The 56,986-nt window shown below is 59.3% G+C and carries 51 protein-coding genes and 2 pseudogenes (1 of these 53 cut by a window edge); 26 read left to right on the plus strand and 27 right to left on the minus strand.

Going from position 1 to position 56,986, the window contains the following annotated elements:
• Nucleotides 1-105 precede the first annotated feature (105 nt).
• Nucleotides 106-579 (minus strand): cyclic nucleotide-binding domain-containing protein, encoded by a 474-nt coding sequence (locus tag PMI24_RS18360; RefSeq protein ID WP_007956482.1) that lies wholly within the window; start codon nt 577-579, stop codon nt 106-108.
• Between the two features lie 205 nt (nt 580-784).
• On the minus strand, nt 785-2,839 hold the full coding sequence (locus PMI24_RS18365; RefSeq protein WP_007956484.1) for a S9 family peptidase: 2,055 nt from the start codon (nt 2,837-2,839) through the stop codon (nt 785-787).
• 99 nt (nt 2,840-2,938) lie between these two features.
• Between PMI24_RS18365 and PMI24_RS18370 the strand changes: the two genes are divergently transcribed.
• From PMI24_RS18370 to PMI24_RS18380, 3 genes are read left to right on the plus strand one after another with little or no spacing between them, the layout of a single operon-like run.
• Complete coding sequence (locus PMI24_RS18370; RefSeq protein ID WP_007956485.1) at nt 2,939-3,439, plus strand: hypothetical protein; 501 nt, start codon at nt 2,939-2,941, stop codon at nt 3,437-3,439.
• A gap of 16 nt (nt 3,440-3,455) precedes the next feature.
• Entirely contained in the window at nt 3,456-4,232 is a 777-nt protein-coding gene (locus tag PMI24_RS18375; protein ID WP_007956486.1) for a class II glutamine amidotransferase, read from the plus strand.
• A 13-nt stretch (nt 4,233-4,245) separates the two neighbouring features.
• Entirely contained in the window at nt 4,246-4,788 is a 543-nt protein-coding gene (locus PMI24_RS18380) for a DUF2937 family protein (RefSeq protein ID WP_007956487.1), read from the plus strand.
• Nucleotides 4,789-4,822: 34 nt separating this feature from the next.
• Here the strand turns inward: PMI24_RS18380 and PMI24_RS18385 are convergent, their stop codons facing one another.
• Nucleotides 4,823-5,734 (minus strand): LysR family transcriptional regulator, encoded by a 912-nt coding sequence (locus tag PMI24_RS18385; protein WP_007956488.1) that lies wholly within the window; start codon nt 5,732-5,734, stop codon nt 4,823-4,825.
• 146 nt (nt 5,735-5,880) lie between these two features.
• Here PMI24_RS18385 and PMI24_RS18390 point away from each other — a divergent pair, with 146 nt between their 5' ends.
• From PMI24_RS18390 to PMI24_RS18405, 4 genes are all read left to right on the plus strand, one after another.
• The gene (locus PMI24_RS18390) at nt 5,881-7,167 is read left to right on the plus strand and encodes an MFS transporter (RefSeq protein ID WP_007956502.1); all 1,287 of its coding nucleotides are present in this window, start codon (nt 5,881-5,883) and stop codon (nt 7,165-7,167) included.
• A 61-nt stretch (nt 7,168-7,228) separates the two neighbouring features.
• Nucleotides 7,229-7,981, plus strand: a complete 753-nt coding sequence (locus tag PMI24_RS18395) for a 5-oxoprolinase subunit PxpA (protein ID WP_007956505.1) — start codon at nt 7,229-7,231, stop codon at nt 7,979-7,981.
• Nucleotides 7,978-8,682, plus strand: coding sequence for a 5-oxoprolinase subunit B family protein (locus tag PMI24_RS18400; RefSeq protein WP_007956507.1), 705 nt, complete (start codon nt 7,978-7,980; stop codon nt 8,680-8,682). The genes PMI24_RS18395 and PMI24_RS18400 overlap by 4 nt, the downstream gene beginning before the upstream one ends.
• Entirely contained in the window at nt 8,679-9,593 is a 915-nt protein-coding gene (locus PMI24_RS18405) for a biotin-dependent carboxyltransferase family protein (RefSeq protein ID WP_007956509.1), read from the plus strand. The genes PMI24_RS18400 and PMI24_RS18405 overlap by 4 nt, the downstream gene beginning before the upstream one ends.
• Nucleotides 9,594-9,630: 37 nt before the next feature.
• Here PMI24_RS18405 and PMI24_RS18410 read toward each other — a convergent pair whose 3' ends face one another.
• The 3 genes from PMI24_RS18410 to PMI24_RS18420 all read right to left on the minus strand — a co-directional run bounded on the left by PMI24_RS18410 (nt 9,631) and on the right by PMI24_RS18420 (nt 12,920).
• Nucleotides 9,631-10,809 (minus strand): vWA domain-containing protein, encoded by a 1,179-nt coding sequence (locus tag PMI24_RS18410; protein ID WP_007956512.1) that lies wholly within the window; start codon nt 10,807-10,809, stop codon nt 9,631-9,633.
• Nucleotides 10,810-10,821: 12 nt separating this feature from the next.
• Entirely contained in the window at nt 10,822-11,667 is an 846-nt protein-coding gene (locus PMI24_RS18415) for an AAA family ATPase (RefSeq protein WP_007911294.1), read from the minus strand.
• A gap of 176 nt (nt 11,668-11,843) precedes the next feature.
• A complete protein-coding gene (locus tag PMI24_RS18420) occupies nt 11,844-12,920 on the minus strand; it encodes a DUF748 domain-containing protein (protein ID WP_007956515.1) in 1,077 nt (358 codons plus the stop codon).
• A gap of 128 nt (nt 12,921-13,048) precedes the next feature.
• On the opposite strand from PMI24_RS18420, the gene cysK reads away from it, so the two are divergent.
• Together cysK and PMI24_RS18430 are read left to right on the plus strand one after the other, a co-directional pair.
• The gene (cysK, locus tag PMI24_RS18425; protein ID WP_007956517.1) at nt 13,049-14,023 is read left to right on the plus strand and encodes a cysteine synthase A; all 975 of its coding nucleotides are present in this window, start codon (nt 13,049-13,051) and stop codon (nt 14,021-14,023) included.
• Between the two features lie 187 nt (nt 14,024-14,210).
• Nucleotides 14,211-15,149 carry an aspartyl/asparaginyl beta-hydroxylase domain-containing protein gene (locus PMI24_RS18430; protein ID WP_007956518.1) on the plus strand — a complete coding sequence of 313 codons (939 nt, stop codon included), beginning with the start codon at nt 14,211-14,213 and terminating at the stop codon, nt 15,147-15,149.
• Nucleotides 15,150-15,193: 44 nt separating this feature from the next.
• On the opposite strand, the gene PMI24_RS29235 is transcribed toward PMI24_RS18430, so the two are convergent.
• Nucleotides 15,194-15,373 carry a hypothetical protein gene (locus tag PMI24_RS29235; protein ID WP_157222948.1) on the minus strand — a complete coding sequence of 60 codons (180 nt, stop codon included), beginning with the start codon at nt 15,371-15,373 and terminating at the stop codon, nt 15,194-15,196.
• Between the two features lie 48 nt (nt 15,374-15,421).
• Complete coding sequence (locus PMI24_RS18435; protein ID WP_007956519.1) at nt 15,422-15,955, minus strand: hypothetical protein; 534 nt, start codon at nt 15,953-15,955, stop codon at nt 15,422-15,424.
• A 450-nt stretch (nt 15,956-16,405) separates the two neighbouring features.
• On the opposite strand from PMI24_RS18435, the gene PMI24_RS18440 reads away from it, so the two are divergent.
• Nucleotides 16,406-17,269, plus strand: coding sequence for a DMT family transporter (locus PMI24_RS18440; RefSeq protein WP_007956520.1), 864 nt, complete (start codon nt 16,406-16,408; stop codon nt 17,267-17,269).
• Between the two features lie 58 nt (nt 17,270-17,327).
• Here the strand turns inward: PMI24_RS18440 and PMI24_RS18445 are convergent, their stop codons facing one another.
• Together PMI24_RS18445 and PMI24_RS18450 are read right to left on the minus strand one after the other, a co-directional pair.
• Nucleotides 17,328-18,236 (minus strand): DMT family transporter, encoded by a 909-nt coding sequence (locus tag PMI24_RS18445; RefSeq protein WP_007956522.1) that lies wholly within the window; start codon nt 18,234-18,236, stop codon nt 17,328-17,330.
• Between the two features lie 84 nt (nt 18,237-18,320).
• Nucleotides 18,321-19,946: a methyl-accepting chemotaxis protein gene (locus tag PMI24_RS18450; protein WP_007956527.1), complete on the minus strand. Its 1,626-nt coding sequence runs from the start codon at nt 19,944-19,946 to the stop codon at nt 18,321-18,323.
• A 406-nt stretch (nt 19,947-20,352) separates the two neighbouring features.
• Here PMI24_RS18450 and aceK point away from each other — a divergent pair, with 406 nt between their 5' ends.
• From aceK to PMI24_RS18475, 5 genes are all read left to right on the plus strand, one after another.
• Entirely contained in the window at nt 20,353-22,074 is a 1,722-nt protein-coding gene (aceK, locus tag PMI24_RS18455; RefSeq protein WP_007956529.1) for a bifunctional isocitrate dehydrogenase kinase/phosphatase, read from the plus strand.
• Between the two features lie 188 nt (nt 22,075-22,262).
• Nucleotides 22,263-26,174, plus strand: coding sequence for an ATP-dependent RNA helicase HrpA (gene hrpA / locus PMI24_RS18460; RefSeq protein ID WP_007956531.1), 3,912 nt, complete (start codon nt 22,263-22,265; stop codon nt 26,172-26,174).
• Between the two features lie 212 nt (nt 26,175-26,386).
• Nucleotides 26,387-27,508: a beta-ketoacyl-ACP synthase III gene (locus PMI24_RS18465; RefSeq protein WP_007956533.1), complete on the plus strand. Its 1,122-nt coding sequence runs from the start codon at nt 26,387-26,389 to the stop codon at nt 27,506-27,508.
• Between the two features lie 135 nt (nt 27,509-27,643).
• Nucleotides 27,644-28,255, plus strand: a complete 612-nt coding sequence (locus PMI24_RS18470) for an RNA polymerase sigma factor (protein ID WP_007956535.1) — start codon at nt 27,644-27,646, stop codon at nt 28,253-28,255.
• Entirely contained in the window at nt 28,249-28,485 is a 237-nt protein-coding gene (locus PMI24_RS18475; RefSeq protein ID WP_007956536.1) for an anti-sigma factor family protein, read from the plus strand. The genes PMI24_RS18470 and PMI24_RS18475 overlap by 7 nt, the downstream gene beginning before the upstream one ends.
• A 129-nt stretch (nt 28,486-28,614) precedes the next feature.
• On the opposite strand, the gene PMI24_RS18480 is transcribed toward PMI24_RS18475, so the two are convergent.
• A complete protein-coding gene (locus PMI24_RS18480) occupies nt 28,615-29,937 on the minus strand; it encodes a putative porin (RefSeq protein ID WP_007956537.1) in 1,323 nt (440 codons plus the stop codon).
• A gap of 281 nt (nt 29,938-30,218) precedes the next feature.
• On the opposite strand from PMI24_RS18480, the gene PMI24_RS18485 reads away from it, so the two are divergent.
• Nucleotides 30,219-31,343, plus strand: a complete 1,125-nt coding sequence (locus PMI24_RS18485; protein WP_007956538.1) for a GNAT family N-acetyltransferase — start codon at nt 30,219-30,221, stop codon at nt 31,341-31,343.
• A gap of 102 nt (nt 31,344-31,445) precedes the next feature.
• On the opposite strand, the gene aqpZ is transcribed toward PMI24_RS18485, so the two are convergent.
• The 5 genes from aqpZ to PMI24_RS18510 all read right to left on the minus strand — a co-directional run bounded on the left by aqpZ (nt 31,446) and on the right by PMI24_RS18510 (nt 36,553).
• The gene (aqpZ, locus tag PMI24_RS18490) at nt 31,446-32,141 is read right to left on the minus strand and encodes an aquaporin Z (protein ID WP_007956539.1); all 696 of its coding nucleotides are present in this window, start codon (nt 32,139-32,141) and stop codon (nt 31,446-31,448) included.
• A gap of 183 nt (nt 32,142-32,324) precedes the next feature.
• Nucleotides 32,325-34,157: an ABC transporter ATP-binding protein gene (locus tag PMI24_RS18495; RefSeq protein ID WP_007956540.1), complete on the minus strand. Its 1,833-nt coding sequence runs from the start codon at nt 34,155-34,157 to the stop codon at nt 32,325-32,327.
• A gap of 87 nt (nt 34,158-34,244) precedes the next feature.
• Nucleotides 34,245-34,808 (minus strand): peptidylprolyl isomerase A, encoded by a 564-nt coding sequence (locus PMI24_RS18500; protein WP_007956541.1) that lies wholly within the window; start codon nt 34,806-34,808, stop codon nt 34,245-34,247.
• Between the two features lie 3 nt (nt 34,809-34,811).
• Nucleotides 34,812-35,615 (minus strand): alpha/beta fold hydrolase, encoded by an 804-nt coding sequence (locus PMI24_RS18505; protein WP_007956542.1) that lies wholly within the window; start codon nt 35,613-35,615, stop codon nt 34,812-34,814.
• A gap of 14 nt (nt 35,616-35,629) precedes the next feature.
• Entirely contained in the window at nt 35,630-36,553 is a 924-nt protein-coding gene (locus PMI24_RS18510) for a LysR family transcriptional regulator (protein WP_007956543.1), read from the minus strand.
• A 49-nt stretch (nt 36,554-36,602) separates the two neighbouring features.
• On the opposite strand from PMI24_RS18510, the gene PMI24_RS18515 reads away from it, so the two are divergent.
• The 3 genes from PMI24_RS18515 to PMI24_RS18525 all read left to right on the plus strand — a co-directional run bounded on the left by PMI24_RS18515 (nt 36,603) and on the right by PMI24_RS18525 (nt 38,771).
• Nucleotides 36,603-36,917: a hypothetical protein gene (locus tag PMI24_RS18515; protein WP_007956544.1), complete on the plus strand. Its 315-nt coding sequence runs from the start codon at nt 36,603-36,605 to the stop codon at nt 36,915-36,917.
• Nucleotides 36,918-37,077: 160 nt separating this feature from the next.
• Nucleotides 37,078-37,677, plus strand: coding sequence for an FMN-dependent NADH-azoreductase (locus tag PMI24_RS18520; protein ID WP_007956545.1), 600 nt, complete (start codon nt 37,078-37,080; stop codon nt 37,675-37,677).
• A 212-nt stretch (nt 37,678-37,889) separates the two neighbouring features.
• Entirely contained in the window at nt 37,890-38,771 is an 882-nt protein-coding gene (locus PMI24_RS18525; RefSeq protein WP_007956546.1) for a carboxylate/amino acid/amine transporter, read from the plus strand.
• Here the strand turns inward: PMI24_RS18525 and PMI24_RS18530 are convergent.
• Nucleotides 38,716-39,621 carry a LysR family transcriptional regulator gene (locus tag PMI24_RS18530; RefSeq protein WP_007956547.1) on the minus strand — a complete coding sequence of 302 codons (906 nt, stop codon included), beginning with the start codon at nt 39,619-39,621 and terminating at the stop codon, nt 38,716-38,718. The two genes, PMI24_RS18525 and PMI24_RS18530, sit on opposite strands and share 56 nt — an antisense overlap.
• Before the next feature lie 169 nt (nt 39,622-39,790).
• On the opposite strand from PMI24_RS18530, the gene PMI24_RS18535 reads away from it, so the two are divergent.
• On the plus strand, nt 39,791-40,432 hold the full coding sequence (locus tag PMI24_RS18535; RefSeq protein WP_007956548.1) for a hydrolase: 642 nt from the start codon (nt 39,791-39,793) through the stop codon (nt 40,430-40,432).
• Between the two features lie 64 nt (nt 40,433-40,496).
• Here the strand turns inward: PMI24_RS18535 and PMI24_RS18540 are convergent.
• Nucleotides 40,497-40,751 (minus strand): annotated as a pseudogene (locus PMI24_RS18540) (mechanosensitive ion channel family protein); the annotation flags it as partial.
• A gap of 300 nt (nt 40,752-41,051) precedes the next feature.
• Here PMI24_RS18540 and PMI24_RS18545 point away from each other — a divergent pair.
• From PMI24_RS18545 to PMI24_RS18565, 3 genes and pseudogenes are all read left to right on the plus strand, one after another.
• A complete protein-coding gene (locus tag PMI24_RS18545; RefSeq protein ID WP_007956551.1) occupies nt 41,052-42,212 on the plus strand; it encodes a hypothetical protein in 1,161 nt (386 codons plus the stop codon).
• Between the two features lies 1 nt (nt 42,213).
• Entirely contained in the window at nt 42,214-44,436 is a 2,223-nt protein-coding gene (locus PMI24_RS18550) for a hypothetical protein (protein WP_045121811.1), read from the plus strand.
• 1,872 nt (nt 44,437-46,308) lie between these two features.
• A pseudogene (locus tag PMI24_RS18565) lies at nt 46,309-46,501 on the plus strand (hydrolase); the annotation flags it as partial.
• 106 nt (nt 46,502-46,607) lie between these two features.
• Here the strand turns inward: PMI24_RS18565 and PMI24_RS18570 are convergent.
• Complete coding sequence (locus PMI24_RS18570; protein WP_007956555.1) at nt 46,608-47,375, minus strand: hypothetical protein; 768 nt, start codon at nt 47,373-47,375, stop codon at nt 46,608-46,610.
• A 580-nt stretch (nt 47,376-47,955) separates the two neighbouring features.
• Between PMI24_RS18570 and PMI24_RS18575 the strand changes: the two genes are divergently transcribed.
• Entirely contained in the window at nt 47,956-48,405 is a 450-nt protein-coding gene (locus PMI24_RS18575) for a hypothetical protein (protein WP_007956556.1), read from the plus strand.
• A 968-nt stretch (nt 48,406-49,373) separates the two neighbouring features.
• Here PMI24_RS18575 and PMI24_RS18580 read toward each other — a convergent pair.
• Entirely contained in the window at nt 49,374-50,672 is a 1,299-nt protein-coding gene (locus PMI24_RS18580) for a mechanosensitive ion channel family protein (protein ID WP_007956557.1), read from the minus strand.
• A gap of 191 nt (nt 50,673-50,863) precedes the next feature.
• Here PMI24_RS18580 and PMI24_RS18585 point away from each other — a divergent pair, with 191 nt between their 5' ends.
• Nucleotides 50,864-52,204 carry a DEAD/DEAH box helicase gene (locus PMI24_RS18585; protein ID WP_007956558.1) on the plus strand — a complete coding sequence of 447 codons (1,341 nt, stop codon included), beginning with the start codon at nt 50,864-50,866 and terminating at the stop codon, nt 52,202-52,204.
• A 63-nt stretch (nt 52,205-52,267) separates the two neighbouring features.
• Here the strand turns inward: PMI24_RS18585 and PMI24_RS18590 are convergent, their stop codons facing one another.
• The 6 genes from PMI24_RS18590 to PMI24_RS18610 all read right to left on the minus strand — a co-directional run bounded on the left by PMI24_RS18590 (nt 52,268) and on the right by PMI24_RS18610 (nt 55,712).
• Complete coding sequence (locus PMI24_RS18590) at nt 52,268-52,867, minus strand: hypothetical protein (protein ID WP_007956559.1); 600 nt, start codon at nt 52,865-52,867, stop codon at nt 52,268-52,270.
• Between the two features lie 12 nt (nt 52,868-52,879).
• Nucleotides 52,880-53,464 carry a papain-like cysteine protease family protein gene (locus PMI24_RS18595; RefSeq protein ID WP_007956560.1) on the minus strand — a complete coding sequence of 195 codons (585 nt, stop codon included), beginning with the start codon at nt 53,462-53,464 and terminating at the stop codon, nt 52,880-52,882.
• A gap of 249 nt (nt 53,465-53,713) precedes the next feature.
• Nucleotides 53,714-53,989 carry a hypothetical protein gene (locus PMI24_RS18600; protein ID WP_007956561.1) on the minus strand — a complete coding sequence of 92 codons (276 nt, stop codon included), beginning with the start codon at nt 53,987-53,989 and terminating at the stop codon, nt 53,714-53,716.
• A 96-nt stretch (nt 53,990-54,085) separates the two neighbouring features.
• Nucleotides 54,086-54,697, minus strand: a complete 612-nt coding sequence (locus PMI24_RS18605; protein WP_007956563.1) for a Fic/DOC family protein — start codon at nt 54,695-54,697, stop codon at nt 54,086-54,088.
• Nucleotides 54,694-54,864 carry a YhfG family protein gene (locus PMI24_RS28940; RefSeq protein WP_007956564.1) on the minus strand — a complete coding sequence of 57 codons (171 nt, stop codon included), beginning with the start codon at nt 54,862-54,864 and terminating at the stop codon, nt 54,694-54,696. Before PMI24_RS28940 ends, PMI24_RS18605 begins: the two co-directional genes overlap by 4 nt.
• Nucleotides 54,865-54,977: 113 nt before the next feature.
• Nucleotides 54,978-55,712 (minus strand): DUF899 domain-containing protein, encoded by a 735-nt coding sequence (locus PMI24_RS18610; RefSeq protein WP_007956566.1) that lies wholly within the window; start codon nt 55,710-55,712, stop codon nt 54,978-54,980.
• A gap of 177 nt (nt 55,713-55,889) precedes the next feature.
• On the opposite strand from PMI24_RS18610, the gene PMI24_RS18615 reads away from it, so the two are divergent.
• Complete coding sequence (locus PMI24_RS18615; RefSeq protein ID WP_007956567.1) at nt 55,890-56,282, plus strand: hypothetical protein; 393 nt, start codon at nt 55,890-55,892, stop codon at nt 56,280-56,282.
• 62 nt (nt 56,283-56,344) lie between these two features.
• Here the strand turns inward: PMI24_RS18615 and PMI24_RS18620 are convergent, their stop codons facing one another.
• Nucleotides 56,345-56,986 carry the 3' portion of a DUF6279 family lipoprotein gene (locus tag PMI24_RS18620; RefSeq protein WP_007956568.1) on the minus strand. 228 nt of this gene lie beyond the right edge of the window, so the window shows 642 of its 870 coding nt (coding positions 229-870); its start codon lies off the right edge, out of view; the stop codon is at nt 56,345-56,347.

Genomic DNA, 56,986 nt, shown 5'->3' on the forward strand with positions numbered 1-56,986 from the left:
TGGCGGCCCGCCGCTGGTGCCGATCGAAATGCCCAGCCCGCCGACCAAGGATCAGCCATTGCCGGGCCTGGAACAGAACGACAGCAAACCCAAATCCCCGGGGGGCTAGATCTGCTGGGCGGCGAGCTGGCCGTCGGCCATGCGCAGACGTTTGGAGAGGGAGACGGCGAGGGCGCGGATGATCTTGGCGGCGATCTTCGGTGCGTCGTTGAGCATTTTTTCCAGCGAATCCTTGCCGAGGTTGAGCAACTGACAGTTGCTCGCCGCCACGCAAGTCGCCGAGCGGCGCTCGCCGTCGAGCACGGCCATTTCACCGAACGCCCGGCCGCTGCGCAGGGTGGCCATGGTCACGACCTGGCCGTCGCCACCGGTTTTCTGCACGGCCACCTGGCCGGTGTGGATGATGCACATGAAACTGCCGGCATCGCCTTCGCGAAAGATCGCTTCGCCTTCAGCCACGGTGCTGATGCTGAAGTAGCCCGAAGCAGCGGCAAAATCCGCCAGCTGCAATTGATCGAACAGGCCGCAGTCCATCAGCCAGTCGCGGATTTCGTTGTTCAGTAGAGTGGGTTCTGACATGTCGTGCGGTCTTTTTTTGTTTTCACTGTTTCAAGGCGTTGCACATAACTCCTGTGGGAGCGAGCTTGCTCGCGATAGCGGAGTGTCTGCCAGCATCAATTTGACTGACAGATCGCCATCGCGAGCAAGCTCGCTCCCACAAGGGATTGATGTGCTATCGGCCTATCGGGTCTGGAATTAAGACCCAAGTGACCGGCGGAGTTCCTCAGGCAACGCCCAGAACCTTGAAAACAAATGCATATTCGAGCGCTACGTCACGTAATCCCTGATAACGCCCGCTCATGCCGCCGTGGCCGGCGCCCAGTTCGGTCTTGAGCAGCAATGGATTGTCATCGGTCTTGGTCGCGCGCAATTTCGCCACCCACTTGGCCGCTTCCCAATACTGCACGCGGCTGTCGTTGTAGCCGGCGATCACCAGTGTTGCGGGATACGCCTGTGCAGTGACGTTTTCGTACGGCGCGTAGGCCTTGATCCGCTCGTAGACCTCCGGCTCTTCGGGATTGCCCCACTCGTCGTATTCAGTGACGGTCAGCGGCAGATCCGGGTCGAGCATGGTGTTGAGCACGTCGACGAACGGCACTTCGGCAATCGCCACGCCGAACAGATCCGGACGCTGGTTGAGCACCGCGCCGATCAGCAAGCCACCGGCGCTGCCACCACTGATCGCCAGTTGTGGTGCGGTGGTGATGCCGTTGAGGATCAGGAATTCGGCGCAGGCAATGAAGTCGCTGAAGGTGTTGTGCTTGTGTTCCTGCTTGCCGGCGCGGTACCAGGCTTCGCCCAGCTCGCCGCCGCCGCGCACGTGGGCGATGGCGAACGCCATGCCGCGATCCAGCAGGCTCAGGCGAGCGTGGGAGAACCACGGATCGAGGCTCGAACCGTAGGCGCCGTAACCGTACAGGTACAGTGGCACCGCTTTGCCGACCATTTCCCGTTTCATCACCAGGCTGATCGGCACCTGGGTGCCGTCCGGCGCAGTCGCCCACAGGCGCTGGCTGACGTAGGCGTCGGCGTCGAACGGGCCGAGCACCGGGGTTTCCTTGAGGACGGTCTGTTCGCCGGTGGCGAGGATCAGTTGCCGAACCTGGGCCGGACGGTTCAGCGCTTCATAGCGCAGGCGAATGCGGTCGCTTTCGAATTCAAGGCTGTTTTGCACATAGAGGCTGTAGGCCGCGTCCGGTAATTGCACGCGATAAGGCGCCAGACCGTGTGGGCGAACTTCGATGATCGGCAGGCCACCTTCGCGCAGGCTCAGGGTCAGGGCTTCGGCGTTGAGGGTCACGCCATCGAGCATCACCGAATCGCTGTGCGGGATCAGGTTCTGCCAGTCGGCTTCGCTCGGTGCGATGCCGGTGTCCGGCGCCTGATACAGGGCGAAGTTGATGCCGTCGCGGTTGGTGCGGATGAACCAGGTCCATTCGCCATCGAGCTTGCCGTGATCGACGTCGTATTCGTGATCCTCGACCCGTGGCGCCAGGCAAGTGAACGGCTGCTGCGGCTGATTGGCGTCCAGCGCCCAGACTTCACTGGTGGTCTTGCTGCCCAGCGACAACAGCAATTGCTGTTCGGAGCTGGCGCGGTAGCAATGCAGGAAAAAACGCCCGTCCGGCTCGTGGAAGACCTCTTCGGCGGCGGTGCCGTCCAGACGATAGCGGAACAGTTTGTGCGGACGATGGGTGTCGTCGAGCACGCCGAAGAACAGCGTCAGGCTGTCGTTGGCCCAGGTCATGCTGCCGTCGCAGTCCTGGAATTCCAGTTCGCTGACGCGTTCGCTGGATAATTCCTTCACGAACAGCGTGTAAATCTCGTCGCCCGAGGCATCGACGCTGTAGGCCAGACGCTGGTGATCCGGGCTGATGCTGAAGGCGCCGAGGGAGAAAAAGCCGCCGTTGGCCAGTGCGTTCGGGTCGAGCAGCAGTTGTTCGCGGCTTTCATCGAGGGTCAGGCTGTCGTCGGCCGGGCGCGGGCAGCGGTAGTGACGGGCGTATTCGTCACCCGCTGTGGTGCGGGTGTAATACAGGTACGGGCCCCATGGCGACGGCAGGGACAGGTCGGTTTCGAGGATCCGGCCTTTGATCTCTTCGAACAGGGTTTCGCGCAGTTCTGCCTGATCGGCGGTCTGCGCCTGCTGATAGTCGTTTTCAGCCTTGAGGTAGTCGAGCACCGCATCGGTGTCGCGTTCCTGCAGCCAGGCGTACGGGTCGTGACCGGCGGCCTTGTGGGCAATCGGGGCGCTGCTGACGTTGGCGGATACGGGCATGGAAAGCTCTCGGACATGACAAATAAGGGCCGCACGGACGGCGGGGAAGCCTGACGTGCGAAAAGTCGTTACTATAAGCGCCTCTTTGCCTGCCTTGCCATGGACACCATGACCGAGAACGACTATCTGATCGCCTGGGGCCTTTACGCCTTTGCCGCCGTGGGCTGCCTGCTGGTGTGGATGCGCATGACCCGCTGGATGTGGCGCTGGCTGCGTGAGCCGCTGCGTGTATTGATGGCGGTGTTGCTGTTCAGCCCGACCATCATTGACCCGGTGAAGGAAAAATTCGCCCCGGCCATCGCCATTACCGCGCTGGATCTGGCGTTCAAGGTCGGCAACAACGCCTGGCGCGCGATTTCCGAATTGCTCATGTACGCCATGATCGCGTTCGGCCTGTACCTGATTTTCGTGCTGATCCGCCTGCCGATCGAGCGCGCCTCCAAGGCCCGCAAGGAACAGGCTGAAGCCGCCCGCGCAGCGGCCCGTGCCGATGACGAGCGGGACGCCGATCAACCGTTCGGCGGCGCCGGCGATGACCGCTATGGTCGCCCGCCGGTGCCAAGCAATCCGCAGCGCATGCGGGTCGAGCCGCGTCTGTAATCACGAGAGTCCGCACATGTGTGAATTACTGGGCATGAGTGCCAACGTGCCGACCGACATCGTGTTCAGCTTCACCGGGCTGATGCAGCGCGGTGGTCGCACCGGTCCGCACCGCGACGGCTGGGGCATCGGTTTCTACGAAGGGCGCGGCTTGCGCCTGTTCCAGGACCCGGCGGCCAGCAGCGAGTCGGAAGTGGCCAATCTGGTGCAGCGTTATCCGATCAAGAGCGAAGTGGTCATCGGTCATATTCGTCAGGCCAATGTCGGCAAGGTCTGCCTGTCCAACACCCACCCGTTCGTCCGTGAATTGTGGGGCCGCAACTGGTGCTTCGCGCACAATGGCCAGCTCGCCGACTTCTCGCCGATCAAGAGTTTCTACCGCCCGGTCGGCGATACCGACAGCGAAGCGGCGTTCTGCGATTTGCTCAACCGCGTACGTGCAGCGTTTCCGGAACCGGTCGATATAGAAGTGCTGCTGCCGGATCTGGTCGCAGCTTGCGCCGAATATCGCAGCAAAGGCGTGTTCAACTGCCTGCTCAGCGACGGCGACTGGCTGTTCTGCTATTGCTCGACCAAACTGGCGCAGATCACCCGACGCGCACCGTTTGGCCCGGCGCGGCTCAAGGACGTCGATGTGATCGTCGACTTCCAGGCCGAAACCACGCCCAACGACGTGGTCACGGTGATTGCTACCGAACCCTTGACCGAAAACGAAACCTGGACCCGCTACGAACCGGGCCAATGGAGCCTGTGGCGACGCGGTGAATGCGTAAGCCAAGGCACGACCGAATAAGGATTGCACCCCCATGTTGCTCAGTTATCTACGGCTGGTGTTGTTTGCGGCGGGCCTGTTGATCGGTGTCCAGGTGCCGGGCTTCATCAACGATTACGCCAAGCGGGTCGAAGCGCACCTGATCGAGGCGCAGACCGGTCTGCGCGGCTTCCAGGGCACCGCCGAGCAGTTTTTCAAGGGTGACATTCAGGCACTGGTCGCCCATTACCGTGCCAGCGAAGACCCGGTGTTTCGCAGCGATGCCGACAGCCTGAGCACCTTGCTCAATCGTCAGCTGGCGCTGGACAAGCAATTCCAGGCGATGCAGGGGCCGTGGTACATCCGCTTCCTGCAAGTGGTGCTGGCCGCCGACCCGGACATCCGCAAGGAAACCTGGAATGGCTACAGCTACCAGATCCTGCTGACGCCGGAAGCGATGATCTGGGGCATGAGCGGCGCGCTGCTGCTGTCGTTCGGTCTTGAATGCCTGTTCCGTCTGATCGACTGGGTGGTGCTGGGCGGCAAGCGCCTGCGCCAGAGCCGGCCGATCGAAGACCGGGATGTGCGCGGGCTGTAAGCTTCGATGCATCGTTCCCACGCAGTGGGAACGATCAACTTAGAACGATGTAATCCGTACCCACCTTGCGTGCATACCCCTCCAGCACCTGCTGACACAGCGTCACGATCTCCTCGACCCATTCCACACCCACCCGCCACGACACCACGACTTGCAGGTTCGGCGGGCGCTGTTCGATGTCGAGCAGGGTCAATTCCCCCCGCGCCAGTTCCTCGGCCACCAGCACTGGCGGCAACGCGCCAATGCCGAACCCGTCGCGCAACAGCCGGGTGATCGCCGACACCGAATTCACACAGTTCAAGCGTGGCGCCAGCACGCCCTGGGCCTGCATCAACGCCAGGATGTCCTGATGCGGCCGTGAGTTTTTCGAGTAGGTGATGATCCGTTCCTGCGCCAGGTCGGCGAGGCTTTGATAGTCGCGGTTGTAGATCGAATTGCTGGCGACGATCCAGCCGATGGGGTGGCTGGCCAGTTCCAGGCTGCGCACGCTTTCCTGGCGTACCAGATCGGTTTGCAGGATCAGATCGAGAAAGCCTTTTTGCAACTGATCGCAGAGGTTCAGTGAGGTATCCGCCACCAGCTCGATTTCCACCCGTGGGTACAGATCGGTCATCTGCGCCACCAGCGGGCTGAGCCAGGTGTGAATCACCGTGTCCATCACCCCGATCCGTACCCGGCCAACCTTGCTCGATCGGGTCTCGATCGACTGCTTCAGCGCCTGCATCGTGTCGAGCATCTGCTCGGCATAGTCCAGCACTTTCAAACCTTCGGGCGTCAGGCTGACGCCACGTGAATCACGCAGGAACAGCTTCACCCCGAGCTCGCCTTCGAGCACTGCAATCCGGCTGGAGATCGAGGCCTGGGTGGTGAACAGCTTGTCGGCGGTCAGGCGAAAACTTTTCAGCCGGGCGACCCAGACGAAGGTTTCGAGAAACTTCAGGTTCATGGCAACAAATTTTTCTGATGTCTTGGGCGGGTTTTTATTCGTTGGACGCGACCGGGTGACGCACCCAAGAATCGACGCATCCGGTTCCCACGATAGGCGTCGTCGGAGCTTCGAACAAGACCAATAAAAGCCTGCGGAGACATGCCATGAGTGCGCCCGACACCCTCGACCTCCCCAAGACTGCGGCCCGTCCCGGCCCGTTCGACTGGTATCGCAACATCAATCAGCAGGAGCGCCGGACCTTCTGGAGCTGCAAGATCGGCTACGGTCTGGACGGCATGGACACCCAGATGCTCAGCTTCGTGGTGCCGACCCTGATCGCGATGTGGGGCATCACCACCGGCGAAGCCGGCCTGATCCACACCAGCACGCTGATCGCTTCGGCCATCGGCGGTTGGGTGGCGGGGATTCTCTCCGACCGCATCGGCCGCGTGCGTACCCTGCAACTGACGGTGCTGTGGTTTGCCTTCTTCACTTTCCTTTGCGGCTTCGCTCAGAACTACGAACAGCTGTTGATCGCCCGCACCTTGATGGGCTTCGGTTTCGGCGGTGAGTGGACTGCCGGCGCGGTGCTGATCGGCGAAGTGATCCGCGCCAAGGATCGCGGCAAGGCGGTGGGCATGGTGCAATCCGGCTGGGCCTTGGGTTGGGGGCTGACGGCGATTCTCTATGCGCTGCTGTTCTCGGTGCTGCTACCGGAAGATGCCTGGCGCGCACTGTTCATCCTCGGCATCGTGCCGGCGGTGTTCGTGATTTTCGTCCGCCGTCTGGTGAAAGATCCGGAGATCTACCGCGAAGCCAAGGCCAAGCAAACTCCGGATAGTCAGTCGAAGTTCTACGAGATATTCGCCCCCGGCATGCTATTCACCACGATCCGTGCCTCGTTGCTGACCACCGGCGCCCTCGGCGGTTACTACGCGATCACCTCCTGGCTGCCGACTTTTCTGAAGAACGAACGCGGCTTGAGCGTACTCGGCACCGGCGGTTATCTGGCGATGGTGATCATCGGTTCCTACGTCGGTTATGTGATCAGCGCCTATTTGACCGACCTGTTGGGTCGCAAGAAGAACTTCATCCTGTTCGCGGTCGGCTCGTTCACCATCGTTCTGCTCTACACCCAATTGCCGGTCAGCAACGGCGTGATGCTGTGGCTGGGCTTCCCGCTGGGCTTCTTCGCCTCGGGGATTTTCAGTGGCATGGGCGCGTTTCTCACCGAGTTGTTTCCAACCCGGATTCGCGGCTCGGGGCAGGGCTTCTGCTACAACATCGGCCGGGCGCTGGCGGCATTGTTCCCGCTGCTGATCGGGCTGCTCAGCCAGAAAGTGCCACTGAGCGTAGGCATCGGTGCCTTTGCGGCGGTGTCCTACGGGGTGGTGATCCTCGCGGCGTTGAGCCTGCCGGAAACCCGTGGCAAGCAACTGGACGCGCAGTAACTGATAACCTGCGACAACTGTCCTACAGCATAAAAAGACATCAGCTACAGGAGTGTTCACCGTGAGCCGCCTGCTATTGAACTGTGACATCGGCGAGAGCTTCGGCAGCTGGACCATGGGTCTGGACGCGGAAGTCATGCCCTTCATCGATTGCGCCAACATTGCCTGCGGTTTCCACGCCGGCGACCCGGGCATCATGCGCAAGACCGTCAGCCTGGCCCTGAGCCACGGCGTGCAGATTGGCGCGCATCCGGCCTATCAGGATCTGGTCGGGTTCGGCCGCCGTTCCATGGCCTACACCGCCCAGGAACTGCAAGACATCCTGCATTATCAGATCGGCGCCCTCGACGGCATTTGCCGTGCTCAGGGCGGACGGGTGAGCTACGTCAAACCCCACGGCGCGATGTACAACGACATGATGGCCAACCCTGCGCAACTGCGGGCCGTGATCCAGGCAGTCGCCGCTTACGACCGGACCTTGCCGCTGATGTTGATGGCCACCCGCGACAACACGGCAGCCCAGCAACTCGGTGACGAATACGGCGTGACCCTGTGGTTCGAAGCCTTCGCCGACCGCGCCTACGACAGCGCCGGCCGACTGGTTTCGCGACAACTGCCGGGCGCGGTGCACCACGATTCCGAAACCATCATCGGGCAAGCACTGACCATCGCCCGTGGCGACAACCTCACGGCCAGCGACGGCAGCGCGCTGCATCTGCAAACCAACACGCTGTGCGTGCACGGTGACAACGCCAGTTCGGTGGCCGCCGTGCAACGCATTCGTCAGGCCTTGAACGAGCAGAGCGCGCCATGAATCCGCGGGTGGAAGTGGTGGCGCTGGATTGCCTGATGCTGCGCCTGTTCGATGAAATCGCCGAAACCAACATGCCGTGGATGCTCGCGGCCAGTGAGCGGTTGCGCGCGGTGTTCGGCGAGCATCTGATCGATCTGGTGCCGTCGTATACCACGTTGATGGTGCATTACGACCTGACCGAATTGAATCCGGGTCAGGCTCGGGAATTGATCGCCGAAGCCTTGATCGACCTGTCGCCGAATGCGCGCACCGGCGGCCAGTGTCATGTGTTGCCGGTGTGGTACGACCTTAGCGTCGGACCGGAATTGAGCCTGCTGTCGCAACGCAGCGGTTTGTCGGTGGAAGAAGTGATTCGCCGTCACAGCGCTCGGGAATACCAGGTGTTCGCCCTTGGCTTTGCACCGGGGTTTGCCTTCATGGGGCTGGTGGAAGAAGTCCTCGCGGCACCGCGTCTGAATACGCCACGCAAGAAAGTCGCCGCCGGCAGCGTCGGCATCGCCGAGCGGCAGACGGCCGCGTATCCGGTGGTGTCTCCCGGTGGCTGGAACCTGATCGGTCGCACGCCGGCAAAACTGTTCGATCGTGAACGCGATGGCTACAGCCTCATGCAGCCCGGCGATACCGTGCGTTTCGAAGCGGTGAGCCATGCCGAATTCATCCGTCTCGGCGGTGACGACACGCCTTTGGAGGCCTTCGCATGAGCCGACTGACGATTGAAGCAAGCACACCGCTGTGCCTGTTGCAGGACGCCGGGCGGTTTGGCGTGCGCCACCTGGGCGTGACCCAGGGCGGTGCGGCGGACTGGCGGTCGATGGCCTGGGCCAACTGGCTGCTGGGCAATGGACTGGACTTGCCGGTGATCGAAATCACCCTCGGCGGGTTCACAGTGGTGGCTGAAGAAGATTGTTTGCTGGCATTGGCCGGGGCCGATCTCGGTGCGCAGATTGACGGTGAAGCGCTGGCACCGTGGCGCAGTTTCAAACTGCGCAAAGGGCAGACCTTGAAGCTCACCCAGCCGTTGCTCGGGGCGCGGGCCTATCTGGCGGCGCCCGGCGGTTTCAGTGCGCCGAAAGTGCTGGGCAGCAGCGCCACTGTCGTGCGTGAAGAACTCGGTGGTCTCGATGGTTTTGGCTTGCCATTGGCCAAGGGCGCTTCGCTGAGTTATCAGGGCGAAACCCTGTTGGTGCGTGAGGTTCCGGCACAGCATCGACCGGATCTGCACCTCGACGCACCGCTCGATCTGGTGCTCGGCGCGCAGATCGGTCAGTTCAGCGGGCAGAGCCTGTTCGATGCATTCAACAGTGCCTGGACGCTGGACAGTCGTGCCGATCGCATGGGTATTCGGTTGCTGGGGACGGCGTTGCAGTATCAGGACAAACCGATAATTTCCGAGGGCATTCCGCTCGGCGCGGTGCAGGTGCCGCCGGACGGGCAGCCGATCGTGTTGCTCAATGATCGGCAGACCATTGGCGGTTATCCGCGATTGGGAGCGTTGACGCCGTTGGCGCTGGCCCGGTTGGCACAGTGTCTGCCGGGAGCGAAGGTCAGATTGCGCCCGGTGGTGCAAGAAGTTGCACACCGGGAGCATGTCGAATATCTGAAGCGCTTTTGATTGTTTCCCCCGCCGCTGGCGGGGGAGCCATTGCGGATTACTTGGACAGAAACCGCATCCCTTCTTCCAGTCCGCGCAACGTCAGCGGATACATCTGATCCTCGATCAAGTCCCGAACGATATTGGTCGACGAGGTGTAGCCCCAGGTGTCTTTCGGGTACGGGTTGATCCAGATGAGCTTCTTGTACTTCTCCATGAAGCGCTGCATCCACACGTAACCCGGCTCCTCGTTCCAGTGCTCGACGCTGCCGCCGGCCTGGGTGATTTCATAGGGCGCCATCGCCGCGTCACCGATGAAGATCACTTTGTAGTCGGCACCGTACTTGTGCAGCAGGTCCTGGGTCGACGTGCGCTCGGAAGTGCGGCGCATGTTGTTCTTCCACACCGATTCATAAATGAAGTTGTGGAAGTAGAAGTACTCCAGATGCTTGAACTCGGTCTTGCAGGCCGAGAACAGTTCCTCGCAGATCTTCACGTGGGCGTCCATCGAGCCGCCGATGTCGAACAGCAGCAACAGCTTCACCGTGTTGCGTCGTTCCGGGCGCATCTGGATGTTCAGCAGGCCGGCATCCTTGGCGGTGTGGTCGATGGTGCCGTCGATGTCCAGCTCTTCCGCCGCGCCCTGACGAGCGAATTTGCGCAGGCGGCGCAGGGCGACCTTGATGTTGCGGGTGCCCAGCTCCACGGAATCGTCGAGGTTCTTGTACTCGCGCTGATCCCAGACTTTCACCGCTTTACCCTGGCGCTTGCCGGCATCGCCGACCCGGATGCCTTCCGGGTTGAATCCGCCGGAGCCGAACGGGCTGGTGCCGCCAGTGCCGATCCATTTGTTGCCGCCGGCGTGGCGTTCCTTCTGTTCTTCCAGGCGTTTCTTGAACTCTTCGATCAGCTTGTCCAGGCCGCCGAGGGACTGGATCTGCGCGCGTTCCTCATCGGTCAGCGAGCGCTCGAACTCCTTGCGCAGCCAGTCTTCGGGGATCAGCGCCTGCAAATGATCGTCGAGCTTTTCCAGGCCATTGAAGTAGGCGCCGAACGCACGGTCGAACTTGTCGAAATGCCGTTCGTCCTTCACCAGAATCGCCCGCGACAAGTAGTAAAACTCGTCCATGTCGGCGAAGGTCACGCGCTGTTTCAGCGCGTTGATCAGGTCGAGCAGCTCGCGCACCGACACCGGCACCTTGGCTGCACGCATTTCATTGAACAGGTTGAGCAACATGGCATCAGCCTCTTAGCGGGTGCCGCGACGGCTCATGAACGCCAGGCGCTCAAGCAGTTGCACGTCCTGTTCGTTCTTCACCAGCGCACCGGCCAGCGGCGGGATGGCTTTGGTAGGATCGCGCTCGCGCAGCACCGCTTCGCCGATGTTGTCGGCCATCAACAGTTTCAGCCAGTCGACCAGTTCGGAGGTCGATGGCTTCTTCTTCAGGCCCGGCACCTTGCGCACGTCGAAGAACACGTCCAGCGCTTCGCTGACCAGGTCTTTCTTGATGTCCGGGTAGTGAACATCGACGATTTTCTGCAGGGTGGTGCGGTCGGGGAAGGCGATGTAGTGGAAGAAGCAGCGGCGCAGGAAGGCGTCCGGCAGCTCTTTCTCGTTGTTGGAGGTAATGATGATGATTGGACGCTTCTTGGCCTTGATGGTCTCGTCGATCTCGTAAACGTAGAACTCCATCTTGTCGAGTTCTTGCAGCAGGTCGTTGGGGAACTCGATGTCGGCCTTGTCGATTTCGTCGATCAGCAGGATGACGCGTTCTTCAGACTCGAACGCTTCCCAGAGCTTGCCCTTCTTCAGGTAGTTGCGCACATCGTGGACTTTTTCATTGCCCAGTTGCGAATCGCGCAGACGGCTCACCGCGTCGTACTCGTACAGGCCCTGATGGGCCTTGGTGGTGGACTTGATGTGCCAGGTGATCAGCTTGGCGCCGAACGATTCGGCCAGTTGCTCGGCGAGCATGGTCTTGCCGGTGCCCGGTTCGCCCTTGACCAGCAGCGGCCGCTCCAGGGTGATGGCGGCGTTGACCGCCAGCTTCAGGTCATCGGTGGCGACGTAGGCCTGGGTGCCTTCGAACTTCATCTGCTAATCCTCGAACGGTAACGCCGACCTGAACGGGCAGGGCGGGGGCGAAATAATCGGATGCCCGACTATAACGCGCGGCCCGGTCGACTGTGAACGCAGACGGCTTATTCAGTCTCTGAATGGGGCGTCACATGTTGACTCAGTTTCGGCCGAGAGCGAGTTGAGCAAGTGCGCTAGCCCGCATCCGGCTTCGGCCGTTCATACCGGGCATTGAATGCCTGGATGAATCCGTTTCGCAAAATCTGCAAAAACGCTTCGAACGCGCTGATATCTTGCTGGTGCACGTTGCCGCTGAGTTCGACCTTGGTCGCGAACTGGTTCTTGCCCTGGTTTTTCAGCACGGTTTCAGTGCCGCCGACCAGTGCTTCCCAGATCGAGCGGAAGATGCCCTTGTTCTTGTTCTCGACATCCTGCTGCCAGTTGAACACGTCGACGTCGCGCAGCAGCGGTTTGATGTAGCCCTTGAGCTGGCCCTTGGTCGCGGCGGCTTCGATGACCACGTCGCCGTGGCCGGCGTTGAAGTCGAATTTGCCGTAGGCCGAGGCGAAGTCGTTCATGCGTTTGAGTTCGATATCCCGGGCCCGCAGGCGAAATTCGAAGTCTTCGAAGTTGCTCAGCGGGTCGAAGGTGGCGCTGGTTTCCAGCGGCGCATGGCCCAGCAGCAGGGCTTTGCCTTCGAAGCGGGCGTCGCGTTTGCCTTTGGTGTCGACCACGTTGGTCAGGTTGAAGATGCTGGCGTCGACATTCGTCGCATTCATGTTCACCGGTGGTTTTGAGTTGAAGTTGCGAAAGCTGATGCGGCCATCGTTGATCTGAACTTCGTCGAGGGTGATCGGCAGCAGTTTGCCCAACTGCGCGCGCCAGTCGGTGCCCTGACCGGTCTGGGAGTTCTGCTTGTTGGCCCCACCATCGACGAAGTTCACCTGCGGTTTGAAGAACTTCACCTGCGCCACCACCGCATGGTCGTACCACAGCGAATGCCAGCTGACGGACAGGTCGATCAGCGGCGCATCGACGAACGGCACCGGCACCTTGCCGTCGACCTTGACGATCTTCAGGCCGTTGATCTTGTACGCCCCGCGCCAGAGCGCCAGATCGACGTCGGTGATCTGGCCGCGGTAGTCGCCCATGTTGGCCAGTTTGTCATTTAGATAGTCACGCACGAGGTAGGGCAGGGCGATGTGCAGGGCGACCAGCAACACCACAACAGTGGCGAGAATCCACAACGGCCAACGGTAGCGACGCTTCATGGCAGCAAATCCCGAACGGTGTAAAGCGATTGACTGCCGGCTGCCGCAGACGTTCGGCCCGACTGGACTGAGAAGGGCAACAGGCTTACCTTGGAGAGCTGAATTCAACGCTGCACAAGGACCCAGCCATGAGCCGTATTTTTGCTGACAACGCCCACTCCATCGGCAACACGCCGCTGGTGCAGATCAACCGCATCGCGCCCCGTGGCGTGACCATTCTGGCCAAGATCGAAGGTCGCAACCCGGGCTACTCGGTCAAGTGCCGGATTGGCGCCAACATGATCTGGGACGCCGAAAGCAGCGGCAAACTCAAGCCGGGCATGACCATCGTCGAGCCGACCTCGGGCAACACCGGCATCGGCCTGGCATTTGTCGCTGCCGCTCGCGGTTACAAATTGCTGCTGACCATGCCGGCCTCGATGAGCATCGAGCGACGCAAGGTGCTCAAGGCGCTGGGCGCCGAGTTGGTGCTGACCGAGCCTGCCAAGGGCATGAAAGGCGCGATCGAAAAGGCCGCCGAGATCGTCGCCAGCGATGCGGGCAAATATTTCATGCCGGCCCAGTTCGATAACCCGGCCAACCCGGCCATCCACGAAAAAACCACCGGCCCGGAAATCTGGAACGACACCGATGGCGCCATCGATGTGCTGGTGGCGGGCGTCGGCACCGGTGGAACCATTACCGGTGTGTCGCGGTATATCAAGAATACGGCGGGCAAACCGATTCTGTCGGTGGCGGTGGAACCGGTGTCCTCGCCGGTGATCACCCAGGCGCTGGCGGGTGAAGAGATCAAGCCGAGCCCGCACAAGATTCAGGGTATCGGCGCCGGTTTCGTGCCGAAAAACCTGGATCTGTCGATGGTTGACCGGGTCGAGCTGGTGACGGATGACGAGTCCAAGGCCATGGCCCTGCGCCTGATGCAGGAAGAGGGGATCCTGTGCGGGATTTCCTGTGGTGCGGCCATGTCGGTAGCGGTGCGCCTGGCGGAAACTCCGGAAATGCAGGGCAAGACCATCGTCGTGGTGTTGCCGGATTCCGGTGAGCGTTACCTGTCGAGCATGCTCTTCAGCGATCTGTTCACCGATCAGGAGAACCAGCAGTAAGTGGCGTGTTGATTCAGGTCAGCCAAGATTCAGGATCGTTATGTTAAGAAGTGCTTTATTGCGCAATCTTTAACACTGAATCCTGAACCGGGCGGGTTTTTCCCGGAGCCGGTAGTGTTTATCATGGCCGGCCGCCATGTCGGGTAAATGACATTGCGCAGTGTTGTCTTTTTTCAAGGAGTTGTTGATGACCTTTCCGTTAGCTGCCAAGGTGTCGGTGTTGCTGCTCTTTGTTGGCAGCATCCTCTACGTGCATTTGCGCGGCAAGGCGCGTTTGCCGGTGCTGCGTCAGTTCGTCAACCACTCGGCGCTGTTCGCCCCGTATAACGCCTTGATGTACCTGTTCTCGGGCGTGCCGTCCAAACCGTATCTGGACCGCAGCAAGTTTCCGGAACTGGATGTGCTGCGCGATAACTGGGAAACCATTCGCGACGAGGCGATGCACCTGTTCGACGAGGGTTATATTCGCGCCGCCGAGAAGAACAACGACGCCGGTTTCGGCTCGTTCTTCAAGAAAGGCTGGAAGCGTTTCTACCTCAAGTGGTACGACAAACCGCTGCCTTCGGCCGAAACCCTGTGCCCGAAAACCGTGGCGCTGGTCAGTGCCATCCCCAACGTCAAAGGCGCAATGTTCGCCCTGTTGCCGGGCGGCAGCCACTTGAACCCGCACCGCGATCCGTTCGCGGGTTCCCTGCGTTATCACCTCGGCCTTTCGACACCCAACTCCGACGATTGCCGGATCTTCGTCGACGGTCAGGTCTACGCCTGGCGCGACGGTGAAGACGTGATGTTCGACGAAACCTACGTGCACTGGGTCAAGAACGAAACCGACAAGACCCGCGTCATCCTGTTCTGCGACATCGAGCGTCCGCTGAGCAATCGCCTGATGACCCGCATCAACCGCTTCATCAGCGCCTGGCTGGGCCGTGCCACCGCACCGCAGAACCTTGACGACGAACGCGTCGGCGGGATTAACCAGGCCTATGCCTGGACCAAGAACTTCAGCGACAAGTTCAGCGGTAAGGTCAAGCAGTGGAAACGCCGTAATCCAAAAGCCTACCGTGTGATGCGGCCCGTGCTGGCGGTGGCGGTGTTGACGTTGCTGGGGTATTGGCTGTTTGGTTGAGGCTGGATGCAGAAACAAAAAACCGCTCCTTGTGAGCGGTTTTTTTATGCGGGGAAGGTAAAGGATGCGCCGGCGAGAACACCTCCCGGCTCTTCCGCTGCTGGATTAGTCAATGCCTCTCTAATTCGGAGTAACTCCTTTTCAGATAATTCTCCAGCAGAGCGCTTTCCTTTGGCCTTGGTCAATTTGGCGCCTGGCGCTTTGTTCTCAGCGACAGCTTTCATGGCGTCTCCGGCGTTGATCATTTAATGAACAGTGATCCGATACTAGACTTAGTCAATGGGCTTCACAAGACGACCTTCCGAGTCGAACTCAAACCCCAGTTGCCGATAAAGCGGTATTACTCCGGGAACAGGCTCCTGAATTTCGATTTGCTTGCTGCCTACGATTCGCGCGAAGTGCGTCACGGCGGTCAAGGCAAATGTTGCGATTCGGCTCTTGAGCGGGTGATCGTTTCCCGGCTTTCCTTCCAGACGCACGATTTTTACTCTCAATCGGCTCTGGTTCGGGTTCCCAAAGCAGAGTCCGCATAGCTCATGATCAAACCAGATTGCTAAATCGAATCCCAGTGGTTCTCTGGCCTTCCACCTGACAACTTCCTGCCAGGAGAAATAAGGGTCCAGCCATTGTTCATAGGCATTCAGTGCCAAAGCGTCGATAGCTTCGAAACGAACTCTGGAGTGGTCGACATCTACGATCCCTTTTTGCTCCATGTCTTCCTGCAGCTTTGCGAAAGTGATGCCCGCGTACTTCCTGGCTTGCGATTTGTACAACTGATACCGCAGATGATTACGTTCCCTTGGCATATGATCTCGCGCATTCCATGTCCCCCATCAATGGTCGTTGCAATTGCAAACGAGCCTATGCGCCTGCCTCCTGCCTGTCGCTACTGGCCCTTTGTCCAAGTCATTGCAATCCATGTCGCGGGCTGGTTATAGTCGGCGCTCGTGAGTCGCATGACTCACCTTTCAACCCTTCAAAAAAGATCAGCCCAGATGCCTGCATCCCTCATCAACGCGGTAGTCGATTCAGCGATCAACGCTGGCGTCGTGCCGTGCGGGAATCAGCAGCCTGTGCAGATCAGTCATTACCCTCCACCTGTCAGTAGCACGCCGGTGTGCGCAGTCGTATCACCGCCGGGCGTTGGTGTTTCGGGCTGATCGGCGTTTTCTGCTGACCCCTTTGCCCGCCTGAAAAAACCTACTGAATTTCAGCTTCGGCTGAGTTGGCTATTTGCCTGACTACAGGTGGTATTCATGTTTGTCCTTTCGAAAAAGTCCGCGCTCGCGGCGGCGTCCACGAGCCTGTTCGTTCTGCTGTGGAGCAGCGGGGCGATCTTCTCCAAGTGGGGGCTGGCCCACGCTTCGCCCTTTGCCTTTCTGCTGATCCGTTTTGTGATTGCCTTGTGCGGGCTGGTGCTGCTGGTGCCGTTGCTCAAGTTGAAACTGCCCAAGGGCGGCAAGCCGATGCTGTACGCGATGGCCACGGGTGTGGTGCTGTTGGGGGCTTATCAGATCTTTTATCTGCTGGCGCTGGATCTCAAAGTCACGCCCGGCGTGATGGCGACCATCATGGGCGTGCAGCCGATCCTCACGGTGGTGATCATGGAGCGGCAGCGCTCGGCGAGCCGGATGTTTGGGCTGGCGCTGGGATTGGCCGGGTTGATCATGGTGGTTTACCAAGGCATCGGTCTGGCCGGGATGTCGCTGGCGGGGATGCTGTTCGGTCTGCTGGCGCTGGCGAGCATGACCTTCGGCTCAATCATGCAAAAGCGCATCACCGACAATCCCCTCGGCACGCTGCCGGTGCAGTACTTGGCCGGCCTGTTGCTGTGCGGGATTTTCGTGCCGTTCCAGCCGTTTCACTTCGAGCACAGCGCCGGTTTCATCGTGCCGGTGTTGTGGATGGGGCTGGTGGTTTCCGTGCTGGCGACGTTGCTGCTGTATCGACTGATCGCCCGGGGCAATCTGGTGAATGTCACCAGTCTGTTCTATTTGGTGCCGGCCGTGACGGCGGTGATGGACTACCTGATCTTCGGCAATCGTCTGGCGGCGTTGAGCGTGCTGGGGATGCTGTTGATCATCGTCGGTCTGGTGTTCGTGTTCCGTAAATCGGCGTAACCGCCGCGCATGAAAAAAGGCCCGGGAGGAAACTCCCGGGCCTTTGTGCATCTGCGAATCAGCGAGTGGCGATTTCTGCCGGCTTCACCACTGCGGGTTTCAGCACCAGCCACAGCGCAATCGCGATCAACACCCCGCCATACACGTGCGCCATCGACAGCGGCTCATCGAGAAACAGCGCCCCCCACAACACGCCGAACGGCGGAATCATGAAGGTCACGGTCATCGACTTCACCGGCCCGATGGAGCTCAGCAGGCGGAAGTAAATGATGTAGGCAAACGCGGTGCAGCCCAGACCCAGGCCCAGCAGCGACAGCCAGACATTCCAGCCACCCCAGCTCACCGGCGGCTGAGTGATGACGCTGTAACCGAACAACGGCAACAGAAACAGGGTCGCACCGAGCATGCTGCCCAACGCCGAAAGACGGCTGTCGAGCCCACCGGCCTGATCCAGCCAGCGTCGTGCAAGAAACCCGGCGAAGCCATAGCAAGTGGTTGCGAGCAGGCAGGCAACGGCGCCCATCAGCAGGTGCAGATCGAACGCGACCGGGCCGGCGCGGGTCAGCACGCCCACCCCGAGCAGGCCGAGGAAGACCCCGGCGAGTTTGGCCAGCGTCAGTTTTTCACTGAAGAACAACCCGCCGATCAACACGCCCATCAACGGTGTGGTGGCGTTGAAGATTGCCGAGTACCCGGCGGGCAACACCTGGGCGGCGACCGAATACAGCGTCGCCGGAACGCCGGAGTTGATCACGCCGAGCATCATCACGGTCTTGAGCTTGCCTTTGAAATCCCAGCTGATGCGCATCAGTCCGAGGATCACCAGCAGGCCGACGGCGGCAATCGAAACGCGGAAGAATCCGGTCGGAACCGTACCGATCGCGGGAGCGATGATGCGCATGAACAGGAAGCTCGCGCCCCAGATGGCGGCCAGCGACAACATGCGGAAAATATCGACAGGGCTCACGGGCCACTCCTTCCTTGATCGGGACGAGAGTGTTGCCGAGGGCCCCGGCGATGGCAACCGCTAATCGGGCATTTAATTTTCTGATCAGATCACGAAGCGCGTCACCAGCCCGTTCAGGTCGACCGCCAACCGTGACAGTTCCTGGCTGGCGGCAGACGTCTGGGTCGCACCGGCAGCGGTCTGGGTCGACAGATCGCGGATGGTCACCAGGTTTTCATCGACTTCCCGGGCCACCAGCGCCTGTTGCTCGGCGGCGCTGGCGATCACTAGGTTGCGCTGGTTGATCTGCGAAATCGACGCGGTGATTTTCTCCAGTGCATGGCCGGCGCTGTTGGCCCGACGCAGGGTGTGGCTGGCTTGCTCGGCACTGCTTTGCAACGCGTCGACGGTGGCTCCGGTGCCTTGCTGGATGCTGCTGATCATCAGCTCGATTTCTTCGGTGGAGTTCTGCGTGCGCTGGGCCAGCGAACGGACTTCGTCGGCAACCACTGCAAACCCACGTCCGGCCTCGCCGGCCCGCGCGGCTTCAATGGCGGCGTTCAGGGCCAGCAGGTTGGTCTGTCCGGCGATGCCGCGAATCACTTCCAGCACCTTGCTGATGTCCTGGGCCTGGGTCGCAAGGCCTTCGGCCTGTTCGGACGCACCGAGCACCGCACTGACCAGCTCCTGAATCGAACTGATGGTCTCGCTGACCTGCACATGCCCGTGCTTGCTGTCCTCGTTCGAGGCTTCGGAGGCTTCGGCGCTGGACACCGCATTTGCCGCGACTTCATCGACTGCCGTGCTCATCTCGGTGACCGCCGTGGCGGCCTGTTCGATCTGGTCGTTTTGCTGTTGCAACCCGCGGGTGCTCTGTTCCATCACCGAACTCATTTCCTCGGCAGCGGAGGCCAGTTGCTGGGCCGACTCGCTGATGCCGCGAATGGTCGAGCGCAGATTGCCCTGCATCTCGGCCAGAGCCGTGAGCAACTGCGCCGCTTCGTCCTTGCCGTTGCTGTCGATGCGACCGCTGAGGTCTCCCGAAGCAATCCGCCGCGCCACGTTCAGCGCCTGATTGATCGGCGCGGTGATGCTGCGGGTCAGCAACCAGGCCAGCAGCAACGTGGCAATCAGGGCGATGACGATGATTGTGGCGACGATCCACAGCGCCTGCTGGTACATCGCCGCCGCAGACTTGGCCGCGACATCCGCGCCTTGCTGGTTGAGGCTGATCATTTGCTCCAGGGTTTTGTCGAGCACCGTGCCCTGGGGCGCCAGTTCGTTGGTCAGGCGTGCGTAGGCTTGGTCGTTTTGTCCGGCGTCGATCTGTTTGATGATCTGGTCGAGGATGCTCAGGTACTTGGCGGTATCGGAACTCAGGCCTTCAAGCATCGCCCGTTCCTGGTCGTTGGCAATCAGGGCCTTATGATCGTCGAGGCGCTTGAGCAATTCCTGGCGTTGTGCGGTGAGAAGGCCTTTGCTGCGTTCGCGAACGGCAGCCTGAGTACTGGTGATCAGGCGCAGGGATTCGAGGCGGATGCTGGCGATGTTCGCCGCTGCGTCATGGATGCTTTCGATGCTGGGCATCCACGATTCCTCGATCACCGCTGCGCTCTCGCGCAGGGTTTTCATCTGGCCCAGACCGAACAGGCCGACCACCACCAGCAGACTGGCCAGAACGGCAAAACACAAACTGGCGCGCAAACCGATGCGCAGATTCCGGATAGACATCAATGTGCTCCTTGGGCGTTTGGGGAGAGGTCGTCCTCGTGAGCCGAGGATCTTGTTGTGAGGCGGGTGATGGCGGGCTGTATATCAAAGTGCCACTATCTTGGTAAGACCAGTCGCTGAGGGGAATGGACAGGCATGAACAAGTCGGGCAGAAGCGCAGGCTAGAGATGTCGCTGCTTAATTGGATCCGAAACCCACAGAAGACGCGGGCTGGCGCCCAGTGGTGGGGAGAACCGAAGTGGGCGTTTATTGACCGAACGGTCGATTAAAAAAACTTGATAAAAACTGTGTCGCTGTACAAGCCGCAAGAGGATTTGGCAGAAATTGCGCTTCTCCTGCGCCCGCTTCCGTGGCTAAGCTCAGGCCTTCGAGCACAGATTCTCCAATTCCCGCAGAGGTCTCATCTATGCCGCAGCAATGGCCAGCCACCGACATCGCCCGCCTGATCCTCGATGGCTTTGACGATTACCGCGAGCATTTCCGGCGGATCACCGACGGTGCCCGGGAGCGCTTCGAGCAGGCCCGCTGGCAGGATACGCAAACGGCGTCGGCGGCGCGGATCAACCTCTACGAAGAAAAGGTCGGTGAAACCGTCGCCCGGCTGCGCGAGTATTTCGAGCCGGACACCTTGATGGACGTCACCTGTTGGCCGCTGGTGAAAAGCGCCTACATCAGCATCATCGACCTGCGCTTCGACGATGAGCTGTCCGAGACCTGGTACAACTCGATTTTCTGCGGCCTGTTCAGTCACGACCTGATCAGCGACGGCTGCATGTTCATCCACACCACGCGCCCGAGCCTGCGTCGGGCCCGCGCCGCGCAAACCCGCACCTATAAACCGCAAGGGCAGATCTCGGGCATGCTTGCGAGCATCTTTGCCGATTACCGGTTCAACGAGGCCTACGCCGATCTGCCCGGTGACTTGCATCGCCTGGAAGCACAGCTGCGCGAGAACCTGCCGGACTGGGTGTGCAAGGACCCGGAGCTGAGCGTCGAGCTGTTCTCCTCGGTGCTGTACCGCAACAAGGGCGCGTACCTGGTCGGGCGCATCTACACCAATGACGATCAGTGGCCGCTGGTGATTCCACTGCTGCACCGCGAAGGGCGGGGGATTCAGATCGACGCGCTGATCACCGACGAAGCCGATGTGTCGATCATCTTCTCGTTCACCCGTTCGTATTTCATGGTGGATGTGCCGGTGCCGGCGGAGTTCATCGGCTTTCTCAAGCGCATCTTGCCGGGCAAGCACATCGCCGAGCTGTACACCTCGATCGGCTTCTACAAGCACGGCAAGTCGGAGTTCTACCGCGCCCTGATCAATCATCTGGCCAACACCGACGACCAGTTCATCATGGCGCCGGGCGTGCGCGGCATGGTCATGAGCGTGTTCACGCTGCCGGGCTTCAACACCGTGTTCAAGATCATCAAGGACCGGTTCTCGCCGTCGAAAAACGTCGACCGCGCCACGGTGATCGAGAAGTACCGGTTGGTGAAAAGCGTCGACCGCGTAGGGCGCATGGCCGATACCCAGGAATTCGCCGACTTCCGTTTTCCCCTGAGCAAGTTCGAGCCTGCGTGCCTGGCGGAACTGCTGGAAGTTGCGCCGTCCACGGTGTCGCTGGAAGGTGAAACCGTGTTGATTCGTCACTGCTGGACCGAACGCCGGATGACCCCGCTCAACCTCTATCTGGACAACGCCAACGAAGCTCAGGTACGCGAAGCGCTGGAGGATTACGGGCTGGCGATCAAGCAATTGGCGGCGGCCAACATCTTCCCTGGCGACATGCTGCTGAAGAACTTCGGCGTCACCCGCCACGGTCGGGTGGTGTTCTACGACTACGACGAGATCTGTTTCCTCACTGAAGCCAACTTCCGCCACATCCCGGCACCGCGCACACCGGAGGATGAAATGGCCTCCGAACCGTGGTATTCGATCGGCCCGCTGGATGTATTCCCCGAGGAGTTTCCGCCGTTCCTGTTTGCCGATTCGGCGCAGCGCAAATTGTTCGATCAGCTGCATGGCGAGCTGTACAACGCTGATTACTGGAAGGGGCTACAGGAGGCGATCCGGGCGGGGAAAGTCATTGACGTCTTTCCGTACCGGCGAAAGGGCCTCGATAACGAGTGACTTTCTGGAATTGCCGCGCAATTCATCGCGAGCAGGCTCGCTCCCACATTTGATCGCGCTGTGCAGCGGTTTTATGACCGCTGGAGATTCAGGGTGGGAGCGAGCCTGCTCGCGATCGGCCGCGCAGCGGTCGTAAAATCTGCGACAATCGCGTCCTTGCGCCACTAGACGACCGAATTGCGTACCCGATGACCGACGAATCGCCCTCCATCGACAAACTGCTGAAAAACCTCGATCACGCCATGCTCGCCGACCGCCACCGGCTGCGGCGGCAGTTGCTTGAGCTGCGCAAGAAACCTGACGAGGCCAAGCTGGCCCAGTGGGTGGCGCGCATGCAGGCGTCCTGCGATCAGGTGCTGGCGCGCAAGGCCAGCCTGCCGGTGATCCGTTACGACGACAGCCTGCCGATTGCGGCCAAGCGTGACGAAATCAAGAAGGCCCTGGAAAAGCACCAGGTGCTGATCATCGCTGGCGAAACCGGATCGGGTAAAACCACCCAGTTGCCGAAAATCTGCCTGGAGATCGGTCGCGGCCAGCATGGTCTGATCGGCCACACCCAGCCTCGCAGAATCGCAGCGCGCAGCGTGGCCAGCCGGGTTGCCGAAGAACTCGGCACGCCGCTGGGCGCGCTGGTCGGCTATCAGGTGCGCTTTGAAGACCAAAGCGATTCGAACACCCTGATCAAACTGATGACCGACGGCATCCTGCTGGCGGAAACCCAGAACGACCGTTATCTCGAACGCTACGACACGATCATCGTCGACGAAGCCCACGAGCGCAGCCTCAACATCGATTTCCTGCTCGGTTACCTGAAAACCCTGCTGCCGCGTCGTCCGGACCTGAAAGTCATCATCACCTCGGCGACCATCGATCTGGAGCGTTTCTCCAAGCATTTCGATGACGCGCCGATTGTCGAAGTGTCCGGGCGTACCTTCCCGGTGGAAACCTGGTATCGCCCGCTGACGCTTGAGCAGGACGAAGAGGGCAACCGTGTCGAAGACGACCTGACCGTCGATCAGGCGATCCTCGCCACCCTCGACGAAATCGCCGCCTATGAACGCAGCGAACGCCGCAGCCCCGGCGATGTGCTGGTGTTCCTGCCGGGCGAGCGCGAGATCCGCGACGCCGCCGACATGCTGCGCAAGGCCCAGCTCAAACACACCGAAATCCTGCCGTTGTACGCGCGCCTGTCGCCGGCCGAGCAGCAGCGGATTTTCCAGTCGCACCCGGGCCGTCGTGTGGTGCTGGCAACCAACGTTGCCGAAACCTCCCTGACCGTACCGGGCATCCGTTACGTGATCGACAGCGGCACCGCGCGCATCAGCCGCTACAGCTACCGCGCCAAGGTCCAGCGACTGCCGATCGAAGCGATTTCCCAGGCCAGCGCCAACCAGCGTAAAGGTCGCTGCGGCCGGGTCGAGCCGGGCATTTGCGTGCGCTTGTACAGCGAAGAGGATTTCCTCGGTCGCCCGGAATTCACCGATCCGGAAATCCTGCGTACCAACCTCGCGGCGGTAATCCTGCAGATGCTCCATCTGCGCCTCGGCGAGATCACCGATTTCCCGTTCATCGAGCCGCCGGACGGCAAGGCGATCAGCGACGGTTTCAACCTGCTGCAAGAACTCTCGGCGGTGGATCGCAACAGTCAGCTGACCCCGCTCGGCCGTCAGCTGGCGCGCCTGCCGGTGGACCCGCGTATGGGCCGCATGCTGCTTGAAGCGGCAAAGCTCGGCAGCCTGCAGGAAGTGATGATCGTCGCCAGTGCCATGTCGATTCAGGATCCGCGCGAGCGTCCGCCGGAGCGTCAGCAAGCCGCTGACCAGGCTCACGCCCAATGGAAGGACGCCGACTCCGACTTCGCCGGGCTGGTCAATCTGTGGCGCGGTTTTGAAGAGCAGCGCCAGGCGCTGACCGCCAGCCCGCTGCGCAACTGGTGCCGCAAGAATTTCCTCAACTATCTGCGTCTGCGCGAGTGGCGTGATTCCCACCGTCAGTTGAGCCTGATCTGCCGCGACTTGCAGCTGAGCCTGAACAAAGAGCCGGCGGATTATCCGAAGCTGCACAAAGCGGTGCTGGTCGGCCTGCTCAGCCAGATCGGCCAGAAAACCGAGGACGGTGATTACCTTGGTGCCCGTCAGCGGCGGTTCTGGATTCACCCGTCGTCGGGTATCGGCAAGAAACGCCCGCAGTGGGTGATGACCGCCGAACTGGTGGAAACCACCAAGCTCTACGCTCGGATGGTGGCGAAGATCGACGCCGACTGGATCGAACCGCTGGCCGGGCACCTGATCAAGAAGAACCACTTCGAACCGCACTGGGAGAAGAAGCGCGGCCAGGTCGTCGCGTTTGAACAGATCACCCTGTTCGGTCTGATCGTGGTCGGCCGTCGACCGGTGCACTACGGCCCCGTGGATCCGGTGGTATCGCGTGAACTGTTCATCCGCGAAGGCCTGGTGCGCGGCGAGATTCAGTCCCGGGCCAAATGCCTGACTGCCAACAAACAATTGCTCGAACAGCTCGACGAACTGGAGGCCAAGGCCCGTCGCCGGGACATTCTGGCCGACGAAGAAACGCTCTACGCGTTCTACGACGCACGTTTGCCGGCGGAGATTCACCAGACCGCGACGTTCGACAGCTGGTATCGGGTCAACAGCCAGAAAGATCCGCAACTGCTGATCATGCGCGAGGAAGACGTGCTGGCTCGCGAAGCCAGCGAAGTTACCGCGCAGCATTACCCGGACACGCTGCACATCGGCGATCTGGAACTGGCCCTGAGTTACCACTTCGAACCGAATCACCCGCGCGACGGCGTGACCCTGCGTGTGCCGGCGCCGCTGTTGCCGATGCTGCCGCCGGAACGCCTGGAGTGGCTGGTGCCGGGGCTGATCGAGGCCAAGTGCATTGCGCTGGTGCGCAACCTGCCCAAGGCCCTGCGCAAGAACTTCGTGCCGGTGCCGGACTTCATCAAGGCCGCGCTGCAACGCATGACCTTTGCCGAAGGTTCGTTACCGCAAGCGTTGGGCCGTGAACTGCTGCGCATGACCGGTGCGCGGGTCAGCGATGAAGCCTGGGCCGAAGCGGCGCAGCAGGTTGAAAGCCACCTGCGGATGAACCTGGAAATCGTCGACGGCCAGGGCAAGTTCCTTGGCGAAGGACGGGATCTGGCCGAGCTGACCGCACGTTTCGCCGAAGCCAGCCAGGCTGCTTTGGCTGTGCCGCAGAGTGCGAAAAGCCAGCAACCGGTGGAGGCCAAGGTCTTCGCACCGGTGGCGGAAAAGACGCAGCAGAAGATCGCCGGGCTGTCGATGACGGTCTATCCGGCGCTAGTGGAAGAGGGCGGTACGGTCAAGGAAGGGCGCTTCTCGACCCCGGCCGAAGCCGAATTCCAGCACCGCCGCGCCTTGCAACGCCTGCTGATGCAGCAACTGGCCGAACCGGCGAAGTTCCTGCGCGGCAAGTTGCCGGGCCTGACCGAAATGGGGTTGCTGTACCGCGAACTGGGTCGCGTCGATGCGCTGGTGGAAGACATTCTGCTGGCCAGCCTCGACAGCTGCATTCTCGAGGGCGAAGACCCGTTGCCGCGTGACGGCGCAGGGCTGGCGGCACTGGCCGAGCGCAAGCGTGGCAGCTGGACCGAGCACGCCGAGCGAGTGGCGCGTCTGACTCTTGAGATCCTCAAGCTCTGGCACGGTCTGCAAAAACGCTTCAAGGGCAAGATCGACCTGGCTCAGGCGGTGGCGCTCAACGACATCAAGCAGCAGCTCAGTCATCTGGTGTATCCGGGCTTCGTCCGGGAAACGCCGATGCTCTGGCTCAAGGAGTTGCCGCGCTACCTGAAAGCGGTCGAGCAGCGTTTCGAGAAACTGGGCGCGCAGGTGCAGAAGGATCGGGTGTGGAGCGGCGAACTCGCCGGCCTCTGGACGCAATACCAGACCCGCGCCGCCAAACATGCCCAGGAAGGCAAACGCGATCCGCAGCTCGAACTGTATCGCTGGTGGCTGGAGGAGTATCGGGTTTCGCTGTTCGCCCAGCAGTTGGGGACGAAAGTGCCGATCTCCGACAAGCGCCTGAACAAACAGTGGACGCAGGTCGAGGCCTGACCTCCGATCCTGCAAAAGGCGCCAAAAGCCAAGGTTTATGGCAAACTTCGCGCCTATAAACGCCGGCCCCGCGGTTTTGAGCCTTCTCAACCGCGGGCGAGGTCGGAATAAAGCGATGCCAGGTTTTTGCGTCCCTTATACGGGAATGGACCCTTTGCGTGTTGGCACGTCGGTGCCAGCACTTTCTGCCTGAACAGATTAGAGAAACGACCATGCATAACGTCGTCATCAGCGGCACCGGCCTGTACACCCCGGCCAACAGCATCTCCAACGAAGAGCTGGTGCAGTCTTTCAATACCTACGTCGCCCAGTTCAATGCGGACAACGCCGAAGCCATCGCCAGCGGCGAAGTGCAGGCCCTGACCGAGTCCAGCGCCGCGTTCATCGAAAAAGCCTCCGGCATCAAGAGCCGCTTTGTCATGGACAAGGACGGCATCCTCGATCCGCAACGCATGGCACCACGTCTGCCGGAGCGTTCCAACGACGAATGGTCGGTGCTCTGCCAGATGGCCATCGGTGCTGCCGAACAAGCCCTGCAGCGTGCCGGCAAGACTGCCGCCGATATCGACGGCGTGATCGTCGCCTGCTCCAACCTGCAGCGCGCCTATCCGGCCATCGCCATCGAAGTCCAGGAAGCACTGGGCATCCAGGGTTTCGGTTTCGACATGAACGTTGCCTGCTCGTCGGCGACCTTCGGCATCCAGCAAGCGGCCAACACCGTGCAACTGGGCCAGGCCCGGGCGATCCTGATGGTCAACCCGGAAGTCTGCACCGGTCACTTGAACTTCCGTGACCGTGACAGCCACTTCATTTTCGGTGACGCGGCTACTGCGGTGATCATCGAGCGTGCCGATACGGCGACGTCGAAGCACCAGTTCGACGTGGTCAGCACCAAACTGCTGACCAAGTTCTCCAACAACATCCGCAACAACTTCGGCTTCCTCAACCGCGCAGCGGAAGAGGGCATCGGCGCCCGCGACAAACTGTTCGTGCAGGAAGGCCGCAAGGTGTTCAAGGATGTCTGCCCAATGGTCGCCGAGCTGATCGGCGAACATCTGGAAGAGAACAAGCTCAACGTCGGCGACGTGAAGCGCTTCTGGCTGCACCAGGCCAACCTGAGCATGAACCACCTGATCGTGCGCAAGCTGCTGGGCCGCGAAGCCACCGAAGAAGAAGCCCCGGTGATTCTCGACACCTACGCCAACACCAGCTCCGCCGGTTCCGTGATCGCGTTCCACAAGTATCAGGACGATTTGGCAGCCGGCTCGCTGGCAGTGCTGAGTTCGTTCGGTGCCGGTTACTCGATTGGTAGCGTGATTCTGCGTAAACGCTAAGAGCGAGTTCATTTCCTCTTAATCGCGCTGACGTTTCCTACATCCGAATCGGCGCGAACGCTGTAATTTTCGAAACTGGCGGCAGGAGAGATCCTGCCGCTATCATTTTCGGAGTCAGGAAAAGGGGATTGATGGATGGCGGTTGACGACACACAACTGCTCGAACGGTTGTTGGCAGGCGAACAGAAAGCCTTCAAGGAACTGGTCAGCACCTATCAAAGCCCCATGCGCGCGGTGGCCTACGCGATTGTCGGCCAGCGCCATGTCGAAGAAGTGGTGCAGGATGCCTGGCTCTCGGTGGTGCGCAATATCGACCGTTTCGAAGGGCGCTCCAGTCTCAAGACCTGGCTGCTGACCATCACCGCCAACTCGGCCAAGAGCCGCTACAAACTCAATCGTCGCGAAGTGTTGCTGGATGATCTGCCGTCCCCCCACGGCACCATCGACGACAATCGCTTCTCTCCCGGCGACGGCCACTGGCTGGTCGCACCCTTCGCCTGGCACCAGGACACGCCCGAAGCGTTGCTGACAGAAGGCGAGCTGCGTGAATGCCTCGAACACACGTTGTTGAGCCTGTCGGAACTGCAAAGCAGCGTTCTGTTGCTGCGCGAGCGCCAGGGTCTGGAGCTGGAGGAGATCTGTAATCTTCTGGAGATCTCGCTCTCCAATGTCCGCGTGCTGCTGCATCGGGCACGCTTGAAGGTCTTCGCGACCGTGGAGCATTTTGAGGAGACGGGAGAATGTTGACCTGCAAGGAGCAAGTGGCGCGATCCAGCGATTATCTCGATGGCCAGTTGAGCTTTCGCGAGAAACTGATGGTGCGTCATCACCTGATGTTCTGCCGCAATTGCCGGCGTTTCATTCGCCAGATGCGTTTGATGCAGGCGACGTTGCGGGCGATGCCGCAAAAGCCTGAAGAGGGCGTGGACGCGCTGGCCGAGCAGTTGGCACAGCTGCGGCGCAAGGATCGATCCTGAAAACACAGACTGGCGCGGCCGCAGCGAACGGATGATGGGGATCGCTGCGGTCGCGCCAGTCTGTTGAAGCCTCTTCAAACGATGGAACCGGATGTACAACCCATCGTTTGAAGTCTGTTGCCGGGTTGCTTAGAACTTCGCTTCCGCGTCCAGCTGCAGGGTGTTGGTGTCTGCATCACGCTGGGTACGGCTGGAGAAGTCGGCCTTGGTCAGGAAGTAAGTCGCACCGATGGCGAAGTTCTTGTCGATGTCGTAACCGACCTTGAACTTGTGGCCACGGGAACCGGTGGTGCCGTTGGCGAAGTCCGAATCGGTGAAGGCGCCGACCACAGCATTGCGCTGCACGTCACGATAGTTGTAGTCGAGGTTCAGGCCGAAGACTTTCGACTTGGCACCCACCAGCCAGGCGGTGTCCTGATCGGTCACTGCATCGTTGTTCTTCACGTACTGACCATAGAACGACAGCGGCATTGGCAGGCCGCCGATGTCGACCTGGCTGAAGCCTTCGTACAGACGGAATTCGTTGTCTGCCGAGTTGCCGTTGACGGCCAGGGCGCACGGCGTGGAGGTGCCGGTGCAACGGCTGTCTTCGTCGTTCTGATAGGCGTAGACGCTGCCGCCCAGGGTCAGTTTCAGGTTGTCGGTGATGGTGAAGCGGCTGCCCAGCTGGCCGGCGGTCAGGCGCAGGTCGTGACGGAACTGCACGCCGTCGCCGTCGACGTTGTCCTTGAGGTTGTAGTTACCCAGGCTGCCGAACAGTTCGACGCTGCTGCCCAATGGATATTTGTAAGTAACGGCCAGACCTTCCGGGTTGATGTCGCTGTCCCAGATCACGTCGCCCATGCTCACCCACGGCTGCAGCATCTTGCCGCCGATGATGTGCAGGTTCTTGATCTGATCCGGGTGGTAGTCGATGTAGCCCAGGTCGAGCCAGATCTGCTTCTTGTCGAAGTAGTTGTCCTGGTCCTGGTTGGTCGAACGGGCGTCGTCGCCGCCGCCGGTAGCGATACGGATGCCGGTGTCGACTTGCGGGTTGATCTCGGTGTACGCACCCAGACGGGCACGGATGCGCTGGCGATCCTTGTCGCGGCCGCCGTTGTTCGGCTCGCCATCGATCTTGATGGTTTCCTGACGGATACGCACGTCGCCCTTGAACTGGGTCTTGGCGGCCCAGGCCAGTTTCTGGTCGAAACTGCTGAGCTCGTTGGTTTTCTTCGCGGTCGCCGCGATTTGCTCGTTGGTCTCTTGCTGCGCCTGCTGCGCGATTTGCTGGGCCTTCTGATCCTTGGCCAGTTCAGTTTGCAGTTCAACGTACTGCGCCTGGGAAATCGAACCGTTAGCCTTGAGCATGTCGAGCAGTTTGGCGTCGACTGCGGCACTGGCCGGAACACTCATGGCCAGCAACAGGCCACCGCACAGGGCCGCCGCAGTTTTCGTGGAAGCAAGACGCATAGCAATCTCCGAAGATGAAGGGGATGGCTGAACCATCCTGGGCACAACCGACGGTTTGACGGTCGGAAAACAGTGTCCGGGGTAGAACCCGGCGCTCTAAAAACAGGCGCCAGTATCGCGATGGTTTATGACAGAGCAGTGGCACGATGATGGCAGGTTGATGACGATACAAAACTGCCGTGAACTATTGATCTAGAGCGCTGTCGCGCATTCTGGCGTGGGCAACGCCGGGCCGATCAGCGATACTCGCCGGGCGTTCACGCCCGAAAGTGGAGAGGAAAATGCCGCTGCAACGTCTGCACAAACTGTCGGAAATTCCAGCGTCCGACTGGGATGTTCTGGTCCCGCAAAACCAGCCGTTTCTGCGCCACGCCTTCCTGGCTTCGCTGGAGGACAGCGGCAGCGTCGGCCCGCACACCGGCTGGCAAGCGGAGCATTTGCTGCACGTCGAAGCGGGGCGAGTGATTGCGGCGCTGCCCGGTTATCGCAAGTGGCATTCCTACGGTGAATACGTTTTCGATCACGGCTGGGCCGATGCCTGCGCCCGGGCCGGCATCGATTACTACCCCAAGTTTTTGAGCGCGGTGCCGTTCAGCCCGGTCAGCGGCCCTCGGTTGCTGGCAGCGAATGTCGAAGACGGATTCGAACTGCTCAAGAGCCTGCCGGGGTATCTGGAAATCGAAGAACTCTCCAGCGCCCACATCAATTTCACCGACGCGTTTACCGATGCCGCCATGGCCGAGCAGCCGGGTTGGCTGCAACGCATCGGCTGTCAGTACCACTGGCAGAATCGCGGTTACCGCGACTTTCAGGATTTCCTCGACGTGCTTGCCTCGCGCAAGCGCAAACAGATGCGCAAGGAGCGCGAGCAAGTGGCGGGGCAGGGCTTCGAGTTCGAATGGCTGGAAGGGCGGGAGCTGGACGAGGCCCAGTGGGATTTCGTCTATGCCTGTTACGCCAACACCTACGCGGTACGCCGGCAGGCGCCGTACCTGACCCGGGAATTCTTCAGCCTGCTGGCCGAGCGCATGCCGGAATCGATCCGCGTGGTGCTGGCCCGGCAGGGCTCACGGCCGGTGGCGATGGCGTTCAGTCTGGTGGGCGGCGACAGTTTTTACGGGCGCTACTGGGGATGCCTGGCCGAGTTCGACCGGCTGCACTTCGAGACCTGTTTCTATCAGGGCATGGACTATGCGATTGCCAACGGATTTCAACGTTTCGATGCCGGTGCCCAGGGCGAGCACAAACTGATTCGCGGCTTCGAACCGGTGATCACTCATTCCTGGCATTACCTGCGTCATCCCGGTTTGAAAGCCGCGGTCAAAGACTTCCTGCACCAGGAGCGCGCCGGTGTACTGGCCTATGCCGAAGAGGCAAGAGCAGCCTTGCCCTACCGCCAGGCCTAGATTCCAATGTGGGAGCGAGCTTGCTCGCGAAAGGTTGGTATCAGTCAATATTTGCTGCATTGACACACCGCTTTTCGCGAGCAAGCTCGCTCCCACAGGATGTTAGATGTCTTCCTTGCCCAGCCAGCGATAGACCACGCCGCCTACCACCGCACCGAGCAGTGGCGCGACCCAGAACATCCACAACTGCGCGATGGCCCAGCCGCCGACCATCAGCGCCGGGCCCGTGCTGCGGGCCGGGTTGACCGAGGTGTTGGTGACCGGAATCGAGATCAGGTGGATCAGCGTCAGGGCCAGGCCGATGGCGATCGGTGCCAGTCCCGCTGGGGCGCGTTTGTCGGTGGCGCCGAGGATGATCACCACGAACATGGCGGTCATCACCAGCTCGGTGACGAAGCCTGCGGCCATCGAGTATTTGCCGGGCGAGTGCTCGCCATAACCGTTTGAGGCCAGGCCGGCAGCGATGTCGAAGCCTTCCTTGCCGCTGGCGATGTGGTAGAGCAGTGCCGCTGCCAGAATCCCGCCGATCACCTGGGCGATGACGTAGGCAGGCAGTTCTTTGGCCGGGAACCGACCGCCGACGACCAGACCGACCGACACGGCCGGGTTGAGGTGACAGCCGCTGATGTGGCCGATGGCAAACGCCATGGTCAGCACCGTCAGACCAAACGCCAGGGCCACCCCCAGCACGCCGATACCCAAAGGTGAAGACGCGGCGATGACCGCACTGCCGCAACCGCCCAACACCAACCAGAACGTACCCAGCAACTCAGTAACTGAACGTTTGAACAGAGACATGAGAGAGTCCTTGAGTGCTATCGAGACTGCATCGAGTGGTGCGTCCCTGCAGACTTACGACAGGTTCCGTTCCGGAGCCTTGGCTCAGTACAGCAGGGTTTGTGCGGATTTCCAGCAGGCGATAAAAAACCGCCAGAGCCCGTGGGTAGAGGGCTCTGGCGGTTTTTGTGTTTTGACGCAGGATCAGTCGATGCCGACAAACCCTCCGGTCTGGTGCGCCCACAGCCGCGCATACAATCCGCCATGGGCCAGCAGTTCGGCATGGTTGCCGCTTTCAGCAATCTTGCCGTTTTCCAGCACTACCAGCCGATCCATGCGGGCAATGGTCGAAAGGCGGTGAGCGATGGCGATCACGGTCTTGCCCTGCATCAGGGTTTCCAGGCTTTCCTGAATTGCCGCCTCGACTTCCGAGTCCAGCGCCGAGGTCGCTTCGTCCATGATCAGGATCGGCGCGTCCTTGAGCAGCACCCGCGCAATGGCGATCCGCTGACGCTGGCCACCGGACAGTTTCACCCCGCGTTCGCCGACATGCGCGTCGAATCCGGTGCGCCCCTCGGCGTCCGACAGCAGCGGGATGAACTCATCGGCACGGGCCTTGCGCACCGCTTCCCAGAGTTCGGCGTCGGTGGCGTCGGGCTTGCCGTACAGCAAGTTGTCGCGGATCGAGCGGTGCAGCAGCGAAGTGTCCTGAGTGATCATGCCGATCCGCGCGCGCAGGCTTTCCTGGCCGACTTCGGCGATGTTCTGACCGTCGATCAGGATCCGCCCGCCCTCGACGTCGTAGAGACGCAGCAGCAGGTTTACCAAAGTCGATTTGCCGGCGCCGGACGGGCCGATCAGACCGATTTTCTCGCCCGGTTTGATGGTCAGGTTGAGGTCGCCGATGATGCCTTTCTTCTTGCCGTAGTGAAAATCCACGTGCTCGAAACGCACTTCGCCACGGGCCACGGCCAGCGGTTTGGCCTGCTCCCGATCGGTGACGCTGACCGGTTGCGAGATGGTCTGCAGACCGTCCTGAACCATACCGATGTTTTCGAAGATGCCGGTGACCACCCACATGATCCAGCCGGACATGTTGACGATGCGGATCACCAGGCCGGTGGCCAGAGCAATCGCGCCGACGCTGATCAGCGATTGCGTCCACAGCCACAGGGCCAGCGCCGTGGTGCCGACGATCAACAGGCCGTTCATGGTGGTGATGGCCACGTCCATGCTGGTGACCACGCGGCCGGCCAGTTGGGCCTTTTCGGTCTGTTCCTGGATCGCCTCGCGGGCGTAGTGCTGTTCGAAGTTGGTGTGGGCGAACAGCTTCAGGGTGGCGATGTTGGTGTAGCCGTCGACGATCCGGCCCATCAGCTTCGAACGCGCATCGGAGGCTTCCACCGAGCGGTCCTTGACCCGTGGCACGAAGTAATAGAGCGCGCCGATGTAGGCGGCGATCCACGTCAGCAGCGGGATCATCAGGCGCCAGTCAGCCTCGGCGAACAGCACCAGCGAACTGATCGCGTAGATCAGCACATGCCACAACGCATCCACCGCTTGCACAGCGGAATCGCGCAGCGAGTTACCGGTCTGCATGATGCGCTGGGCAATGCGTCCGGCGAAGTCGTTCTGGAAGAAGTTCAGGCTCTGCTTGAGCACGTAGCTGTGGTTCTGCCAGCGAATCATGCTGGTCATGCTCGGGCTCAGGGTCTGGTGCACCAGCATGTCGTGCAGGGCCAGGAACAGGGGGCGCAGCAGCAATGCCACCACCGCCATCCACGCCAGTTCGACGCCATGTACTTTGAAGAAGTCGGCGTTCGGCGTGCCTTGGGCAAGGTCGATAATGCGGCTCAGGTAACTGAACAGCGCCACTTCGATCAAGGCACCGAACAGGCCGACGATCAGCAGGGCGGCGAAACTCGGCCAGACCTGCTTCAGGTAATAGGTATAGAAGGGCAGAACGCGGTCCGGCGGGGATGCCGTCGGGGCATCGCGGAATATGTCGATCAGTTGTTCGAAACGGCGATAGAGCATCAGATAACCGCCCGGAGCACGGGCTCTCCTTTTATCAGTGTGAGCGGCGTGACGTCAGTCAGCACCGCTCGATATGCCCTGTAAAGCTTAGTCGATGCGCTTGGCCGACTTGATGATCACAGGGTCGACCGGCACGTTTTGCATGCCCTGTTTGGTGGTGGTCTGGGAGTTGACGATGATGTCGACCACGTCCATGCCCTTGACCACTTTGGCGAACACCGCGTAACCGGCGTCACGGCCCGGGTCGAGGAAGGCGTTGTCGGCGACGTTGATAAAGAACTGGCTGGTGGCCGAATCCGGGTTGGAAGTACGAGCCATCGACAGGGTGCCACGAACGTTATGCAGACCGTTGCTGGCTTCGTTCTTGATCGGGGCCTTGGTTTCTTTCTGTTGCATCTGCTGGGTGAAGCCGCCGCCCTGGGCCATGAAGCCCGGGATCACGCGGTGGAAAATGGTGTTGGTGTAGAAACCGCTGTCGACGTACTCGAGGAAGTTCTTGGTACTGATCGGCGCCTTGACCGGGTCCAGTTCGATTTCGATCTGGCCGTTGGTGGTGTCCAGCAGCACGTGCGGCGCTTTTGCCGGCGTGGCAGCCATCAGGTTGGCAGCGAACAGCACGGTGCCGGCGGCGAGGGCGAGTTTTTTCAGCATGGGTCAGTGATCCTGAGGGTGATTATCGGCTGTGGCGAGGAACTCCAGCAGCGTTTGATTGAAGCGTTCGGGCTGATCGAGCGGGGTGGCGTGGCGCGAATCGGCGATCACCACCAGCCGCGCATCGGGCAGCAGTCTGACATAGGTTTCTTTCAGCGAAACCGGGGTGTAGTCCCGGTCGGCGCTGACGACGAGGGTTGGACAGGTGACCCGGGAAAGTCGTTCCTGAACCCCCCAGCCAACAATCGCATCGAAGCTGGCGAGATAAGCACGTTTGTCGTTTTTTGCCCAGCGCTCCGCCATTTTCTGACGCAAATCGGCCTGCTCCGGTTTGGGGAACAGCTTGGCGCCAAGGGCTTTGCCGATGGTGGCGAGGCTGAGCAGGCGCATCAGGCTCCAGCGCTTGAACCACTGCCAGTAATCGTCGCGGCTGCGCACTTTGACCTCGGGTGCGCTGTTGACGATGGTCAGGCTCTTGAGCATCTGCGGCTGATCGACGGCGAACTGGAAGCCGATCATGCCGCCCATGGACAGCCCGGCGTAGTGCACCGGGCCGAGCTTCAAATGCTCGATCAGGGCAACGATGTCGGCGCTGAACCCGGCGATGCTGTAGCGCTCGCGGGGCTTGTCGGAGCGGCCGTGACCGCGCACATCCGGGACGATCACCCGGTAATGCGCGGCCAGCGCGGGAATCTGCATTTCCCAGTCCAGGGTGCTGGAGCCCAGACCGTGAACCAGCAGCAACGGATCGCCGTGGCCATATTCCTCGTAGTGCAGGTTGCAACCTTCATGCTCGAAATACGCCATCGGTGAACTCCGTGTCAGGCTTGTTCGGGGGCGGCGAACGGTGCGTCCAGCGGCAGAGTGTCGAAGGTGCGCAGCAGTTCGACGAGGATCTGCGAAGCCGGGCCCAGGGGTTTGTCCTTGTTCGAGTACAGATAGAAGCTCGGATTGCGGCTGCCGCCCTGATCCAACGGTAGCAGCTTGAGCAGGCCTTCTTTCAATTCCCGTTCGATCATGTGCCGTGGCAGCCAGGCGAAACCCAGGCCGCTGGAGACAAAGTTGGCGGCGGTGGCGAGGCTGCCGACAGTCCAGCGCTGTTCGGCGCCGAGCCAGCCGACGTCCCGGGGTTGCTGGCGGCCGGAGTCGCGGATCACCACTTGCATCTGGGTTTCCAGGTCCTGGAAATTCAGCTCGCGGTTCAGCCGGTGCAGCGCGTGTTCCGGGTGGGCGACGGCGACGAATTCCACGTCGCTCAATTCCGCGCCGAGGTAACCGGGAATGCTCAGGCCGGTGATGGCCAGGTCGGCCACGCCTTCGAGCAGCACTTCTTCGACGCCCGACAGCACTTCCTCACGCAGACGCACGCGGCAGCCACGGCTTTGCGGCATGAACGCGGTCAGGGCGCGGACGAGGCGGGCGCTCGGGTAGGCGGCGTCGACCACCAGCCGCACTTCGGCTTCCCAACCCTGCTCCATGTGATGGGCGAGGTCTTCCAGCTGGCTGGCCTGTTTCACCAGTTGTCGCGAGCGGCGCAGCAACACGCCGCCGGCTTCGGTCAGCACCGCCTTGCGGCCGTCGATGCGCAACAGCGGCACGCCGAGCTGATCCTGCATGCGGGCGACGGTGTAACTCACCGACGATTGCGAGCGATGCAGGGCCTCGGCGGCCTGGGCGAATCCGCCGTGGTCGACCACGGCCTGCAACGTTCGCCATTGATCAAGGGTCACGCGGGGCGCTTTCATCAATAGCTCCTCTTGTCCTAAGCTGGCGGTCCCTCATGGAGACTGCCGAATGAAAAAATTCTTTTGTGTGTTGCTGGCGCTGCTTCCGCTGACTGCGTTCGCGTACCCGATCGATGTGGAAAAGGACCTCAACGGCCTGAAGATCGACTACAACGCGTTCGACACCGATAACGACATCGGCTCCATCCAGGTCAACAACTACGGCGATGTCGACGCGACCTGCAAGGTGGTGTTCACCAACGGCCCGGAAGCGCCGCGCACCCGCAACATCGAAGTGGCTGCGGGCAAGCATAAGAACGCCACGGCCAAGTTCACCCGGACCATCATCAAGCTGCGCATCAAGCTGAGCTGCACCCCGAAATAGCGTCACGGCCCCTGTGGGGGCGGGCTCCCACAGGGTATGGCTTGCATCTAAACGATTTTTTCGATGCTTTGCAGCAATTATTTGCGCTTTTTCATCGATACGACTCTGTTTAACCTTCACTCCATCGACTTACAACATTCTCGGATGGAGGCTACACAACATGTCCCGCGTTCTGATCATCGAAAGCAGCGCCCGCCAACAAGACTCGGTTTCCCGTCAACTGACCCAGACCTTTATCAGTCAGTGGAAAGCGGCGCATCCGGCCGATCAGATCACCGTACGTGACCTCGCCGTGAACCCGGTGCCGCACCTGGACATCAACCTGCTGGGCGGCTGGATGAAATCCGCCGAGCAGCGCAACGACAGCGAGCAGTCCTCACTGGACCGTTCCAACGAATTGACCGATGAATTGCTCGCCGCCGACGTGCTGGTGATGGCCGCTCCGATGTACAACTTCGCCATCCCGAGCACCCTGAAAGCCTGGCTCGACCACGTACTGCGTGCCGGCGTGACCTTCAAATACACCGAAACCGGCCCGCAAGGCCTGCTCAGCGGCAAGCGTGCCTACGTGCTGACCGCTCGCGGCGGTATCTACGCCGGCGGCCCGGCGGATCATCAGGAACCGTACCTGCGTCAGGTGATGGGTTTCATCGGTATCCACGACGTGACCTTCATCCACGCTGAAGGCATGAACCTGGGCGGCGACTTCCAGGAGAAAGGCCTCAACCAGGCCAACGCCAAACTGTCCCAGGTCGCTTGATATGTTAATCGCCAGATAATCGCCGATTGTTCTAGTGACCTGGCGCAACCCCTTCAAGGCTCTACGCGCATCGAACCTCCCTTTGCACTTGTTGCTCCTGAGTGCTGTAGCCCGATTGAACGCTTTAGCGAGATCGGGCTTTTTTTTGCCCGGGATTTAGCGATGGCCGGCAAAAACCGCTATCGTCGCCGCCATTCGAAATCGAGGCGAGCATGGGCTATCTACTTTTTGTCACGCTGATCCAGGCGTTTTCCTTCAGTCTGATCGGCGAATACCTGGCCGGTCATGTCGACAGCTACTTTGCGGTGCTGGTGCGGGTGGTGCTGGCCGGGCTGGTGTTCATCCCGCTGACGCGCTGGCGCTCGGTGGAACCGGCGTTCATGCGCGGCATGTTGCTGATCGGCGCGTTGCAGTTCGGCGTGACCTACGTCTGCCTGTATCTGAGCTTCCGCGTGCTGACGGTGCCGGAAGTGCTGCTGTTCACCATCCTCACGCCGTTGCATGTGACGCTGATCGAAGATGCGCTCAACCGACGCTTCAATCCGTGGGCGTTGATCGCCGCACTGGTGGCGGTGGCGGGGGCAGCGGTGATTCGCTACGACCGGATCAACCCGGACTTCTTCATGGGCTTTTTGCTGCTGCAACTGGCCAACTTCACCTACGCCGCCGGGCAGGTGCTGTACAAACATCTGGTGGCGAAGCACCCGAGCGATCTGCCGCACTACCGGCGTTTCGGTTTCTTCTACCTCGGCGCACTGGCGGTGGCGTTGCCTGCGTTCCTGTTGTTCGGCAAATCCAATTTCCTGCCCGAAGCGCCGTTGCAATGGGGCGTGCTGGTGTTCCTGGGTCTGGTCTCCACCGCACTCGGTCTGTACTGGTGGAACAAGGGCGCGTGCCTGGTCAACGGCGGCACCCTGGCGGTGATGAACAACCTGCACGTGCCGGTGGGCTTGCTGCTGAACCTGCTGATCTGGAATCAGCATGAAGAGCTCGGGCGGTTGTTACTCGGTGGCAGCGTGATTCTGGCGGCGGTGTGGATCAGCCGGTTGGGGATTCGCAAGCCGGCGCCAGTTGCCCCACCAGAAACTCGATAAACGCGCGCGTCTTCTGCGGCACCCGCCGGGCTGAGGAATACACGGCGTTGATGGTGATCGCTGGCGCCTGCCATTCGCACAGCACCGGTACCAGCCGCCCGGCTGCCAACGCCTCTTCGACGATGAAGTCCGGCAGCAGCGCAATGCCCATGCCGGCCTCGGCCGCTTGCGCCAGCAGGTCGCCATTGTTGGCGTGCAACGGCCCGGTCACGTTGACACGCTGGGTCTCCTTGCCGTTGCACAGTTGCAGGCTGACCCCGCTCTGCAGATAGCCGTAGTTCAAGCATTGATGTGAACGCAGATCCTGCGGCGACTGCGGCGTGCCCGCGCGTTCGAGGTAAGCAGGGGAGGCGACCATGATGCGCGGCGCCGGCGCCAGTTGCCGGGCGATCATGGTCGAGTCGGGCAGGCTGGCGATGCGGATCGTCACGTCGAACCCGCCGCGCACCGGATCGACCTGCTGGTCGCTGAGCACCAGTTGCAGCTCGATGTTCGGGTGCTGCTCGTGGAACAGCGGAATCAGTTTGCCCAGTCGCCGCAGGCCGAACGACATCGGTGCGTTGACTCGCAACACACCACGCAATTCACCCACCCCGTCCCGCGCCCGCTGCTCGGCCTCGTCCAGTGCCGCAATCACCTCCCGCGCTGCTTCGAAATATTCGGCACCGGCCTCGGTCAGGTGCAGGCTGCGGGTGGTGCGTTGCAGCAGTTGTACGCCGATGGCTTCTTCGAGCGCCTGAATCTGTTTGCTGACTTTCGAGCGGGGCACGTCCATGGCCCGTGCGGCGGCCGCGAAGCCGTTCTCGCCGACCGTCACCACGAAGGCGCGCATGCATTCGATGCGATCCATGATTGTCCCTTTTTTAGAATCAATGATTCTCGATTTTAGGGAATTGTCCCTTTATCGGCTAGCCCCTAAAGTGACATCCAAGCCGAGACAACAACGCCGCAGACGGCCAGCCACTCGACTCACCCATTACTCAATCGAAACTCTGAATCGACATCAAAAGGAACGCGCCATGTCTATCCGTGAACTGCTGAACCCAACCAACTCCGCCCTGATCCTGATCGACCACCAGCCGCAAATGGCTTTCGGCGTGCAATCGATCGACCGTCAGACCCTGAAGAACAACACCGTCGGCCTGGCCAAGGCTGCCAAGATCTTCAACGTGCCGACCATCTACACCTCGGTCGAAACCGAAAGCTTCAGCGGCTACATCTGGCCGGAGCTGCTGGCGGTACACCCTGAGCAGAAGCCGATCGAGCGCACCTCGATGAACTCCTGGGAAGACAAGGCGCTGGTTGACGCAGTGAAGGCCACCGGGCGCAAGAAGCTGATCATCGCCGCGCTGTGGACCGAGGTCTGCCTGACCTTCCCGGCCCTGGAAGCCCTGGCTGAAGGCTACGAGGTGTACATCGTCACCGACGCTTCCGGCGGCACGACCAAAGAAGCCCACGACATGTCGGTACAACGGATGATTCAGGCCGGCGCAGTACCGGTGACCTGGCAGCAAGTGCTGCTCGAGTACCAGCGTGACTGGGCGCACAAAGACACTTATCAGGCGGTGATGGACCTGGTGCTGGAACACAGCGGCGCGTACGGCATGGGCGTCGATTACGCCTACACCATGGTGCACAAGGCACCGCAGCGGCAGGCCTGATAAATCGGCGGGACAAAAAAAGACGCAACCGGGGTTGCGTCTTTTTTTGCGTTTGAAGAAAGCGTTACATCAGATGTTTTTCGGCTTCCGGAATATGGCTCGCGCCAAGGACTGCCGGCAATATCCCGGAACGCAAATCCCCACCACTCGGCTGCTGATACAGGCTCAACCCGAACTCCGGCAGCACCGCCAGCAGGTAATCGAAAATATCCCCCTGAATCCGCTCGTAATCGGCCCACACCGTGGTGGTGGTAAAGCAGTAGATTTCCAGCGGAATGCCCTGGGCCGTGGTCTGCATCTGGCGGACCATGCAGGTCACTTTCAGGTCGGGTGATTCTGGTCAACCTTCTGATAGCTATCCTTCTCGATGTTGGTCATATGCCTTATTCCTTGATGTGCTACGGGGCCCAACTTTATGGGCCGCCAGTGCTGAAGAGTTGGTGAGCGCACAAGCTATTCATATCATCGCCTAAATTTGTTGCATCGCGTAGAGTCTGCCGCGTGCTCCGCCTGCACCGACCGTTCTGAAACCGTGCTTGGGACTGCTGAGGTAGGTCACGACGATGGCAGATCGGAATTTCGGGTATCGCTAAGTCAACGAAGGAATGTGAGGGCGTAAATGCAAATAAGCCGAAAGCTCAATCTTTACGAAATCGAGGATCTTTATCAGTCGCTTGGTACTGATCCTAACCTCCGGCTTCCCATAAGTATGAGCCACGGCGGTGGATTGGGCGTCGATGCAGCTTTGGCTCAGTTCATCGTAACTTGGGCCCGAACTTACGATAAAACTGTCCTTCACCTATATGCAGCCGTTGGCGACGACGCGATAACGCAAATAACACAATTGGCCCAGACCGCTGCTGGGTTCTCCGCGTTGATCATGTGCAGTGAAGTCCATTCCCAGGATCACCAAGTAATAGACCGACGCGCTGCGTTGATTGCCATCAGACCCTTGGTCGATGCGATGTTTGAAGGTGAACTGCGCTATACAGCAGGCACCCGTGGTGCCCGCCCTACAGTAATTAATTTGTTCAGTGTCAACCACGCCAAGCGTGAGTTCATCAAGCCATTCTACTTCGAGCACGCCGAGCCCAAGGTACAGCCAAAGTCTTGGTTCTCAACGCTGGTTGAGCAGTCTTCGCTGCTGATGAACGCGCGAGGTGACCGGGGGACGCTTCTCAAGTCAGGCCTTCCAGCCTTGGGCAGCGTGCTCTGGGAACTGATTTCAAACGCCGACCAGCATGCCGTCACTGACGTGGACGGAATAAAGTACAAGAAGGCGCTGCGTGGTACATCTATCAAGCTTAACCGCATAAATCGTCAGGATGCGCTTGAGTATTCCGCCAACGAGCCTGAACTGGCGCGGTTCATCCTTAAGCATTTCTTGAAAGCTGAGGTGTTGGACTTCTTAGAGATTTCGGTCATCGACAGCGGCCCAGGGTTGGCACGGCGGTGGCTGACGGCCAAGGAGAAGCGGCCAGTAGAGAGCCTAGAGGAACTGAGCTTGGAGGCGGAGCTTGAGGCAACGCTCGATTGCTTCAAGAAGCACGTGACATCTAAGTCGCAGTCACCGACCTCGGGTATGGGTCTGTTTAACGCGGTTCAGGCACTCAATAAGCTTAAGGCGTTCGTGCGTGTCCGGACAGGTCGGCTTTCACTGCATCAGGCTTTTCAGGGAAGTGATGAGACTATGGAGTTCGATCCGTCGATTCGATATGGTGGTCGGGTACTGACTGCTGTGGAAGGAACAGTCTTCACCATCTGCATTCCGGTGAACTGACATGTTCGATCTCATGGATTTTGAAATCGAGCTGAGTCAGTCCGGTAAGCCAGTTCATGTAGTGGTTTTCTTCACTGGCCCTGATCTTCTCACCGATACGCAAGCAGCGCACGCTCTGCAGCATCAGCTCTCTGACTACGTAATGCCCGATCTCTTGGTGTTTCTGATGCCGGAGTACAGCTTGGCAGAATTCTGCACTCAGCAGACGGACACCACGTCGCCCTTGATGGCGGAGCTCAGCCGCAAAGGCCCTGGTTCACCTCGTACCTACGCGTGTGCATTCTACGACGTGAATGGCGCGATCTCCGACTATGTCCACATTTCTGGGCCTGAAGAAGGTTTCGAAGCGCTCATCAAGGACAACTCCAGTGACATCGTGAAGACCGGTCTGACAAACCTCGTCGAGCGCTCCAATGTGTTGAAGAAGGCACCCGCTGGCTTCTTCTACTCAAAGCCGTCTTCTCGTGCCTCGAACTATTTCATCCGTGCGGAAGACTTACTATCCGAGACCTTGCATGCCCATTACTTAGCGTTTGCATGCTTGCCCCTCATCAAACGAGCCGCGGAAGATGGGATGGCGGTGCCCGATACGCTATACCTGGATACCATTGCACTATTGCCTCTTGCGATGTGCATGCAGATTTACCTTATGCGCTTCGGACAGCCGGGCTTCGCGAATATCCGGTCGTTCCACTCGCACGAAGGCCTAATTAAGGACGGGCCTTTGCCCAAGGCAGTTTCCGCTCTATGCCTGATCTCCGCATCGACCCAGTGCGGTCTCGCGCATCAGTGGGTCAAAGTGAACAGCGCTCCGCCGACGCGCGTGGCGACCATTCTCTCCTTTGAACGCTCGTCGAATTCCTGCTCGGTCTTGCACACGCTGAAGCAACCCGAAGACTTCGAGATGTTGGGGGAGGGCGAAGCGGGCGGGATTCGTCTTATTCGAATCCATGGTGAGCGGTTCGTCGCCGAACACAGCGAAACCAAGGTTCTGAACATCGGCACTGATCATGCGCCAGCCTTACTGCAATCCAAGTTTTACTCTTTCATGGGGGCCAACCTGTTCAGCTGCTATACCCATGACCGGTCAGGGCTGAGGCCTCGGACGGTGCATGTCGAAAAAGACAGACTGGTAGCTACAGATGATTTCGGCGTGTGGTTCGAACGGGTACTGCGTGAGGAAGCCGTCGCGTCGACCAAGTGGATCATCCACGACGACGACACGGGTAGTGAAACGTTGGCCGACCAAGCGATCGCTTACTTGGCGTCTTGCGGAGTCAAAGTGACTCATAAGGTGTCCTTCGATAAGTTCGATGCCGGCATGAGTTTTGAGGGTTCTGTCATCGTCATTACCGCCGCTGCTGAGCGTGGATCTCGCCTGCAGAGCGTCAGCCGTCGGCTGCGCACCGCACAGCAAGCTGGCACCCGGCTGTACATCACAGGAGCACTCTTCGGACGTAGCTATGCGCTGATGAAGGATCTGCAGAGCAACCTGACGCAACCTGCCAAGGATCACAGTCGCTATGTCTTTAAAACGTTCATGGAGATCCCGGCAGCAGAGCTCTCTTGTACGCATCACTGGGCCGAAGAGCAGCGAGTACTCGGCTCTTTGTATTCATTTGCGGATACCTTCTCACCGGCGATCACTCAGCGCATGGGCGTGTTTGGTAACGCCGCTACGGGGGGGCTTGGGCTGCACCCATTCTGGCCCAGTAGCCACACGGGTAAGCCGATGACCCTGAGCCGTGGCTTTGCATTTGTCGATGGCAAGAAGGATGTGACAGGGGCGACGTCGACGGACATTTACCTCACCATCCTTTGGATTCTCCAGAATGCCCGGTACAGCGACAAGGTTCAGAACGCCAAGCGGTTGGAATCGGGGGAGCTTCAACAGGTACTGCTCTCGCCAGACGTGTTCTCGCGCTTCGACGATGGTGTCATCCAAGCCGCGTTCTTGCGTGCCGCGCTACCGACAGAACTCGACTACCGGGCCCAAGAAACCCATAGCCTGTCGATGGCGGACATCATTCAGCGCGTCGCCGCAGGGTATGGGCAAGAGCGTGGGGAAGCCGCCATGGAGTTCGTGATGGCGTTGGCTATCGGCAAAATCCGCCTGCACAAAGAGATCGATAGCCGTCTGCGGGCCAGCTTGATCCAGATTTTGTCCCCGCACGTGCCGGAGATCATCTACATGCTGGATCCCGAATACGAGTCGCCGTTGTGATCAGTAGTTGTTAAAAAGCGCTGCATGCGGTCGTTCAGGGAAGGCGCTATCTGCTTGGCCATAGCTCAGGGATGAGCTGTACCTTGTTTAGTCTCTTCCAGGGAGAGGTATTTGGGCTGGGACTATGTGCGCCAGGCGAAAAAGATTTGTGAATTCGAGGGCGAGTCAGTAAGGTTTGGCACGTAACATCACGCGGGAGTCCTTATGGACGATCACTCATCATCAGCGAAACTTGTGCGCTCAAGGCGACATGGTCAACGCAGACTGGATGCTGTAACCGAACAGCTGAAGGCTGAGTTTGCCAGGCTTGCACGTGAACAGTTATTGGCTTACATGCCTCGTGTTACTGCATCTGACATTGATAATTCGCGGCGCGCTAGGAATATCTTGGAGCGTCATGCGGTTCCGAATGGTGGCCCTATCCTTTGCGGACTCATCGGCGGTATTAACATGCTGAGGGAGCAGCTGCGCGCTCTGGACACAGTCCTTAGTGAGGCAGGTCAGCCTGATCCCGATTCACCGTTGCACACCTTGAGGAAACGCATCCTCGCGTTTTTCCGAATTTTCCTTGCTCACCTAATCAAGCTTCAGGCCCGATCTCTTCGGGCTGTACTCACCGTTCCTCTCTTCCTTGATGGGCCAGAGATGAATGGTTTCAAGCATCGCCTCCGCTAAACCTTTTCGAATATCTGCGAATAAAAACTCCGTCGAAAACTATTTCGAATAGGCCTAGCTATGCCCATCAAAAAGTCATGCACCTGTAGTTTACGCTCTAACAAGCGCTGCCCATTACATTCGTCCGTACCTCCTCGACGCGTGTCTCATCGCCTCCGACGGCCTCCTGAACTTCCCAGGTTCGAGAAGTGGGGGGCGCAAGTTAAAGTCATTCGGGACATTCTCAAGGTCGGGGTGATGCTTCTGCAGGTACTTCATATATTCATTTTTTGGTGAGACCGAACTCTCAGTAACTTGTGTCCGTTGCAGATAGATACTCTGCAATGGGCATGGGTCAGATGGTGTTTAAAAATGCCATCAGTGTGTGTCTGTTCGTGCAGGAGCTGCTCGCTCTCTTCGTCAAAAAGAGTGATTCAAGCCAAGTCAGAATGAGGTGAAGTTTGAAGGAGCTATTCGTCTGAGTTGGAAGTGCGACTAAGGTCTAAAGAATAGTGGTAGCACTTCGCTTGTCCGCTTTGTTTTATCTCGCAATGATCTCTAGCTCAAGGTTTTCCGAGGCTAGAGCTTGATGGAATGACGTCTCTCAGGCTGCTTCATCGCAGCATGATTTCAATCGGTAGCGACATGCAGCAGTTCTTGTTGACAACGGGCGCTGCGAGCTTCGATTGCCTCTTCTCTACCCGTGACACTCCCTTCGTACTGACGCTCACCGCCCGAGGCGAAGTCAGGAGGGGCGTTTCGATGTGCTCAACGGTTACAGAATTCGGGATTATTTGGGTGACATGTATGGCGATTTGGTCGCTGTGCTCAGGTCGGGTAGAGTGAGTAGTGAGTGTCTGAAGCCCAAGGATTTCTTGGCGCAACTGAATCAGGCTATCCCAACTCAGGCCACTGCCCGGGGCCAACCCCAAACCATCTGAAATTGTTCGTCTGCGCCCTGATATCATCGAGGAGCGCGATAAGCCGTACTTCAACGCCTGGATTTACTGGACACCTGAAAGCGGTCGTAAACCCAGCCCAGAAAATCGCCATAAAACCTTGATGTTACTAGGCCCTGAAGCGGCGAAGCACGGCTACGACCGCAATGCGTCTTCAAGGTGGAGTGCGACCGATACAGGTGAGGTTTGGAAAATCTAAATCCACCGTCTTTTCTATCTAACTTTTAGTCGGGTCGACCTTATGGGCCAAAGAGGTCATGAAAGGATGATTCAAGTAGGTGCGATGCGGGTGACCTGGCAGCAAGTGCTGCTCGAGTACCAGCGTGACAGGGCGCACAAAGACAATTATCAGGCAGTGATGGACCTGGTGCTGGAACACAGCGGCGCGTACGGCATGGGCGTCAATTACGCCATACACTATGGTGCACAAGTCGTCGCAGCGGCAGGCCTGATAAATCGGTGGGACAAAAAAGACGCAACTTGAGTTGCGTCTTTTTTTTGCGCAGAGCGCTAAAACGAGATATGCAAATCGATAGATCAGCTCAACGTAGCAGTTTTTTAAACTGGAGCCGGTGAGATTAGAGCGGCGATCAACTCTTCGGGAGTGACGATCTTTACTCCGTATTTTTGCATGTAGGTCGCGCGATTTTTCGGGTGCAGAATCGAGCTTTGACCCGCATTCTTGCCTTGGTCGTACGTGCAGAAATATTCGTGGCCGTAGCCGTAGGTGGCGGCGAGGGCATCACCATCCATCCACTCAGCCACGCCCTCGCTAAATTTTTTCTCGGCAATTGGATCATCCTGAAGGGCTGGGAGCAGGCCATTTTCAGGGCTCAACAGCATGTCCTTCAGCACCTGCATGCCGCAGCCCATCGATTCGATGTCTCGCGCGCAACGGAAGCTCCGTTCGAGCCGAGTTTCCAGATCAAGTGCTTCTGGAGCTTTGTACTTGTTCACGATCTGGTGTCGCGGGGCTGCAATACGCGGCAGGTGTATAAAGCTGAAATCCAGTGATGCTGCTTTTTCAATGGTCGCTTCGAGCTGCTCCGAGATTTCTGCGGCGGGCGTTCCGTTAATCTTCTTGGCCGCTTGGTCACCTTCGGACATGGAAATCGTCGCTTTGTAATCTCGAACAAATGCCTTGCGCCCCTTCCTCGGGATTGCTTCGAAATTCGCAATGCCTTCGAAGATGAACGAGGTGATGACCTTGTCGTTGATAAGGGTATACAGGGTGCGAACGGCAGCTGGGGTCTTAGCGTCAGCGCGCTTTGCGTCGTCAACAATCAGTTCCCACACATTGGAGTCAAATACAACGGTCGTGCTCATTGGGTATCCTTACTGGTCGAGCTGAACGGCAGACGGTTCTGTCTGGGTGACCTTATTTTAGCGCTCGTAGATTGCAGGAATGCAATCGGTTGTGTGGCGACTCCTGATGGGATGCTTGGCCTGCCTCGAAATCGTATTTAGGGTTGCGGTAGGGTGGAGCCCGCTTTTAGCTGTGATGGTCGGACGACAGCACCATTATGTTCAGTTGATGCATGCAGACGATATGCCTCAAGTGTTTCCTCATCGATTATGTCCGTCGGTTCGATCGTCCAGTTCGCTTTGGGCTGAATGTGAGCAGCGTTTTATTGAGTTTCATTGAGTTGCACTTTCGCGACAGCACGCTGCATTTAGAAGGAGTGCTCACTGGTCACTTTGGCCTACTTGATCATTCATGAGGATTAGGTTGCTCGGAACCCATCACAGCCAAGTCGATCTGGAACGAAAGGGCGTCAAATGGCCATTACTGCGTAACCTTCATTGACATAGAATCAATGAGGTGGTGCGGTTCGAGCCTTCCTAAAGCAGGATGCCGCTGTGCACCAAGAGTCCATAGATTGAATTTTTTTGCGAGGGATTTTCAATGAGTCGTGAGCGGTATTTAGTGTCGTCTTATGGAGGTAATCCAGAGGGTACGCGGGTGGGTCTCGCTAAGTTTTTCGAGCTTTGCCTGAGCCATGGCTCCGGTGTGATCGTCGTACCCACAATCGGTAATGTGAGCGGGACGATGTTTACTCAGGTATTGCCTAACGCATTAGCTAAAACACTGATTTCTAAGCGAGTCATCTCTATCGGCGACGGTAAAACCATTACGCTTTGCGGATCGAGCACTCTCAAAAATTTTACGAAGGGAAATGTCTATCTCACCTTATGGGGCCAGGCTGGCACTATTGAAAAAATTGAAAGTGATTGTTACTCGTGCACGGCCGAGGTTTTTGTAACTTGGCTGCCAGAGGACTCTAAAGAGTGGGCTAGAACGTATAAGGTGACGAAGATCTACGACGATGGCGTAACATCAACTCCGAATTTTTAAGTCAAACGCTGACGATTCGGAAAATTGCAGCTGATTCAGCGATCAACATGATCATTGAACCCTACAATCCGCCGGCCGAAGCGGCGTGCTGGCGCATGGTAATCCTTGTGATAAGGATGAAGGTGTCTACATGTTTTTATGTGGACACCATAACCTTTGGAGGTGGCACCAGAAAATTGTGTTAGCTGGCCGACTACGCTCGATACAGGCTGATTTTGTCTGATCTGGTTTGCGCACGGGCGGAGAATTCACTGAAACTAAAGAAGGCTTGGATCGCGTCCTAGTCTGTGCCGGCAGCTCGTATTTTGAACCGGAATTAATTTTTTAGCTGAGTTGGCGTTGATGCCGTTATGCAGGGCTACGATTGCCATTGATTGCCATTGATTGCCATTGATTGCCATTGATTGCCATTGATTGCCATTGATTGGCTTGGTTGCAAGCATTTCTGTACGATCTGAACTGTAAAAAGTTCGGGGCAAGGAGTTCTTTGGCGCATGTAATATTGGCCATAAAGACGCCGGTCTCCACAACTTTTTGGTTAGAAAGTCCTAGCTTTCCCGTAGTTAGAAATATCATGATGGCTAGTGTTGCGATTTTTCGTTACTCGAATATTTCGTAGCGCTTTAACTGAGAGGGTCTAGCGACCCCTATCCAATGCAGCGTTACTTACGGGTTGTGTCTCTTTGCTTATCGGATTGTTTGCCTTCTTCTAAAATATAAAGTTAGTACTGGCTGGCGGAAAGATTTAGTCTGGTTTGTGTTGTGTTGTGTTGTGTTAAGGAAGTCGAGATGTTTGCCATCTGTAATGGTTTTCTGAAACGTTTCCTCAAGTGGATTGTGTTCATGAATCTAACAATCCAATGAGGGGTCTGATTTAAAGGTAATGATGTTTTTTCGAACGAATGAGCAATTTTAAGTGGGGAACGCAAAATTTTTTAATGAATCTTTGAACGGTCGTGAATCTGCATCTACCTCAGAAGCTTTTCAGCTTCGGGGATATGCGCCGAACCCAACACCGCCGGCAATATCCCGGAACGCAAATCCCCACCACTCGGCTGCTGATACAGGCTCAAGCCAAACTCCGGCAGCACCGCCAGCAGGTAATCGAAAATATCCCCCTGGATCCGCTCGTAATCAGCCCACACCGTGGTGGTGGTAAAGCAGTAGATTTCCAGCGGAATGCCCTGGGCCGTGGTCTGCATCTGGCGGACCATGCAGGTCATGTTCGGCTGGATCTCCGGATGGCTCTTCAAGTAAGCCAAGGCGTAGGCGCGGAAGGTGCCGATGTTGGTCATGCGCCGGCGGTTGGCGGACATTGCCGCAACATTGCCCTGCGCTTCGTTCCAGGCCTTGAGCTCGGCTTTCTTGCGGCCCATGTACGCGGTCAGCAGGTGCACCTGGGAGAGTTTTTCTTCTTCATCGTCGCGGATGAAACGCACACCGCTGGCGTCGATGAACAGGCTGCGCTTGATCCGTCGTCCGCCGGACTGCTGCATGCCGCGCCAGTTTCTGAACGACTCGGACATCAGGCGCCAGGTCGGGATCGAGACGATGGTTTTGTCGAAATTCTGCACTTTGACCGTGTGCAGGGTGATGTCGACCACGTCGCCATCGGCGCCGACTTGCGGCATTTCGATCCAGTCGCCGACCCGCAGCATGTCATTGCTGGTCAGTTGCACGCTGGCGACGAACGACAGCAGGGTGTCCTTGTAGACCAACAGGATCACCGCCGACATCGCACCCAGACCGGACAGCAGCAACAGTGGCGAACGGTCGATCAGGGTGGCGACGATGATGATCGCGCCGAACACGTACAAGACCATTTTCGCCAGTTGCACATACCCCTTGATCGAGCGGGTGCGGGCGTGTTCGGTGCGGGCGTAGATGTCCAGCAGCGCATTGAGCAGGGCGCTGACCGACAGCAGCAGGAACAGAATGGTGAACGCCAGCGCCACGTTGCCGAGGAACACCGTGGCAGTCTTGCTCAGTTCCGGCACCAGGTGCAGGCCGAACTGGATCACCAGCGACGGCGTCATCTGCGCCAGACGCTGAAACACCTTGTTGTGGCGAAAGTCGTTAATCCAGTGCAGGGCGGGCTGGCGACCGAGCATGCGGCTGGCATGCAGGATCAGGTAACGCGCCACTCGTCCGAGGACCAGCGCGATCACCAGCAGCAGGACCAAAGCCAGGCCGGCGTGCAGGAGCGGGTGCTGTTCGAGGGCACCCCAGAGGTCTTGGGCGTTGAGCCAGAGCTGTTTGAAATCCATGAGCGAGACGATTCTTCTGTAAGACGCGACGGGCGATTAGAGCATTTAAGACGCTGTGTATTACCGTTGGAGACAAATCGAGCAACAAAAAAGCCACTGATTACGGCGGATTTCACAAAGAAACTCGGCCTGAGCGCTCGAAACCGGTAACCTATGCAGCTGATTTTTTGCATATCTTCGAGGTAGCACCCGTGTTTTCCCAATTCGCCCTGCACGAACGCCTGCTCAAAGCCGTGGCCGAGCTGAAATTTGTCGAGCCAACGCCTGTGCAAGCCGCGGCCATTCCGCTGGCGCTTCAGGGGCGTGACCTGCGGGTGACGGCGCAAACCGGTAGCGGCAAGACCGCCGCTTTCGTCCTGCCGATCCTCAACCGCCTGATCGGCCCGGCCAAGATCCGCGTCAGCATCAAGACCCTGATCCTGCTGCCGACCCGCGAGCTGGCCCAGCAGACCCTGAAGGAAGTCGAGCGCTTTTCGCAGTTCACTTTCATCAAGTCCGGCCTGATCACCGGCGGTGAAGACTTCAAGGTCCAGGCCGCCATGCTGCGCAAGGTGCCGGACATCCTGATCGGCACCCCGGGCCGGATGATCGAGCAACTGAACGCCGGCAACCTCGACCTGAAAGAAGTCGAAGTGCTGGTGCTCGACGAAGCCGACCGCATGCTCGACATGGGTTTCGCCGAAGACGTGCAGCGTCTGGTCGACGAATGCCCGAATCGTCAGCAGACCATGCTGTTCTCCGCCACCACCGGCGGTTCCGGCCTGCGCGAGATGATCGCCAAGGTGCTGAACAACCCTGAGCACTTGCAGCTCAACGCGGTCAGCCAGCTGAACTCGACCACTCGTCAGCAGATCATCACCGCCGACCACAACCAGCACAAAGAACAGATCGTGAACTGGCTGCTGGCCAACGAGACCTATCAGAAGGCTATCGTCTTCACCAACACCCGGGCCATGGCCGACCGCATCTACGGTCGTCTCGTTGCTCAGGAATACAAGGCGTTCGTGCTGCACGGCGAGAAAGACCAGAAGGATCGCAAGCTGGCGATCGACCGTCTGAAGCAGGGCGGCGTGAAGATCCTGGTGGCCACCGACGTGGCGGCCCGTGGTCTGGACGTTGATGGTCTGGATCTGGTGATCAACTTCGACATGCCACGCAGCGGCGACGAATACGTTCACCGCATCGGTCGTACCGGCCGTGCCGGCAACGACGGTCTGGCGATCTCGCTGATCTGCCACGGCGACTGGAACCTGATGTCGAGCATCGAGCGTTATCTGAAGCAGAGCTTCGAGCGCCGTACCATCAAGGAAGTCAAAGGCACCTACGGCGGACCGAAAAAGGTCAAGGCCTCGGGCAAAGCCGTCGGCGTGAAGAAGAAAAAGACCGACGCCAAGGGCGACAAGAAGAAAACCGCCGCCAAGACCCCGACCAAACGCAAGAGCGCCAATCGTCCGAAGCCGGACGCTCTGGTGAGCAGCGACGGCATGGCCCCGCTGAAGCGCCGCAAGCCGGAAGCGCCGGCGGCAGAGTAAGTCGTTTCAGGCAGGCAAAGAAAAACCCGGACATGGTCCGGGTTTTTTTATCGCCAGGGTTTATCAACTGCCCAGCAGGCCAGTGGTGTCGGCATCAAAGCGCCGCTTGGCCTGATCGGCTGCCGGTTTGAGCTGTGCGAGCAGGGCGGCCTCGCTGTACAGCCCGGTCAGTGCCAGCTCTTTTGGCGTTGGCTCGATCGGGATCAGCACGTCTTCACCCGCCGCGTGCAGCCAGATCGCCACAAGGTGCAGCGCCGACACAAACAGCATCCGCAGCTCAACGGTTTTGCCCTTCAACTGCGGCGATTGCTCCGCCAGTTTCAGCGCATCGACCGTGGCGGCCGCCAGGTTACCGTGGTTCAACGAGGCGAACTCGACGTGACCGCGTACTTCGGCCAATTGCGCATCGGCAATCGACACCCCGCCGGAGAACACCAGGTAATGCCAGTCGCCTACGCGGGCGTTTTTCAGGCCTTTGCCCTGGCTCAGGTCGTCCAGACTGAGCGAGTAGCCACGATAGGCTTCGCTGAGGCTGATCCCGGCAGGCGCAGCACTGGCGAACTGGCGATTCACGCCGAAACCCTGGGTCTGCAACGCGGCCTGCAGGGCCGGACGCAATGTCTGTACGCCGTTGGAAGGCGCCTTTGGATAAGTCAGTTGCATGATGTCGCCCTCCTAGTTTTTCGCCGTGAAGTAAGTGTGGGTCCAGTTGCCGCCGCCGTTGTAGGAACCAGGGAAGGAACTCAGCGCGCGGGTCGAATAGCCATAGATTGAATCCGCGACCAGCACGTAATTGCCGTTGGTGCCGTAGATCGCCAGAAAGTGCGCACCGCCGCCGTACCAGGCGCAGCGCAGGCCGATCGGGCGGCCCATGTTGATCTGGTTCTGGATGGCCGACATTTGCAGCGAGCCCGAATTCATGCCGTTGAAACTGCGGGTGATCTTCAGCGCAACGTCCAGATAACCGTACACGTTGCACGGCCCCGGTTGATTGCAGCAGTTGCGATCCAGCGCGGCGCTGGCAACGGCGCATTGGGTCCAGGACCCGGTGCCGTAATAATTGCCGACCGAGGCGGAAGCGGCGGCCCAGCACCAGTTGGTCTGGGTCTGTTGCTGCATGGTGAAGTTCAGGCTGGCAGCAGCCAGGGCGCGTTGTTGAACAGCCGCCTCGACCTCGACCAGTTGCGGGTCGAGCAGATGGCCGGTCAGGCACACGGGCAGGGTGTTGCCGGTGAAAGCCGTTGTTTCAGTGGTTAACATTTTTCAATCCTCCATGAATGAAAACAAACGTTCCGCGTTTGCGGGATAACGGTGTTGCCGAGCGATCGGTGCTAAAGGGTTGCCATCTCCGATGGCCGGTTCCGATCAGGCTCGGGGTAACCCTAGGTGTGAATATGCATTTGTGCAAATGACAAAATGCACTAATGCAAATTTCCGGATAAAAGGAAGCAGGCTTTGGTATCGATCCAGCCTGATCGATGCCAAAGCCTGCCGTTGTCTGAGCGGGTGTTATCCCTCGGTTTTTTTCTCCGCCGACCCCAGCTCTTTCAAGCGCTGATCGATCAACTGACATTTGTCCGGCAGATCGGCGGAGGCGGTGCCCAGGTCCATTTTCTGCAATTCGGCGTTGATCTCTTTGGCCTTGGTCGGGTTTTGCTCGGTGAGCTTCGCGACTTCCTTGGCCAGTTGCTCGCGTTTGGCGGTGGCTTCCTCCGGCGTACAGGCCCAAACGGGCAGGGCGCAGGCGAGCGTGGCGGCGAGGGTGAGCTTGAGCAGGGTTTTCATGGGGGCAGGCCTCAGTTCCGGTTAAGGCGGGTTAACCGGTTGAGGGTTCTGGCTAGCGAAAAGTTCACTGCGACTGGCGTTGGGGGGATGCCTTGTTCAAAAGTCGACCTCGGCAATTGAAATGCCTATGCATCGGTTGAATACATCGACAAGAAGATCGTCATCACCGTGGTAGGAGTGAATACATGCCTTGATCCATTCCTCTTGATCGACCATCCCCCAGTCGATGAGATAACCGGCGTTGAAAATGATGTATTCAAACAGGATGCGCTGGGTTCGGCCATTTCCTTCCCTGAACGGGTGAGCCACATTGAGAGTGCCATACGAAGCGGCGACTGCTGAAACCAGCTGTTGACGGGAAAACCCTTCAAACCAGCCAGCGTTCGCCATTTTCGAAAGTTCTTTTGCGACTTCACGCTCAATGTATTCCGGGCTGCAAAATCGCGTACTGCCTTTACTGATCGCCAGTGTCCGGATTTCGCCGGCCCATGGATAGATCGCTTCAAACAAGGTGCGGTGCACCCGTTTTAAAGTTGAAAGACTGTAGGGAGGAGGAATGAATTCCAAACGCGCAGAGGCGACTTCGTTGATGTAGCGTTCTGCCTCATCCAGGTCTTCGGCATTGCGCAAGTCGAGCAAATTGACAAGAACGTCAGAGCCCGGATAACAATCCGGGGCTTGGTCAGAACCGTATTTATCGTTGCTCAAGCTTTCAAGAGCTGGACCGCTCTCAAGGCAGCGGCCCTGGTGGGAAGTTTGATATCGCCATCAGTCGGAGATGGAACAAAGCCTTCCAGGCGCAGGCTGGCCGCGAAATTGGCTCTGCGTTGCTTCGCGAACCAGGCTTTCTTGGTTTGCAGACTCAGCTTTTCCATATCGGCCTCTTGATGCGGGAATGTGCCAATTATAGTCGAACGAAGCCGTGACGGCTCGTTCGACCTAGCATCGCACATCCTGCGGCACCATTGAACCCGTTCACGCTGACGGGCTACCCATCATGGCAGCAACTGGATTTCGCGGCGCCGTCGTAGCGATCATGATGCCGCACCCATTCCATGATCTCGTCCTCGTTCCTGCCCTTGGGCGTGAGGTCGAGGTAGTTGTAGGCGCCGACCAGCAGGTCGAGGCCGCGAGCATAGGTTGAGTAGGTGTGGAAAATGTCGCCGTTGTCGGCGCGATAAAACACGCTGAGCCCGGGCATTTCTTCCTCGCCGCTGTCGGTCTTTTCGTAGTTGTACGTAGCCTTGCCTGCTTCGACATCCTCAGCACGGGCGCACACGCCGAAGTCGTAGTTGAAATCGCAGCCGTCCGACGATACCCAGTCGAATGTCCAGCCCATCCGCCGCTTGAACGCCTGGAATTCGGCGAACGGTGCGTGGGACACCGCCACCAGCGCAATGTCGTGATGGGCCAGGTGCAGGTTGGCGCCGTCGATGTGGTCGCTGAGGAATGAACATCCCGGGCAGCCTTCCTCCCAGCCCTTGGCGAACATGAAGTGGTAAACGACGAGCTGGCTGTGTTTGCCGAACAGATCGGCGAGTTTCAATTCGCCGTTCGGCCCCATGAAGCGGTAATCCTTATCGACCTTCACCCAGGGCAGGGCGCGGCGTTTGGCGCTGAGGCGGTCGCGTTCCTTGGTGAAGGCCTTTTCATCGGCCAGATGCTGCTTACGGGCGGCGAGCCATTCTTCGCGCGACACCACCGGATGATTCTCAACGTTCATGATGATTTCTCCTGCGGGGGTTGAAACCGTCTGTCTCAGACTAGTCGTTCAACCACCCGGGAAATCGACAGACCGCCGGTCGGTCGGGGCGCCGAATAATCCTGAACGGTGGCGCAGCGCTCCGGTCACAACCTGTGAACGCGCCAAAAAATCACGCGCACCGGAGGTTGAATCAGGATGACGACTTATAACTGGGATTTGATTGAACGCCTGCTGCATGAAGTGCAGAACGGCGCAGGCCACAGCTTTGCGCCACGGTCTTTTGCCGAAGACTATGCGGCGGAGAAAGCGGCGGCGGGGGAGCCGATCGAGAATCTGGATCACCTGAAAACGCTCGCCTGCGACTATGAACAATTGTTGCTGTTGCGCGGTTACATCCAGCCCCGTGGCGAAGACGAGGGCAGCACCGGCAACAACTTCAGCCTGACCCCGCGCGGTTCCAGCCTGTTGAGCCTGATCGACAGCAGCATTCCCGGCAATGATCATCCGCGCGAAGTGCTGGATGATCAGGAAGACGCGCTGGATGAGCTGACGTTCGATGAGGTGGCCTCCAAGGCGCAGATTGCCTGAGGCTTTGCACAAAAAAATGTGGGAGCGAACGTGCTCGCTCCCACATGGGTTTTGCAGTGATCTCAGCTTTTTTGTGCGGCCTTCAGGCACTTCAAATCATTGAAGTCCTTGCGCACCCCCTCAATCTTTTTCAACAGGCGCTGGCGCTGCTGCTCCGTGCTGTCGGCCATCAGATCGACGAACAGCGAACGGGCCTGCGCCTCGGTATTGGCGTAGGCCTTTTGGTAATCCGCTGTCCATAAACGCTCGCGATTGACCAGAAGCGTCTCGATCCGTTGTGGGAATTCAGGACTGTTGCGTTGCGCCACCGCCGCGCTGAACTGCTTCTGCCAGTGGGCGCGGTTGGCGATCCACTGGGTGTTCTGATCGCCCAAGGCGGTCGACCAGGTCATCACCCGCTGTTCCTGCTTGGCGCTCAACGGGCCGAGCCAGTCGTTGAGACGCTTGTCCATGCGCGCGCCACGTTCGGCAATCTGCTGCGACAGCGGTGGCTTAAGGTATTCCTGCTGGCGCTTTTGCAGGTCTTTGGCAAAGGCGTCGTTCATTTCGGCGACCTGTTTGTCGTCCAGCCCTTGCAGCAACTCAATCGCGGACGGAGTGATTTCCCGCGCGGTTTCGGCGATCGCCTGCTTGGCTTCTGCGGTGCGGGCCTGGAGCGCGGCGTCGGTGACCTGATTGGTCTCGACCATGGTTTGCAGGCGATC

The organism is Pseudomonas sp. GM25, assembly GCF_000282255.1.
Lineage (GTDB): Bacteria > Pseudomonadota > Gammaproteobacteria > Pseudomonadales > Pseudomonadaceae > Aquipseudomonas > Aquipseudomonas aphyarum.

Coding starts and splice junctions, on each gene's coding strand:
- PMI24_RS18595 (WP_007956560.1), bottom strand. CDS start 53,464: ATGTTAACCACTGAAACAACGGCTTTCACCGGCAACACCCTGCCCGTG.
- PMI24_RS18405 (WP_007956509.1), top strand. CDS start 8,679: ATGAGCCGACTGACGATTGAAGCAAGCACACCGCTGTGCCTGTTGCAG.
- PMI24_RS18430 (WP_007956518.1), top strand. CDS start 14,211: ATGACCTTTCCGTTAGCTGCCAAGGTGTCGGTGTTGCTGCTCTTTGTT.
- PMI24_RS18600 (WP_007956561.1), bottom strand. CDS start 53,989: ATGAAAACCCTGCTCAAGCTCACCCTCGCCGCCACGCTCGCCTGCGCC.
- PMI24_RS18590 (WP_007956559.1), bottom strand. CDS start 52,867: ATGCAACTGACTTATCCAAAGGCGCCTTCCAACGGCGTACAGACATTG.
- PMI24_RS18520 (WP_007956545.1), top strand. CDS start 37,078: ATGTCCCGCGTTCTGATCATCGAAAGCAGCGCCCGCCAACAAGACTCG.
- PMI24_RS18475 (WP_007956536.1), top strand. CDS start 28,249: ATGTTGACCTGCAAGGAGCAAGTGGCGCGATCCAGCGATTATCTCGAT.
- PMI24_RS18410 (WP_007956512.1), bottom strand. CDS start 10,809: ATGTTGCTCAACCTGTTCAATGAAATGCGTGCAGCCAAGGTGCCGGTG.
- PMI24_RS18495 (WP_007956540.1), bottom strand. CDS start 34,157: ATGCTCTATCGCCGTTTCGAACAACTGATCGACATATTCCGCGATGCC.
- PMI24_RS18505 (WP_007956542.1), bottom strand. CDS start 35,615: ATGGCGTATTTCGAGCATGAAGGTTGCAACCTGCACTACGAGGAATAT.
- PMI24_RS18450 (WP_007956527.1), bottom strand. CDS start 19,946: ATGTCTATCCGGAATCTGCGCATCGGTTTGCGCGCCAGTTTGTGTTTT.
- PMI24_RS18360 (WP_007956482.1), bottom strand. CDS start 579: ATGTCAGAACCCACTCTACTGAACAACGAAATCCGCGACTGGCTGATG.
- PMI24_RS18380 (WP_007956487.1), top strand. CDS start 4,246: ATGTTGCTCAGTTATCTACGGCTGGTGTTGTTTGCGGCGGGCCTGTTG.
- PMI24_RS18615 (WP_007956567.1), top strand. CDS start 55,890: ATGACGACTTATAACTGGGATTTGATTGAACGCCTGCTGCATGAAGTG.
- PMI24_RS18400 (WP_007956507.1), top strand. CDS start 7,978: ATGAATCCGCGGGTGGAAGTGGTGGCGCTGGATTGCCTGATGCTGCGC.
- PMI24_RS18370 (WP_007956485.1), top strand. CDS start 2,939: ATGGACACCATGACCGAGAACGACTATCTGATCGCCTGGGGCCTTTAC.
- PMI24_RS18385 (WP_007956488.1), bottom strand. CDS start 5,734: ATGAACCTGAAGTTTCTCGAAACCTTCGTCTGGGTCGCCCGGCTGAAA.
- aceK (WP_007956529.1), top strand. CDS start 20,353: ATGCCGCAGCAATGGCCAGCCACCGACATCGCCCGCCTGATCCTCGAT.
- PMI24_RS18570 (WP_007956555.1), bottom strand. CDS start 47,375: ATGAGCACGACCGTTGTATTTGACTCCAATGTGTGGGAACTGATTGTT.
- PMI24_RS18480 (WP_007956537.1), bottom strand. CDS start 29,937: ATGCGTCTTGCTTCCACGAAAACTGCGGCGGCCCTGTGCGGTGGCCTG.
- PMI24_RS18420 (WP_007956515.1), bottom strand. CDS start 12,920: ATGAAGCGTCGCTACCGTTGGCCGTTGTGGATTCTCGCCACTGTTGTG.
- PMI24_RS18415 (WP_007911294.1), bottom strand. CDS start 11,667: ATGAAGTTCGAAGGCACCCAGGCCTACGTCGCCACCGATGACCTGAAG.
- PMI24_RS18535 (WP_007956548.1), top strand. CDS start 39,791: ATGTCTATCCGTGAACTGCTGAACCCAACCAACTCCGCCCTGATCCTG.
- PMI24_RS18500 (WP_007956541.1), bottom strand. CDS start 34,808: ATGCTGAAAAAACTCGCCCTCGCCGCCGGCACCGTGCTGTTCGCTGCC.
- aqpZ (WP_007956539.1), bottom strand. CDS start 32,141: ATGTCTCTGTTCAAACGTTCAGTTACTGAGTTGCTGGGTACGTTCTGG.
- PMI24_RS29235 (WP_157222948.1), bottom strand. CDS start 15,373: ATGAAAGCTGTCGCTGAGAACAAAGCGCCAGGCGCCAAATTGACCAAG.
- PMI24_RS18525 (WP_007956546.1), top strand. CDS start 37,890: ATGGGCTATCTACTTTTTGTCACGCTGATCCAGGCGTTTTCCTTCAGT.
- PMI24_RS28940 (WP_007956564.1), bottom strand. CDS start 54,864: ATGGAAAAGCTGAGTCTGCAAACCAAGAAAGCCTGGTTCGCGAAGCAA.
- PMI24_RS18440 (WP_007956520.1), top strand. CDS start 16,406: ATGTTTGTCCTTTCGAAAAAGTCCGCGCTCGCGGCGGCGTCCACGAGC.
- PMI24_RS18510 (WP_007956543.1), bottom strand. CDS start 36,553: ATGAAAGCGCCCCGCGTGACCCTTGATCAATGGCGAACGTTGCAGGCC.
- PMI24_RS18390 (WP_007956502.1), top strand. CDS start 5,881: ATGAGTGCGCCCGACACCCTCGACCTCCCCAAGACTGCGGCCCGTCCC.
- PMI24_RS18545 (WP_007956551.1), top strand. CDS start 41,052: ATGCAAATAAGCCGAAAGCTCAATCTTTACGAAATCGAGGATCTTTAT.
- PMI24_RS18435 (WP_007956519.1), bottom strand. CDS start 15,955: ATGCCAAGGGAACGTAATCATCTGCGGTATCAGTTGTACAAATCGCAA.
- PMI24_RS18365 (WP_007956484.1), bottom strand. CDS start 2,839: ATGCCCGTATCCGCCAACGTCAGCAGCGCCCCGATTGCCCACAAGGCC.
- PMI24_RS18580 (WP_007956557.1), bottom strand. CDS start 50,672: ATGGATTTCAAACAGCTCTGGCTCAACGCCCAAGACCTCTGGGGTGCC.
- PMI24_RS18575 (WP_007956556.1), top strand. CDS start 47,956: ATGAGTCGTGAGCGGTATTTAGTGTCGTCTTATGGAGGTAATCCAGAG.
- PMI24_RS18375 (WP_007956486.1), top strand. CDS start 3,456: ATGTGTGAATTACTGGGCATGAGTGCCAACGTGCCGACCGACATCGTG.
- cysK (WP_007956517.1), top strand. CDS start 13,049: ATGAGCCGTATTTTTGCTGACAACGCCCACTCCATCGGCAACACGCCG.
- PMI24_RS18470 (WP_007956535.1), top strand. CDS start 27,644: ATGGCGGTTGACGACACACAACTGCTCGAACGGTTGTTGGCAGGCGAA.
- PMI24_RS18465 (WP_007956533.1), top strand. CDS start 26,387: ATGCATAACGTCGTCATCAGCGGCACCGGCCTGTACACCCCGGCCAAC.
- PMI24_RS18485 (WP_007956538.1), top strand. CDS start 30,219: ATGCCGCTGCAACGTCTGCACAAACTGTCGGAAATTCCAGCGTCCGAC.
- PMI24_RS18515 (WP_007956544.1), top strand. CDS start 36,603: ATGAAAAAATTCTTTTGTGTGTTGCTGGCGCTGCTTCCGCTGACTGCG.
- PMI24_RS18530 (WP_007956547.1), bottom strand. CDS start 39,621: ATGGATCGCATCGAATGCATGCGCGCCTTCGTGGTGACGGTCGGCGAG.
- PMI24_RS18610 (WP_007956566.1), bottom strand. CDS start 55,712: ATGAACGTTGAGAATCATCCGGTGGTGTCGCGCGAAGAATGGCTCGCC.
- PMI24_RS18550 (WP_045121811.1), top strand. CDS start 42,214: ATGTTCGATCTCATGGATTTTGAAATCGAGCTGAGTCAGTCCGGTAAG.
- hrpA (WP_007956531.1), top strand. CDS start 22,263: ATGACCGACGAATCGCCCTCCATCGACAAACTGCTGAAAAACCTCGAT.